Here is a 56,416-nt window from a genome sequence, read left to right as displayed (position 1 = left end):
GCGCAGGGGGCGGGTGCCCATCGCCTTGGCGGATTCCTTCACCTTCACGGGGACCGAGTCGAGGCCCTCGACGGTGTTCCGCAGCAGGACGACCAGGGTGTAGACCGTCAGGCCGATGACGGTCGTGGTGCGGGTGAGGCCGGAGACCGGGAGCAGAAGGACGAAGATCGCGATCGACGGGATCGTGAACAGGACGTTCGAGAGGCCGAGCAGGAAGCCGCGCAGGGGGCGGATCCGGTGGGCGATCACCGCGAGGGGGAGGGAGACCAGGACACCCAGGAAGACGGCGGTGAGTGCGGCCTGGAGGTGGGAGACCGTCAGGGTGGTGAGGTCGTCGGTGTGGTCGCCTATCCACGACCAGTCGATGGTCATGCGGCCACCCGCGCCTCGGTGTGGGCCTGTCCGGCGTGCTCGTGGATGTCGTCGCGGGACGAGACGCCGGTGAGGGCGCCCTCCGCGTCGACGCGGGCTATCAGGCCGGTGGGGGAGGCGATCGACTCGTTCAGGGCCGCCAGGAGCGAGTCGGTGTCCTTGAGCGGTCGTACGGGGAGTTCGGCGCCCTTCGTGTCCTTGGTGGCCTTCGCCGCCCAGTGCAGGGGCTTGTTCGCCGCGTCGAGTACGAGGCTCCAGTCGCCGCTCTCCGGCGCCGGGCCCTGCGGGACGTCCGCGAGGGTCCGCAGCGACAGCAGCTTCAGGCCGCGCTCGGCGCCGAGGAAGCCGGCCACGAAGTCGTCGGCGGGGCGGGCGAGGAGCTCGGCGGGGGAGGCGCACTGGACGAGGTGGCCGCCGGTGCGGAAGACCGCGATCTGGTCGCCGAGCCGGACGGCCTCGTCGATGTCGTGGGTGACGAAGACGATGGTCTTGCTCAACTCCTTCTGGAGTCTGAGCAGTTCGTCCTGGAGCTGGGTGCGCACGACGGGGTCGACCGCGCCGAACGGCTCGTCCATCAGCAGCACGGGCGGATCGGCGGCGAGCGCGCGGGCGACGCCGACGCGCTGCTGCTGGCCGCCGGAGAGCTGGTGCGGGTAGCGCTTGCCGGCGTCGGCCGCGAGACCGACGGTCTCCAGCAGTTCCGCCGCCCGGGCGCGGGCCTTGCGGCGGCTCCAGCCGAGCAGCAGCGGCACGGTGGCGATGTTGTCGAGCACCGTGCGGTGCGGGAACAGGCCCGCCTGCTGGATGACGTACCCGATGGAGCGGCGCAGTTCGGCGGCGTCCTGCCGGGTGACGTCCTTGCCGCCGACCCGGATGGTGCCGGAGGTCGGCTCGACCATCCGGTTGATCATCCGCAGGGTGGTCGTCTTGCCGCAACCGGAGGATCCGACCAGGACGGTCACGCCGCCCTCCGGCATCTCCAGGGAGAGGTCGTGGACTGCTGTCGTGCCGTTGGGGAAGCGCTTGTGGACCGCGTCGAACTGGATCATGAGATGTCCTCTGCCCGGCTGTATAACCTCATGCAGAGTTCTCGGTGGCTGAATAGATTGTCAATACTCTGCTGTTAATCCGCGGTAACGGATGACCGGGGAGCGGGACTGGCCGACCGGCTTGGGGGCGTTTCAGGAACTATGTCGTCTCGGATCGTGGACGTATGTCACCCGTGTTCGAGGGGCACGCGGGTCGGAACGGCCCAGTCGGCCGGCGCGCGCCAGTCACGCCACTGCTCCCACCAGCACGCCCCCCGCTCGATGAGACCCACGACGGAGGCGGCGGCCGTGCGGACGGCGGCCGCCTCCTCGGCGTCGAAGCCGCCCGTGCGCACCCGCTCCTCGAAGTGCTCGACGTCCTTCCACCGGTACGGGGAGCCGTCGCCGGGGATGATCAGGTCCAGCTCGTGGTCCAGGGTGTCGAACCCGCGCTCCGTACGGACGAGAGGCGCCTGGAAGTTGACGTACCACTCCGACAGGACGCCGTCCTCCCAGCGGCCCCACACGGAATAGCCGTCCCCGGGGCGCTGCAGCTGCAGGACCCCGCTGGACTGCCATACGTGCTCGAACTCGATCCAGGGGTGCGGGCCCCACCGGAAGTCGCCGTGCCCGAAGGTGAGCGGCGTGCCCTGGGCCAGGTATACGGCGAGCGCCCGCTCGTCGTCGCTCGCCACCCGCACCGGGTACACCAGCCATTCGCGGCCGGCCAGGATCTCCCGCCGGACGACGACCTCACCGCTGCGGAACCGTGACCTCATGGCGCCCGACCCTAGTGGATCATGAGATGTCCCTTGCCCGGCTGTATAACGTCATGCAGAGTTCTTGGTGTCTGAATACGCGGTCGAAGCTGCACGGATTGAGGGGTGTTTGAGCCTTATGTCGTCTCGGATCGTGGACGCACCCGGCGCTGTGCACAGCGGGCACACCGGCCTGGTCGTCCTCGACGGGATCGGGCTCCGCGTCGAGGACGTCGTACGCCTCGCGGGCGGCACCGCGCGCCCGGTGCCCGCGACCGACGCGATGAAGCGTGCCGAGGAGTCCTGGGACGCCGCCCGCCTCATCGCCGCGACCGGACGCGTCTACGGCCGCTCCACCGGCGTGGGCGCCAACCGGAACGAGGACGTGCCCACCGACGCCGCCGCCGAACACGGCCTGCGCCTGCTGCGCAGCCACGCCGGCGCCATCGGCGAGGAGCTGCCCGCGCGGCAGGTGCGGGCCATGCTCGCCGTCCGCGCCAATCAGCTGCTCGCCGGAGGTGCCGGCCTGCGGCCCACCGTCGTCACCGCGCTGTGCGAGGCGCTGGAGAGCGGGGCCCACCCGGTCGTGAACGAGTTCGGCTCGGTCGGCACCGGCGACCTCGCGGCGCTCGCGCAGACCGGCCTCGCGCTCGCGGGCGAGCATCCCTGGCGCGGCTCCGGCGCCCCCGAGCCGCAGCAGCTCGACAACAACGACGCGCTCGCGTTCATCAGCAGCAACGCCCTCACCCTCGGCCAGGCGGCCCTCGCCCTGCACGAACTGCGCGGGCTCATCGCCGCCACCCAGGTCGTCGCCGCCCTGTCGCTGCTCGCCGTCGACGGCTCCCACGAGGCGTACGCCGCCCCCGTGCACGCCGCCCGCCCGCACCGGGGCAGCACCGAAGTCGCCCGCCGGATGCGGGAGCTGATCGGCGCCGAGGACCGGCCCACCCCACCGCTGGGTCGGATCCAGGACCCGTACGGCTTCCGCTGCCTGCCCCAGATCCACGGCCCCGCGCACGACGCGGCCGACGCCCTGGAGGAGGTGCTCGCGGTGGAGATCAACGCGGCTGCCGAGAACCCCCTCATCTCCCCCGGGGACATGGCCGCCTACCACCACGGCGGCTTCTACCAGGCCCAACTCGCCCTCGCCCTGGACCACTTCCGGCTGGCGCTGACCCAGGTGGCGCGGCTCTCGACATCGCGCCTGTCCACCCTGAACGAGCCCGCCTACACCCGCCTGAAGCCCTTCCTCGCCGACCACGAGCCCGCCTCGTCCGGCGTGATGATCCTGGAGTACGCCGCCGCGGCCGCCCTCGGCGACCTGCGCGCCTTCTCCGCCCCCGCCTCGCTCGGCCACGCTGTACTCTCCCGGGGCGTGGAGGAGCAGGCCAGCTTCGCCTCGCTCGCCGCACGGCAGACACTGCGCGCGTGTGGCGCGTACCGTCTGGTCGTCGGCTGCGAACTCGTCGCCGCCGTACGGGCGTTGCGGCTGCGCGACCTCAGGCCCGACCCGGACCTTCCGGTGGGCCGGGCACTGGAGCTGGCCGAGTCGGTGCTCGACGACGACCTGGCCGACCGCCCGCTCACCGATGACGTGACGGCGGCGGCAGCACTGCTGGACCGGTTCACGGACATCTGGAGGGGGAGCGCCGCATGAGCGCGGACAGGAACACGAACGGGTCGGCGCACGGGACGGACAGCCCCGCCGCGCGGCTCCAGGCGCTCTTCGAGGGCCACCGGCTCACCCCGACCCAGCGGCGCATCGCGCACAGCATGGTGCGGCAGGCCGCCGACGTGCCGTTCCTGTCCAGCGTGGAACTGGCCGAACTGGCCGGGGTCAGCCAGCCCTCCGTGACCCGCTTCGCCGTCGCCCTCGGCTTCGACGGCTACCCGGCGCTGCGCAAGCACCTGCGCGAGGTCGCGCCCGTGGAGCAGGCCCCGGACGCCGGCTCGTACAACGAGTACCAGCAGGCCGTCGAGGCCGAGATCGAGAACCTCCGGCACCTGGCGGAGGTGCTGGCCGACCCGCGCCCGGTGCAGAAGGCGGGGCGGCTGCTCGCGGCCTCGCGTCCGCTACCCGTGCTCGGGCTGCGGGCCGCGGCCTCCCAGGCATACGGCTTCTCCTACTTCGCCGCCAAGGTGCACCCGGACGTACGGCTGCTGCACGAGGGCGGCACGATGATCCACGACCGTATCGACGCCGCCGTACGGGCCGGCGCGACGGCCCTGCTCTGCTTCGCGCTGCCCCGGCACCCGCGCGAGGTCGTGGACACCCTGGCGTACGCCAAGGAGGCCGGGCTGACGGTGGTGACGGTGGCGGACTCGGCCTTCGCGCCGGTCGCCAAGGTCTCCGACCTGCTGCTGCCCGCCGCCGTCGGCACGGGCCTCGCCTTCGACACGGCGTGCGCGCCGATGCTGCTGGGCCGGGTCCTGCTGGAGGCGATGTGCGACGACCTGCCGGACGCGCAGGCGCGGCTGGAGGAGTTCGACGCGCGGGCGGCCAAGCGGGGGCTGTTCGTCGATTGACTGCTCCCTCTCGCAGATGAGGGGGATTCCTGGCTCAGGCGGCCTCCTGGAGAAGCGCTCCAGGGGGTCTTACGCCCTCGACACCAGCCGGGGCCAGACCTGCCCGGACGAGCATCACACGGGCGGAGTTCTTGTCCCTAGGGGACACTAGTCCGCAGGTGGTGCAGGTGTAGGTGCGTTCCGACAGCGGCAGGGCGTGCTTGGTTCTCGCTCCGCACCGTCCGCAGTCCATTGTGGTGTGCGCGGGATGAACGAGGCGCACATCCCGCCCGTGCTTGCGCCCCATCTCGATCAGGGCCTTCTTCGTCGTGCCGATCGCGGCGTCGGCCGCCTTGCGCGCCATGCTGGTCCTGGCGAGGAACTTCGGCCGAAAGTCCTCAACCGCGATGGCGTCGTGGTCACGCACGACCTTCTTCGCCCACTTGCGGGCTGCGTCCTGCCGCTGCCGGGCGATCTTCTGGTACGTCTTCGCCCGCCACCGTTGCGCCTCGCGGTAGCCCTTGGAGGCGGCCTGTCCCTTCTTCGGTTTGCGGCGGGCCATCATCTGGTCGTACCGGGACAGCTTGGCCTTGGCCTTCCTGCCGTGTTCGGCGTGCGGCAGGTCGTGGGCGTCACTGGTGGTTGTCGCGGTTTCCACCACGCCCCAGTCCACACCGAGCGCTCTGCCCGTGGCGGGCAGCGGCTCGACTTCGGCAGGGACGACGAACGAGGCGTACCAGTGGCCGAGACTGTCCCGGTACACCCGTACCGACGAGGGCTCGGAGGGCAGATCACGCGACCACACCACGGTCAGGACGATGCCGCCCGCCAGGTGTATCTGACCGTCCTTCAGCCGGAACCCGAGCCGTGTGTAGTTCAGGCTGGGATCAGCCTCGTGCTTCTTCTTGTGACGTGGCATTCCCGCCCGTTGCCTGACCGGTAGGCGGTTCTTGATGTCCTTCAGGGCCTTGGCACGCGACTTGCCGAAGTCGCGGATCATCTGCTGCTGTGGCACGCTGGCGCCCCTGGTCAGCCAGGGCGTGATCGCGCGTGCTTCGGTCAGCATTCGATCTAGTCGGGCTGGTCCGCACTCCTCCCCGTCGGCGCGGGCCTTCTTGGATCGGGCGACGCACTCGTTCCAGACCCACCGGCACCGGCCCCACTCTGCGAGCAACCCCGCCTGGGCGGTAGACGACACCCGCAGCCGGTACGTAAACCGAGCAAGCCCAGCCACGTCCGCTTCCTTCGCCGCCTCCATGCCGTCACCTCGCCCCGCGATCGACTGTCACTCGGCCGGATCCCCCGACTTCCACTGTGAGACCGTACGTACGACACTCGAACTCCCGCACCGTGATCTCGCCCTCGCCACCCCAATCGGTGAATCAGAGAACGCGTGTTCGGCTTGCCTGTTTCCGTCAGACCTCGAAGTCTCTGTGCGTGCGGTGGCCCAGTGGTTCTTTGGCTGTCGCTCTCAGACTCGTCTCACCTTTGCTCGTTAGTGTGCGCGGCCGACAGAACTGTGCCAGGACGGCGAGGAGGCGGAACGTGGCGCGCGGAGGTCAGGGGTTGGCCCGGGTGGCCGTCGTTGTACGGGCCGGGGCGGCTCCGTTGTGGTGGCTCGGGGCGTTCGCGGCGAGCATCGGTGTGCTGGTGCCGGGACTTACCGGGCGACGGATCGGGGTGCTGGCCGGGGCCGCGCTGTTCATCATCGCGACGGCCGTGATCGCGTACGTACGCCGGAGGCGCTACATCACATTGGCCCGCGCCGGCAAGCACGACGTGCTCCAGGACCGCGCGGTGACCGTCCGCAACTGGCGCCGGGCCACCGCTGGTGGTTGCTGTTGACGTTCGTCGCTGCGCTGGGCAGTGCGTTCGCCGTGCCGACGGCGGGCGGGATGCTGCTGGCGGGGTGCGGGGCGGGGCTCAGGCTCAAGGCCGCATGGCTCGGACGGCGGGAGCGGGCCGAGAACGCGCTGCTGTGGGTGCGGGTGGACTGGCTCGACGAACGGGGTGGCCGGCCGGCGGGCAACACGGTCCGGGCGTACCGCGGTACGGGCATCGCGGCGGGCGACGCTGCCCCGGGCGGGGCCCGCCGCAGCACTGCGGCGCTGTTGTAGCCCAGACCTCGAGGTCCTTTCAGTTGATCGTGTGTGGCGCGTCGGCGTTCGTCAACGGCGCTTCCGTGCGGGCAGGGTGGTGAGCGATGCCGCGTGCGCCCCTCCGGATTCGGCCACGATCTCGTCGAGCGACTGCGGCTCGCGCACGGTCGCGAAGGCGATGCCCCCGGCCTCGTCCGGAGCGAAGCCGTAAACGCCGGGCCGGGCAAGGGAGTTGTACGCGTAGTGGTGCGCGAAGTAGTACGCCCCCGTGTCCACCGCCGCCGCGTAGTCCCCTTGCTCCAGCAACGGCAGGGCGCACCCCTCGGCCAGCAGGTCGCCCGAGAAGCAGGCCGGCCCGGCCACGTCCTGCACCACGGCCGGGCCCTCCTTCGGGCGCCCCTTGCCGTCGTACGCGGCGATCCTCAGCGGCCAGCTCCCCGGCGCGTACACCGTGCGCGTGGCGACCTGCACGCCCGCGTGCGTGACCGCCACCGGCCGGCCGCCCGCACTCTTGGCGTACTCGACCCGGGCCACGACCGTCCCGTGCTTGGCGAGGAGCGAGCGCCCGAACTCCGTGACCAGCCCGTACCGCCCGTCGAACAGCCCCGGCACCGTCTCGCGCAGCAGCCGCGCGTACTGCGCGTACGTCGGTGTCGTCGCGTCCGAGGAGAAGTTCACCGGCAGCCCGCCGCCGATGTCGAGCGTGTCGATCTGCCGCCGCCCGATCCGCCGGTTGATCTCCTCGGCGAGCGCGTACGCCTCCGCGACCCCCTGGGCCATCAGCGCCAGCGGGATGCCCTGCGAGCCGGTGTGCGCGTGCAACCGGGTCAGCCACGGGCGGTCCTGGTACGCCCGTACGACCCACTCCCGCGCCCCCTCGTCACGCAGCGCCACTCCGAACTTCGAGGTCGCCGTGGCCGTGGACGTCGCCTCGATGGAACCCCCGCCGACCTGCGGGTTCACCCGGAGTCCGAGCGGGGAGCGGCTGGCGGCGGACCGGACGAGGCCGTCGATGCGGTCCAGCTCCTGAGGGTTGTCCGCGTTGACGGCGATGCCCAGCGCCAGCGCCTCGCGCAGCTCGGCCGGCGTCTTGGCGGGCGAGTCCAGAACCGTCGCCTCCGGGCGCAGCCCCGCCGCCCGCGCCAACGCCAGCTCACCCGGGCTCGCCACCTCCGCGCCGATGCCCTCCTCGCGCAGCAGCCGCAGGACCGGCACCAGTGGGGTCGCCTTCACCGCGAAGGCGTGCAGTACGGGCGTGCCCGGCGCCACGACCGCGTCGAACGCCGCCCGCAGCGCCGCCGCCGACTCCCGGATGCCGGTGACGTCGAGCAGGCCGACGATGGGGGAGCCGGGCCCCAGCAGCCCTTGCTCCACGGCGGCCCGCACGGCCTCGTCCCGCCGGGTCACCCGGGCGGCGTCATGCGCCGGTATCTGGAATCGGTTGCCCGTACCGATGCCTGCGCCGGTGCCTGCTCCGCCATCCACTCCGCTGCCCACTGCACTGCTCACTCCGTGGTCCACAACATCCCCCGTCGTGTCGTTGTCCGAGCCCATGCATCCAGCCAAACATCCGTGACGCGCGAGCGCTGGCCCGCGAACGTATTGACTAGCTCTATTCAGGAAGTCAGGATGTGAATATCAACCTCAACAGTTCGCAGTCACAGTCCGCTGGGAGGCAGACCATGTCAGGACCCCGCCCCGTCCGAGCGCCGCGCGGTACGGAACTGAGTGCCCTGGGATGGCAGCAGGAAGCCGCCCTGCGGATGCTGCAGAACAACCTCGACCCCGAGGTCGCCGAGCACCCCGACAAGCTCGTCGTCTACGGCGGCACCGGCAAGGCGGCCCGCGACTGGCGCTCCTTCGACGCGATGGTCCGCACGCTGAGGACGCTGAAGCAGGACGAGACCATGCTGGTCCAGTCCGGTCGCCCCGTCGGCGTCATGCAGACCCACGAGTGGGCCCCGCGCGTCCTCATCGCCAACTCCAACCTCGTCGGCGACTGGGCCAACTGGGAGGAGTTCCGCCGCCTGGAGGCCCTCGGCCTCACCATGTACGGCCAGATGACGGCCGGCTCCTGGATCTACATCGGCACCCAGGGCATCCTCCAGGGCACGTACGAGACCTTCGCCGCCGTCGCCGCGAAGAAGTTCGACGGCACCCTCGCCGGGACGATCACCCTCACCGCCGGTCTCGGCGGCATGGGCGGCGCCCAGCCGCTCGCCGTGACCATGAACGACGGTGTCGCGATCTGTATCGACTGCGACCCGCGCGCCATCGAGCGGCGCATCGAGCACCGCTACCTGGACGTGAAGGCCGACTCGCTCGACCACGCGCTGCAGCTGGCCGTAGAGGCCCGTGACGCCCGCCGCCCCCTCTCCATCGGCGTCCTCGGCAACGCGGCGGAACTGCTCCCGCAGCTCCTCGCCATGGGCGCCCCCATCGACATCGTCACCGACCAGACCTCGGCGCACGACCCGCTCGCGTACCTGCCGCTGGGCGTCGACTTCGAGGACATGGCGGACGCCGCCGCCAAGGACCCGGCGGGCTTCACCACCAAGGCCCGCGAGTCGATGGCCCAGCACGTCGAGGCCATGGTCGGCTTCATGGACGCCGGTGCCGAGGTCTTCGACTACGGCAACTCGATCCGGGGTGAGGCCCAACTCGCCGGTTACGAGCGGGCGTTCGCCTTCCCGGGCTTCGTCCCCGCCTACATCCGCCCCCTCTTCTGCGAGGGCAAGGGCCCGTTCCGGTGGGCCGCCCTCTCCGGCGACCCGGCCGACATCGCCAAGACCGACAAGGCGATCCTGGAGCTGTTCCCGGAGAACGAGTCCCTGGCCCGCTGGATCAAGATGGCGGGGGAGCGGGTGCACTTCCAGGGGCTGCCCGCGCGCATCTGCTGGCTCGGCTACGGGGAGCGGGACAAGGCGGGCGAGCGGTTCAACGACATGGTGGCGAGCGGCGAGCTGGCCGCACCGCTGGCGATCGGGCGCGACCACCTGGACTGCGGTTCGGTGGCCTCTCCCTACCGCGAGACCGAGTCCATGCTCGACGGCTCCGACGCGATCGCCGACTGGCCGCTGCTGAACGCCATGGTGAACGTGGCTTCGGGTGCCTCCTGGGTCTCCCTCCACCACGGGGGTGGCGTCGGCATGGGGCGGTCGATCCACGCCGGGCAGGTGACGGTGGCCGACGGCACGAAGCTCGGCGGGGAGAAGATCCGCCGGGTGCTCACCAACGACCCCGGCATGGGCGTCATCCGGCACGTGGACGCGGGCTACGACATCGCGGAGTCGGTCGCCGACGAGCGCGGTGTCCGTGTCCCGATGCGCGAAGGTGACGACGCGTGACCTTCCACAGCATGTGGGCGGAGTTGCTGCCGATCGGCCGCAGCTCCGCCTCCGGCGGCTACCGCCGCTTCGCCTGGACCGGCGCCGACCTCGACTGCCGGGCCTGGTTCAAGGAGCAGGCCGAAGCTCGCGGGCTTGCCTACGAGGTCGACCGGAACGGGAATCAGTGGGCCTGGGCCGGGGACCCCGCTGCCGGGGACGCCGTCGTCACCGGGTCGCATCTCGACTCCGTGCCGGACGGGGGTGCCTTCGACGGGCCCCTCGGAGTGGTGTCGTCCTTCGCCGCCCTCGATGAACTGCGGGGCAGGGGTGTGGACTTCGCCAAGCCCCTCGCCATCGTCAACTTCGGTGACGAAGAAGGCGCCCGGTTCGGGCTCGCCTGTGTCGGGTCACGGCTCGCCGCCGGGCAGCTCACCGTCGAGAACGCCCACAGGCTGACCGACGGGGACGGAGTCAGCCTGCCCCGGGCCATGGAGGCCGCGGGGTACGACCCCGAGGCCATCGGCGCCGATCCGGAGCGGCTCGCCCGCATCGGTGCCTTCGTCGAGCTGCACGTCGAGCAGGGCCGTGCCCTGGACCTGTCCGGCGACCGGGTCGGCATCGCCAGCGCCATCTGGCCGCACGGCCGGTGGCGGTTCGACTTCCGGGGCGAGGCCAATCACGCGGGCACCACGCGGCTCGTGGACCGGCGCGACCCCATGCTCGCGTACGCCGAGACCGTGCTCGCCGCCCGCCGGGAGGCGCAACTCGCCGGTGCCGTCGCCACCTTCGGCAAGATCTCCGTCGAGCCGAACGGCGTCAACGCCATCCCCTCCCTGGTACGCGGCTGGCTCGACTCCCGGGCCGAAGACCAGACGAGCCTCGACACCGTCGTCGGCGGCATCGAGAAGGCGGCCCGGGAGTACGCGACGGCCCACGGCATCGACCTCGACATCGTCCGTGAGTCCTTCACGCCCGTCGTCGAGTTCGACCATGCCCTGCGCGACGAACTGGCCCGCATCCTGGGCAAGGACTCCGACATCACCGTCCCCGTCCTGGGTACCGGGGCGGGACACGACGCCGGAATCCTCTCCGGGACCATCCCGACCGCCATGCTGTTCGTACGCAACCCCACGGGCGTCTCGCACTCCCCGGCCGAGTTCGCCGCCGAGGACGACTGCGTGGCCGGAGTCATCGCCCTCGCCGACGTACTGGAAGGACTGGCCTGCACGTGACGCCCACCCAGCAGACCCGTACCTACTGGCTGGAACACGCCTGGCTCGACACCCACGTCGAGCCGGGCGTCGCCCTCGATGTCAGCGACGGCCGCATCACCGCCGTCCGGACCGACGTCCCCGCCCCGCCCCCCGGCGCCGAGATCCTCCGCGGGCTCACGCTCCCCGGGCTCGCCAACGCCCACTCGCACGCCTTCCACCGCGCCCTGCGGGGCACCGTCCAGGTCGGCTCCGGCACCTTCTGGACCTGGCGCGAGGTCATGTACTCGTTCGCCGACCGGCTGACCCCGGAGACCTACCACGCCCTCGCCCGCGCCGTGTACGCCGAGATGGCGCTGGCGGGGATCACCGCCGTCGGCGAGTTCCACTACGTCCACCACGCCCCGGGCGGCACCCCGTACGCCGACCCGAACGCGATGGGCGAGGCCCTCGTCGCGGCCGCCGCCGACGCCGGCATCCGTATCACCCTCCTCGACACCGCCTATCTCTCCTCCGGCTTCGGGCAGGCCCCCAACAGCCACCAGCTGCGCTTCTCCGACGGGAACGCCGAGTCCTGGGCCGAACGCTGTTCAGTTCTCAAGGACCGAGATCACGCACGGATCGGGGCGGCGATCCACTCCGTACGGGCCGTGCCCGCCGACCAGTTGGCGACCGTGGCGCGGTGGGCCGAGGAGCGGCGGGCTCCGCTCCATGTGCACCTGTCCGAGCAGACCGCCGAGAACGAGGCGTGCCTGGAAGTCCACGGCTGCACCCCCACCCAGCTCCTCGCCCTGCACGGCGTGCTCGGACCGCGCACCACCGGCGTCCACAACACCCACCTCACCGCCGAGGACATCTCCCTGATCGGTGGCAGCGGCACCGGCACCTGTATGTGCCCGACCACCGAACGGGACCTCGCGGACGGCATCGGGCCGGCCGTCGCCCTGCAGAACGAGGGCTCCCCGCTCTCCCTCGGCTCCGACAGCCACGCCGTCATCGACCTGCTCGAAGAGGCGCGCGCGATGGAGCTCAACGAGCGCCTGCACACCCGCACCCGAGGTCACTGGACGGCTGCGGCCCTCCTGCGGGCGGCCTCGGCCGACGGCCACGCGGCCCTCGGCTGGGACGACGTGGGCACGATCGAGCCCGGCGCACGCGCCGACCTCACGACGATCGCGCTCGACTCGGTCAGGACGGCAGGGCCGCTTCCGCGGCTCGGGGCCGAGACGGCCGTATTCGCTGCGTCGGCAGCAGACGTGTCGCATACGGTCGTGGGTGGTCGGCACGTCGTACGGGACGGGGTCCACGCACTCGTACCGGATGTGCCGAAAGCCCTCGCGGACGCCGTCGCAGCCCTGCGCGGATGACCCCCGGCCGCCCACCCGAGCGGCCCGCCTCCGCATCCGCCCCCGAACCCGACCCCACCGCCGACCAGGCCACCAAGGACGCCATGAGCAACGCGACGACCGTCAGCCCCGCCCACTCCGCGAGCACCGCAAGCACGCTCATCACCAACATCGCCGCCCTGGTCACCAACAACCCCTCCCTAGGTGACGGATCCCCCCTCGGACTGATCCAGGACGCGGCCGTCGCCATCGAAGGCGACCGCGTCGTGTGGACCGGTGATCAAAGCAAAGCACCCGCCACTGACAATCGGGTCGACGCAGGCGGCCGGGCGGTCATCCCGGGCTTCGTCGACTCCCACTCCCACCTCGTCTTCGCGGGCGACCGGACGCAGGAGTTCAACGCCCGTATGTCGGGGCGGCCGTACAGCGCGGGCGGCATCCGTACGACCGTCGCCGCCACCCGAGCCGCCAGCGACGAGGAACTCGAAGCCAACCTCACCCGTTACCTCCGCGAGGCGCTGCACCAGGGCACCACCACCTTCGAGACCAAGTCCGGCTACGGCCTGACGGTCGAGGACGAGGCCCGGGCCCTGCGCATCGCCGCCGCCCACACCGACGAGGTCACCTACCTCGGCGCCCACATCGTCTCGCCGGACTACGCAGAGGACCCGGCGTCGTACGTCGCCCTCGTCACCGGTGAGATGCTCGACGCCTGCGCCCCGTACGCCCGTTGGATCGACGTCTTCTGCGAGAAGGGCGCCTTCGACGGCGACCAGGCCCGCGCGATCCTCACGGCGGGCAAGGCCAAGGGCCTGCACCCCCGCGTCCACGCCAACCAGCTCACCTACGGCCCCGGCGTCCAACTGGCCGTCGAACTCGACGCCGCCAGCGCCGACCACTGCACCCACCTCACCGACGCGGACGTGGACGCCCTCGCGAGCGGCAACACCGTCGCCACCCTCCTCCCCGGCGCCGAGTTCTCCACCCGCGCCCAGTGGCCGAACGCCCGGCGCCTCCTCGACGCGGGCGTCACCGTCGCCCTCTCCACCGACTGCAACCCGGGATCGTCCTTCACCTCCTCCGTGCCCTTCTGCATCGCGCTCGCGGTACGGGACATGGGGATGACCCCGGACGAGGCGGTCTGGTCGGCCACGGCGGGTGGCGCGGCGGCCCTCCGCCGCGACGACATCGGCCGCCTCACCCCCGGCGCCCGCGCCGACCTGCTCCTCCTCGACGCACCGAGCCATGTGCACCTGGCCTATCGGCCGGGGGTGCCGCTGGTCAGCGAGGTGTGGCGACGGGGCGTGCGCGAGGCCTGATCAGGAGGCCCCCGCCCGCCACCGCTGGCCCGTCCCCCCGTCCAGCGGCTCCAGCGACAGCCCCTCCCCGGCGCCGCCGCCCGGCGTCACCGCCGTCTCGATGGCGATGGCCGGCCGGATCGCTCCGGCGCCGTCCACCACGAACTTCAGGTTCTGCCCGTTGCGACCGTGGACGGAGTCGCACGTCCAGATCCCGACGCCCCGGTCCGTCGCACCCCGGCTGTCCAGGCAGTAGTCGGGGTCGGCGGACGACTGGAGCACGCCGCGCGCGGAGTCGACCCGCCAGCGTTGGGTGCGGGAGCCGGTGCAGGGGGCTGTGACGACATCGGTTCCGTCGAAGAAGGCACCGGCCACGTCCAGGCACAACCCCGAGGCGAGGTTCACGACTTGGGCGTATGTGCCGTTCGGCGGGCGCGTCGGGGAGGGGCTGGGGGAGGGCGGCGGCTTCGGGCGTGCCGTTTTCGAGGGCGTCGAACTCTTCGTGGGGGACGGCGACTTGGCGGTAGGGGAGGGAGACGGGCTCGCGGAAACCGTGGCGGTGGCCGTCACCGTCACCGCCACCGGAGGCACACTCAGCGGCGTCCCGACCGAGCCCACCGGATCCTGCGCCGACGACGAACCGCCCCGCGCCACCAGGAGCGCCACCAGCGGCAGCAGGGCCACCCCGAGCGCCGCCGACACCAGCACGGACCGGCGGCGATCCCACGGCCAGGCCCCCTGCGGCCACTTCCCCTCCGCAACGAGGCCGACGGCCTCCCGCTCTCCCGCGCCACCCGCCGCATACGCCGTCCCGCCCCAGGGCAGCAGCCCCTCGGCCAGCGCCGTGCGCGGGGTGTCCCGGAGCGCCGACAGCTCCTCGTAAGCCGTCGTGCAGTGCGGGCAGTGCGCCATGTGGGCGTGCAGGTCGGCGCTGTCGCGAGGGCTGTCCGGACGGACCGACTCCTCGATGAGGCGGCCGAAGTCGGGGCAGTCGGGGGCGTCGGAGGCGGCGAGACGGGTGCGCAGGCAGGCGCGGGCCAGCTGCTGGAGCGCCGGGGCGGTGCCGTACGCGACGTCTTCGCGGGTGAGGCCGAGGAGAGCGGCCGTTCGCTCCACCGGCTCCCGCTCCACGACCCCGTACCAGATCAGGCCCTGCGTGCGGGACGGCAGGGACTGGAACGCCGTGAGCATGGGCGGGACCGGGCCTGACGGACCCGTCGTGTTCAGGACGAGGAGCAGGCCCGCGTCGAGGCCCGCGGCCCGTTCGTCCATGGCCCACGTCCCGGCCGACCGGGCGGTCAGCAGCACAAGCCGGTGCCGCCAGGGCAGGCCCGGGTCGACGCCGCGTGCCGTCTGACGGGCCGCGAGCGCGAACGCCTGGGCCGCCAACTGCCGTGCCATGGAGTGGTTCGGGGTGCACAGGCGGGCGTAGGCGAGGACGGGGGCGTGATGGCGGGCCCGGAGTTCCTGGAGCGCCTGATACGCGGTGGCGGTGTCGGCGCGCAGCAGTTCGGTGAGCCGCGCGTCGGACGCACCCGCGTGCACCCCTGGGCCAGAGTCCCTGCCGTCGTCGGCCCGAGCCATCCGCTTGCCTCCTTGCAGCCGTGCGACCCGCCCCAGCATTGACCTACCGGCGGGTATGACGGCTCATAGTGGAGGAAGGGGAGCTTTGGGGAAAGGGTTTCTGTGGGTAACCCATGAACGGCCCACGAAGGACCTGCGAAGGACCTACGAACGGACTTGAACGGGCTTGAACGGCCCACGAACAGCCCGTGGGCGCCCGAACGCGCTGTGCCCGGTATCCGGCCGACGGATTCGGCGGGGTACCGGGCACAGCGCGCGTCGGCGGGAGGGAGGCGCCCCTCAGCCGCCGGTCGTCACTCCTCGACCGTCAGCCCCTTGCGGAGCCGGATCAGTGTGCGCGACAGCAGTCGCGACACATGCATCTGTGAGATGCCGAGTTCGTCGCCGATCTCCGACTGGGTCATCCCCGCGACGAACCGCAGGGAGAGGATCTTCCGGTCTCTGGGCGGCAGTTCGGCGATGAGCGGCTTCAAGGACTCGACGTACTCGATGCCTTCGATGCCGTGGTCCTCGTAGCCGATCCGGTCGGCGAGCGCGCCCTCGGCGTCGTCCTCCTCGGGCTGGGCGTCCAGCGAGGAGGCGGTGTACGCGTTCGACGCCGCCATGCCCTCGACGACCTCGTCGTTGGTCAGGTCGAGGCGCTCCGCAAGTTCCGCCACCGTCGGGGCGCGGTCGAGCTTCTGGGCCAGCTCGTCGCCGGCCTTGGCCAGGTCGAGCCGGAGTTCCTGCAGCCGGCGCGGTACCCGCACCGACCACGAGGTGTCGCGGAAGAAGCGCTTGATCTCGCCGACGATGGTCGGCATCGCGAAGGTGGGGAACTCCACGCCGCGGCTGAGCTCGAAGCGGTCGATCGCCTTGATCAGGCCGATGGTGCCGACCTGGATGATGTCCTCCATCGGCTCACTGCGCGAGCGGAAGCGGGAGGCGGCGAACTTGACCAGGGCGAGGTTGAGTTCGACGAGCGTGTTGCGGACGTACGAGTATTCGTGGGTCCCTTCCTCCAGCGACTCCAGCCGCTCGAAGAGGGTCTTGGACAGGGCCCGCGCGTCCACCGGCCCCACCTCGTCGTAAGGGGGGATGTCCGGAAGCCCGGCGAGTACGTCGTCCTGGGTGAACTCCTGGCCGAAGTCCGGTTCGTGACGTACGGCGCTGTCGCGCTCGATGGGATCCAGATGTTCCGGTCGGGGTGCCGACGTCGCCGTCTGGGTATGCGATGCGTCGAGCCGGGGTGACATGATGTCCTCCATCGTTCTCGGCATATGGCTGCCGAAGCCTGTGCGTGCACTGCGGTGTGCGGCGCCTCCAAAGCCGGCCGAGTCGGTTACGTGTCTCTACTAGCCCTACCCGCTTTCGGGAGCCCACCGCAAGTGCGCTCTGTTCCGAAATGTCCGTTTCTGGGTGGATGTTCGGGTGTTGGAGGGCGTAGGGAAGGCGTAGTGTTCGAAAGCGTCAGTCAGCAGCCACGACGTCGGGAAGTGAGAGACGGCATGGACCGCGGGACGGTCGGCAGCGCACAGTCTGGCCGACTTCTGGTCGAGGTGCGGGAAGAGGGCTCCAGTGCCGTCGTGACCCCGGCGGGTGAGTTGGATCACCACACCGCCGATTTGTTGCGTGAGCCACTCGAGGACTGCCTCGGCAAGGGTTTCAGTCGGCTCGTCGTCGACTGCTCGCGGCTCGAGTTCTGTGACTCCACGGGGCTGAACGTGCTGCTCGGGGCGCGGCTGAAGGCGGAGGCCGCCGGTGGCGGGGTGCATCTCGCGGGCATGCTGCCCGTCGTTGCGCGCGTGTTCGAGATCACAGGGGCCGAAGCGGTCTTCACGGTCCACGACTCACTCGACGACGCCCTGGCCGACCAGTCCGACGAGTCCGACGGGTCGGGTTGACCCCTCGCGTCCGGCACCGCGTCGGACGTCACATCATTCGTGCCGAAATCCGGGGGTGTTCCCTCGGCGCGGTCGGGCAGGAGACATCCTGAACCTGTCGGCTGTGACGTCGGCCACCGGGGGTGGGGGACTGTGACCGATGTATCAGGCAAGGACGTGTCCTGGCGTACTGACTCTGCGTACAGACTTGTGAATCGTGTGAACGTTGAACTGGTGAATCGGTGAGGTGAAGCGCTGATGAGCACCACCCGGCCTTTCTCGCCGGGCGACCGCGGCCCTGAGCCCAGCGGCGCTTCCGGGGTGTCCGAGGGGGACGTGCCGGCCACGGGGGGCTCCGACGAGGGCGCTCCGGCGGCGGGAACGACCGACGGGGACGCCGTGCCGTCCTTGAGGCCCGAGGCGTCCGAGGCGTCCGCCCGGGCGGCTGCGGGGCGTCAGGTCCGTCGGCTGGACTTCGGTGACCAGAGCGGGGTCGTCCCGCTCGCCCGTGACTTCGCCCGCCAGGCGCTGTACGCGTGGGGCTGGCTGCCCGCCGCCACCGCCGACCAGCGGGCCGCCGCCGAGGACGTACTGCTCGTCGTCTCCGAGCTGGTCACCAATGCCTGTCTGCACGCCGAGGGGCCGGACCAGCTGTGGATCGCCTGCGACAACAAGGTGATCCGGATCGAGGTCTCCGACAAGGGCACGGGCCAGCCGGCCCCCCGCACCCCGCACCGAGCGGGCCGCCCCGGCGGGCACGGCATGTTCATCGTGCAGCGGCTGTGCCTGGACTGGGGAGTCGTACGGACGCCGGGGGTCGCGGGCAAGACGGTGTGGGCGGAGCTGGGAGCACCGGCGTAATTCGTTTCCGCCCGCCGCAGGCACCCTCTACGCTCATCTGCAACGCGCTGACGGAGACGAGTAGCCCGGGACCCGCGAGCCGAGAGAGCCGCCACCTGCTGTGAAGGCGGCCTCGCGCACCCGGCGTGAATCCCCTCCCGAGTGCGGGGAGGAAATGCCCCGCCGGCCGGCCCCCGTGATCGGGCCCGAACGAGTCCGTCGTACGGCCACGCAGGTGACGTACGGCGGTGAAGGCGTGGTGGCACCGCGAGCACCCTCTCGCCCACGCCCCGAGGGATCACCCCGGGGCGCCGCGCGGCGCACCGGCCGACCGGACGGAGCGCGCACCATGCTCGACGTCACCCTCATCCGAAACCACCCCGACCAGGTCCGCGACGCCCTGCGCAAGCGCGCCGTCGACCCCGACATCCCCGGCTTCCTCGCCCTGGACACCGCCTTCCGCGAGGCCCGTACGGCCGTGGAGCGGCTGCGCGGCGAGCGTCGGCGGATCTCGGCCGAGATCGCCGTACGACGCCGCACGGACGCCCCCGCGGACGAGGTCCAGGCGCAGGCCAAGACCCTGACCGACGAACTCGCCGAGGCGGAGGCCCACCTCGCCGAACTGGCCGTCAGGCACCAGGAGTTCCTCGACGCCCTGCCCAATCTCCCGGACGACGACGTGGTGGCGGGCGGCAAGGAGAACAACGAGGTCGTACGGGCCGTGGGGGAGGCGCCCGCCTTCGACTTCCCGGCCAGGGGCCACGTGGAGCTCGCCCAGGACCTCGGCCTGGTCGACTACAAGCGGGGCGCGGCCCTCGCGGGCAACGGCTACTGGATCTACCGTGGCGAGGGCGCCGCCCTGGAGTGGGCGCTGCTCAGCCACTTCCTCGACGCGCACCGGCGCGCGGGATACGAGTTCGTGCTGCCGCCGCACCTGCTGACGTACGAGGCCGGGTACACGGCCGGGCAGTTCCCCAAGTTCGCCGACGAGGTCTTCCGCGTGGACGAGCACTTCCTGCTGCCCACCGCCGAGACCGCCCTGGTCAACCTCCATCGCGGCGAGACCCTCGACGAGGGTGAACTGCCGCGCCGGTACGTCGCCTACACGCCCTGTTACCGCAGGGAGAGCGGCAGCCACCGCAGGGCGGACCGCGGGACGCTGCGGGGCCACCAGTTCAACAAGGTCGAGCTGTTCCAGTTCGCCCGGCCGCAGGACTCGGACGCCGCGCACCTCGAACTCCTGGCGCGGGCGGAGGAGTTGGTCGCGGGGCTCGGCCTGCACTACCGGGTCACCAAGCTCGCCGCCGGGGACACCAGCCCCGCGCAGGCCAAGACCTACGACGTGGAGGTCTGGCTGCCCAGCCTGGGCGCGTACGCCGAGGTCAGCTCGGTGTCGAACGCCCGCGCCTACCAGGCCCGGCGCGGCGGCATCCGGTACCGCCCGGCCGGTGGCGGCAAGGCGACGTACCTCCACACCCTCAACGCCTCGGGCCTGGCCACCAGCCGGCTGCTGCCCGCGATCCTGGAGCAGCATCAGCGGGCGGACGGGACGGTCGCCGTGCCCGAGGTGCTGCGGCGCTGGGGGCTGCCCGAAGTGCTCCGCCCGCGGGCGACGTCGGCCTGACCCCGGGTTACCGAGGGTCACCCTCTCCACCCGAACCCCACCCGAGCCCCACCCGAACCCCCTCACGCGCACGCCGGATCGCCACAACTCCGGTGTGCGCCGTGTCTTCCTTCCTCAAGGCCCCGGGCGTACCTTGACGGCCGATCTGATGTGCCGTCAGGAATGAGGGACCGTGTCGAAGCAGAAGCGAACCGCCGCGCTCGCGACGGCCGCGGCCCTGGCCGGCTCGGCGGTGTTGATGTCCGCCCCCGCGGCCCGGGCCGAAGTCGTCGACGTCAACTACGCCTGCAAGACGCCGATCGGCGACAAGAGCGCCGTGTCGCCGATCGACATCAAGGGCGTCAAGAGCGGCAGCGGCTACAAGGTCACCATGTCGTGGCAGAAGGGCGTCTCGTCCAGCCCGGTCGAGCTGGGCAAGGGCGCGATGAACCCGAGCGCCACCATCAAGCTGGGCGGCGCCGACAGCGGCACCCTGGCGGTGACCGGCCCGGCCAACCAGGAGGCGATTCCCGCCAACACCCCCATCAAGATCAATGACTTGACGGGCACGTACACCCCGAAGAAGACCGGCAAGGTCACCTTCACGGCGGGCATCCTCACCATCAAGGCGCTCGGCACGACGACCACGTGCACCCCCACCAACAACCCCGGACCGTCGCTGACCCTCGACGTGACGGCGGCGGCCGGCGCGGGCGGCAGCACCGGTCAAGGAGGCTCCGGCTCCGGCTCCGAGCTCCCGCAGACCGGCCCCGAGGACTCGGCGATCGCCCTGGGCACCCTCGGCGGCACGGTCCTGCTCGCGGGCGCGGCGGGCGCGCTGTGGCTGACGCGCAGGAGCCAGACGGCACGCCGCTGACCGTTTCGTAGGAGCACCGCTGGAGCCGCCGATGTCCTCAGCCGTCCGTGTCCTGTGCCTGTCCCTGTCCCTCCTCGTGCTGGTGGGGGCCGCCCCGGTGGCGGTCGCCGCCGAAGGGTGGGCCGTCGCGCCCTCGGGTGGCGGACGGACGTCCTTCTACGCCGAGGGCGAGCCCGGGACGGTTCTCCAGGACACGGTGTCCGTGAGCAATCGGAGCGGTCGGTCGCTCACCGTAGGGCTCCGGGGCGTCGGCGTCCCGATCACCTTCGCGGAGCGCGAGGTACGGGTCCCCGCGCGCACCCGGGCCGAGGTCCCTTTCACGATGACCGTCCCGGACGGTGACCGCACCGCCGAGATCGTGGCGCTGGGCGCGGACGGCCGTGCCCAGCGCCTCCGGCTCCACCTGCGGGCATCCGTCCCGAAGGTGTCCGCACTGACCGTCGAGCACGTGTCCGTCCGCGCCGACGGCATCACGTACGAGCTGGTCAACCGCGGTACGACGCCCCTCGTGCCGCAGCTGTCCGTCCGCGTGGACGGGGTCTTCGGACGGGTTCTCGACCGCGCCCCGCGCGCCCTCCCCGTCGATCTGCCCCCGGGCAGCCGTACGAAGCTCACCGAGCCCTGGCCCGACCGGCCCGCGCTCGACGCGGTCGACGTGCGGCTGACGGTGACGGCGACGGGCGGGGCGGCAGACACGGCGGAGGTGGCGGCGCGGTTCGTGCCGTGGGGCACGGTGGCGGGGATCGCGGGGGCGGTGGCGGCGATCGGTGCCTTGTTCGTCGTACGGCATCGCGGGCGTCGTAGGGCCACCGATGACCAGTCGGCTGAACGGCCGTACGCAGACGTTGAGTTGACGGGAGCGGTGCGGTGAACGGCAAGGTGTGCATCCCGGTGCTGACGGCGCTGGTGGCGGTGCTGGCGCTGCTGTTGCCGGGGGCGGCCGTGACCGCGTGGGCCGCGGACGGGGCGGCGCCCACCGTGAAGCTCTCCAAGTCACAGGCGGGGACGGGCGGTTCGATCACCGTCACCGGCAGCGGCTGGCGGCCGCGCGCGCTGCTGATGATCCTGGTCTGCGGCCAGTCCGTGCCGTCGACCGGCGTGAGAGGCGGCACCAACTCCTGCGCCAACGCGGATGGCAGGGCCGCGACCACGGACGCCGAGGGGCGCTTCAGCAGGAAGCTGCCGGTGGCCGAGCCGCCCGTGCCGTGTCCGTGCGTGGTGCACGTCGCGACCGTGACCGGAGCGAAGGCCGAGTCCGACGCCATCTTCCAGGTGGCCGGGCACGCGGTCGAGCCGCTGCCCGCGGAGCCGACGGGCGGGCGCCTGTCGGTCCTCACGGACACCCGGCTGGAGGGCTCCAGTGGCCTGCTGACGTGGTTCGGCGCACCGCCGGCGCGGACGCTCGTCTTCACCGTCGGCAATGTGGGCTCCTCCGCCGTGAAGAACCCGGTCTTCCAAGTCGGCACCTCCCACGGCGTGTTCGCCCCGCAGTGGGAGGAACAGCAGTGGCGCGGCACGATCGAGCCGGGCAGGAAAGCGCGGATCGAGCTGCCGGTGGAGCTCGCCGCCGGGGCGCACGGCGGCTACACCGTCTCCCTGAAGTACGGCGGCAAGGTGATGGCCGAACAGCCCTGGGGCGTGGGCCGGCCCTGGGGAGTGACGCTGTTCTGGATCCTGGTCTGTCTGGTCGTACCGGCGGCGCTGTTCCGCATCGGGATGGCGGTGGTGGACCGGGTACGGCCGCGGCAGACCACACGCCGCCGCGGTCTGCGCCTGCCCGAAGTGGCCCTGCGCATCCCGGGGCTGAAGCCCCGCGAAGAGGCGAGGCACGCCTCTTCCTCTCCCTCGACCCTGCCGTGGTTCACCCCGGACAACGACCCGGGCACGGCCGGTCGGCTCTCCGCACCGCACGACGACGACAGCCCGACGAGTCGTACGGGTCCGACGACCCCAACGAGTCCTGCGAGCCCTACGACTCCGACCAGGAAGGGACCCCCGTGAGCATGCGAAGGAGAGTCACACCGGCAAGCCCGAGAAGAGGTGGCGCGGCGGGCGTCGCCCTGATGCTCGGCGGCGCGGGCATCCTGCTCGGCGTGTCCGCCGCGCCCGCCCAGGCCGCCGAGGTGGCGTACGCGACCGAGTGCATCCCGCCCGCCATCTCCGGGCTGCCGCCGGTCCAGGGCACGACCAAGGTGGAGATCACCGCGCCCGCGCAGGCGAAGGTCGGCGACGAGGTGGAGATCGTCTGGAAGTTCGTCCAGGCGGCGTCGAAGAACCCCAACATCCTCGACCTCGGGCAGGACACGGTCCAGCCGACGGGGACGCTGAAGGCGGCCGGTGCGCAGACGGCCGCCATCGCCATGGAGGGGCCGCGGCAGAACCCGCCGATCCCCAAGAACAGCGACATGAAGCTGTCCGACATGAAGGGCAAGCTGAAGCTGACGGCGCCGGGCGAGGTGACCCTGACGCCGGACGCGTACAACATCAACGTCAACAAGCCGATCTCCACGGACACCAAGTGCACGCCGAAGGAGACGGTGAAGTCGGCGGCGACGATCAAGGTGACGGACGGGGGCGGGGGTCCGGGCGGTACGACGGGAGGGCTGCCGACGGTCGTGCCGACGCTGCCGACGAGTGTGCCGACCGACCTGCCGACAGGTCTGCCGACGGGGTCGTCGAGCCCGTCCAGCCCGTCGAGTCCGACGCCGAGTGAGAGCGAGACGGGCGGGGACGCCGGCGGTTCGAGCACCGGTGGCGGCGACGGCGGCCAGAGCGACTTCACGGGCAAGGAGGTCCAGGTCCCGTACGCGTGCAAGACGCCCATCGGCGACAAGGAGGCGACCTCGCCGGTCCAGATCAACGCCAAGAAGAGCGGTGGCAGTTTCGATCTGACGGTCCAGTTCAAGAAGTCGGTGATGGACAGCCCCGCCGACATCCCCAAGGACTCGGTCAAGCCGTCCATGGAGGTCGTCCTGGGCGGCGCGGACAAGGGCACGGTCCATGTCGAGGGCCCGACCAACTCCGAGGACATCAAGTCGGGGGACCCGATCGAGATCCCGGACCTGACGGGCACCTACAAGCCGGGCGCGAGCGGCGAGTCGACCCTGTCTCCGGGGGTCCTGACCATCGAGGCCCTCGGCACGACGACGACCTGCACGCCGGTCAAGACGGAGGTGTCCTTGACCCTGGACACGACCGAGCAGGCGAGCGGGGCGTCCGGCGGCGGCTCGGCGGGCAGCTCGACCGGCGGCTCCGCGGGCGGCTCGTCGACGGACGGCGGCCTGGCGGCGACGGGCGCGGAGGACCACGGCTCGCTGAAGGCCCTCGGGCTCGTGGCGGGGACGGCACTGCTCCTCGGGGGAGCGGTGTTCACCTTCATGCCTGGGCGCCGCCTGCGCTAGCGCCCTTCAGCGGGTGGCGCAGGGCGAAGACGCCTCGGCCGACGGGCTGTGCCTGCCGGCCGGCCAGGGTGCCGCCTCCCCCTCACATGCCGTGGTCCAGCCGTAGATGCGTCCGCATCAGCACGTTCGCGTCAGCCACCGCGCTGTGGTCGTGCGCCGTGCGTGCCGCGGTCCGTCGTGCCGCGAGTTTCCGGCAGGACTCGCAGCCGTCCACGGGGACGGGTGAGCGGCTCACGTCGAACGAGGAGTACGGCGGCGGCTCGGTCACGGCGCACACCCCCGTCCGACGCTCCAGTGCTCCCGCAACTCCCGTTCGCAGGCCCTGGCTTCGGCGGTCCGGCCCGCCTCCTTAGCGGCGTTCCGCTGAGCCAGTAACGCGCCGCACACGTCACAGGTGGGCGGAGGAGGGGGCGGCGCCGCCCATGCCGTGCGCGCGGTCACGCGGACCACCGCGCGAGCGCCGACTCGAGCGTGCGCAGCACGGCGGGCGTCGGCCGCGCCCAGCCGCCGGGCGGCGTCCAGGCGGCAGCCGAGCGGTTCGGGCGCGTGCGGCGGGGGAGGCGGGGGAGAGTCGTGGTCGACATGGCTCACTCCTTGCGGTTCGCGTTCCGGGGAACGCCTGTGCTGCACGCATTCGCTGGATTACGCTGCGTGTTCAGGTGCAGATACGAGCATGCCGTGCCCGGGACGCGAAAGGGCTGCTGAGACGCGCTAGTTCCACGCTCGGCACTCCAAATTCCACAAATTCCACATCCGGGCGGAGGGGGAAACAGGGTGCCGCAGCGACGGACAGTGACGAGCCGCAGCCATGAGCCGCGATGGAGGTACGCGGAGGAGGTACGGAGGCTACGTGAGCAGAGCGGGCTCACATTGCGGCAGCTCGCGGAGCGACTGGGCTGGGACTGGTCGACGCTGGGGAAGCTGGAGCGGGGCCAGTCGCTGGGGAGCCCCGAGATGGCGCAGGCGCTGGACGAGCACTACGGGACGCCGGGGTTGTTGCTGGCGTTGTGGGAGCTGGCGGTGGGGGACCCGACGCAGTTCAAGGAGCAGTACCGCAGGTACATGCTGCTGGAGGCCGGGGCGGTGAGCTTGTGGCACTTCGCCGTGAGCATCCTGCCGGGCCTGCTTCAGTCGGACGGGTATGCGCGGGAGGTGCTCGCGACGGGCGGCATCAAGGGCGAGGAGTTGACCCAGCAGGTGGAAGCGCGGGTCGGCCGCCGGGCGTTGCTGGTGGGTGAGGATGCGCCGACGTTCCGCACCATCCTGTCCGAGGCCGTGCTGCGCACGCCGTTGCGGGATGCCGGGGCCTGGCGGGAGCAGCTCGAACACCTGGTGGAGGTGGCCGAGCGTCCGCAAGTCACGCTTCAGGTGCTGCCTCTGGGGGCCGGCCTGCACGGCTTGGTCAGCACCGACGTGATGTTCCTACGGTTGCCCGACGGACGGACGGTGGCCTACACCGAGACCGCGTACCACGGCGAACTGATCGAGGAGAACAGGGAGGTTGAGCGGCTGCAACGTGCGTACGATTCGATGCGCGACCTGGCGCTGTCACCGGCCGAGTCGCTGAAGTTCATCGGGCAGATGCTGGAGGAAGCACCGTGCGATCCATCGACCTGACCGGCGTGACGTGGCGCAAGAGCAGCTACAGCAACCCGGACGGTGGCCAGTGCCTCGAAGTCGCCGACGTCCACGCGCCCGTCGTCCCCGTCCGTGACTCCAAGAACCCCCACGGCCCCGCCCTGATCCTCCGGGCAGCCGCCTGGGCCTCGTTCGTCACGGCCGTACGACGCAACGAGCTGCCGAACTGACCTGACCCCCAAAAAACGCCGGAGGCCGTCGCACCACCCTCGGTGCAACGGCCTCCGTCTGTTCAGCTCAGCCCAGGCGCGCAGCCCGGTCGTGGCGTCACCATGCGCTGATAGCCCTGGAGGGACGTCAGTGGACGTCGCCCATGAGCGACTTGACCTTCCGGCGGTACATGTAGACCGCGAAGCCCGCGAGGGCGGCGAGCGCCGCCTCCCCGAGGACGGCGGGCGTGCCGCCGAGGTCGACACCGGCGATGGCCGGGTTGGACAGCAGGCTGGTGATGGAGTCGCCCGCGGTGACCGCGAGGAACCACACGCCCATCATCTGGCTGGCGTACTTGGCCGGGGCCATCTTCGTCGTCACCGACAGGCCGACCGGCGACAGGCACAGCTCGCCGACGGTCTGGATGAAGTAGATACCCACCAGCCACATCGGGCTGACCGCGGTGCCGTTCGCCGCCATGCCCAGCGGGATGAGGAAGAAGAAGAACGACACGCCGATCAGGATCAGGGCCATCGCGAACTTCACGATGGTGCTCGGCTCCTTGCCCTTGCGGTTCAGCCACAGCCAGACCCAGGCGAAGACGGGGGCCAGCGCCATGATGAACAGCGGGTTCAGCGACTGGTACCAGGAGGACGGGAAGTCGAAGCCGAGCAGCGAGCCCGCGGCCTTGCCCTCGCCGAATGCCTGGACGGTGGACGCGCCCTGGTCGTAGATCATCCAGAAGACGGCGGCCGCGACGAAGAACCAGATGTAGCCGGTCATCTTCGACTGCTCGGTGGCCGAGAGCTCCTTGTCCCGCTTGATGCGCAGCAGCACACCGGCCGGGACGACCAGGCCGATGACCGTGAGTGGGATCATCGCCCAGTTCAGGGTGAAGTGGCCGGTGACGCCCACGACGCCGTAGAAGACGGTCGCCGCGATCACCCAGAGCAGGCCCTTGCGCAGCCAGACCGCGCGTTCCTCGGCCGCGAGAGGCTTGGGGACGGCGCTGCTCCGCGGGCTCAGATGGCGGGTGCCGAGCAGGAACGCCACGAGGCCGATCGCCATGCCGACCGCGGCCATGCCGAAGCCGAGGTGCCAGTTGACCTCCTGGCCGACGGTGCCGATGGCCAGCGGGGCGAAGAACGCGCCCGCGTTGATGCCCATGTAGAAGATCGTGAAGCCGCCGTCGCGGCGCGGGTCGTCCGGACCGTCGTACAGGTGGCCCACCATCGTCGAGATGTTGGCCTTGAGCAGGCCGGAACCGGCCGCGACCAGTGCCAGGCCGGCGAAGAACGGTGCCTGGCCGCCGGGCAGCGCCAGCACAAGGTGGCCGGACATGATCGTGACGCCGGCGATGGTCACCGTCTTGCGCGGGCCCCAGACGCGGTCACCGAGCCAGCCGCCGGGCATGGCGAGCAGGTACACCATCGCCGAGTAGACGGAGACGATCACGGTGGTCGTGGCCACGTCCATGGCCAGGCCGCCGCCCATGCTCCCCTTGCCGGCGTCGGGGCCGCCGGAGAGCAGGTACACGGTGAGTAGGGCCTTCATGCCGTAGTAGGAGAAACGCTCCCACATCTCGGTCATGAAGAGAGTGGCCAGGCCGCGGGGGTGGCCGAAGAAGGTCTTCTCGGAGCCGGGGGTGCCCGGGCGGGCCGAGTCCTTCGTCAGGCTGGACGCCATGGTCGATCCTTGCTGGTCGGGACGCGCACCGACGTTGACTGTCACGCGCCCGGTGGGGGGCGGCCGGCACCGGCGAGGCTCAGCCGCCCACCCCCACGCCCACGGGGAGTTCCGCTCCGGGTCACGAAGCGGCGGACGGCGGCCACCGGGATCCACGCCCCCGTCTTTGGGGGCCCGGCCACAGGTCATTCCAGGCAGACACAAAAGAGACCCTCAGCGTCAAGTGCCGCCGAAGGTCCCTGCAGTGCTACAGGCGTAGATTCACCATACGTCAGGACACTGCCGGATATGGAAGGACTTGAGACCCGTATCACAGGTGTCGAGGGAACCGTAGGCACCCTTTCCAAGGTCCTTTACAGGATCGCACCTCGCAGGTGCTGGTCTGTACCACAGCGCCCGAAGGTAAGGAACTCGCCAGATACGAGTAAGAATCAAGGCGCGCGATCACACCCCAGCTCTTGTCATGGGCGGACTACCATCAGCTCATGACCCGTGTACTGCTCGCCGAGGACGACGCGTCCATTTCGGAGCCGCTGGCCCGCGCACTGCGCCGGGAAGGGTACGAGGTCGAGGTGCGGGAGGACGGCCCCAGCGCGCTCGACGCAGGAATGCAGGGTGGAGTCGACCTGGTCGTGCTGGACCTCGGCCTGCCCGGCATGGACGGCCTGGAGGTGGCCCGCCGGCTGCGGGCCGAGGCGCACGCCGTGCCGATCCTCATCCTGACCGCACGCGCCGACGAGGTGGACACCGTCGTCGGCCTCGACGCGGGCGCCGACGACTACGTCACCAAGCCGTTCCGGCTCGCCGAACTGCTGGCCCGGGTCCGGGCCCTGCTGCGGCGCGGGGCGGCCGAGCCGCAGCAGCCGCCCGCCACGCACGGGGTGCGGATCGACGTCGAGTCGCACCGGGCGTGGATGGGCGACGAGGAACTCCAGCTCACGGCCAAGGAGTTCGACCTGCTGCGGGTCCTGGTGCGCGACGCCGGCCGGGTGGTGACCCGGGACCAGCTGATGCGTGAGGTCTGGGACACGACCTGGTGGTCGTCGACCAAGACGCTCGACATGCACATCTCGTGGCTGCGCAAGAAGCTCGGCGACGACGCGGCGAACCCTCGGTACATCGCCACCGTGCGAGGCGTGGGCTTCCGTTTCGAGAAGAGCTGACCCAGGGCCGCACAGGTAGAAGCCGTACAGGTAAGTAACAGGACACCATGCGCCGCCGACTGATTCAGTCCACCCTCGCCGTCGTTCTCGTCGTCATCGCCGTCTTCGGCGTGTCCCTCGTCATCGTCGAGACCCGGACGATCACCAACACCGCGCAGGAGCGGGTGGACACCGAGGCGGTGCGGCTGGTCAGCATCGTGGACAGCCGGCTGCTCGGTGACGAGATCGTGGACGCCTCGGTGCTGCGGGATCAGATCCAGGGGGATCGTTACGCCGAGATCCGGATCCCGGGCAAGCCGTTGATCGAGGTGGGCTCCAAGCCGACCGGTGACGTCATCAGCGCCAAGGAGACCGGCGAGGAGGGCGAGACGATCACCGTGCAGGAGCCGCGGTCGTCGGTGACGCGGGAGGTCGGCCGTACGCTGCTGATCATCGGGGCGGTGGCGCTGCTGGCGGTGATCGCGGCGGTCCTGCTGGCGGTACGCCAGGCGAACCGTCTCGCCTCCCCGCTCACCGACCTCGCGGAGACGGCGGAACGCCTCGGCTCGGGCGACCCCCGCCCCCGCCACAAGCGGTACGGCGTCCATGAGCTGGACCGCGTGGCGGACGTGCTGGACTCCTCCGCCGAGCGCATCGGGCGCATGCTGACCGCGGAACGCCGCCTGGCCGCGGACGCCTCGCACCAGCTGCGCACGCCGCTCACGGCACTCTCCATGCGCCTGGAGGAGATCACCCTCACCGACGATCTCGACACGGTGAAGGAAGAGGCGACCATCGCCCTGACCCAGGTGGAGCGCCTCACCGACGTGGTCGAGCGCCTCCTGACCAACTCCCGCGACCCGCGCAACGGCTCCGCCGTCACCTTCGACCTCGACGAGGTCATCCAGCAGCAGCTGGCCGAGTGGCGCCCGGCGTACCGCAACGTGGGCCGGGCGATCGTCAGCTCGGGCAAGCGCCACCTCCAGGCGGTCGGCACGCCGGGCGCGGTCGCTCAGGTCCTGGCGGCCCTGATCGAGAACTCCCTCATGCACGGCGGCGGCACGGTGGCGCTGCGCACCCGCGTGACGGGCAACCAGGCGGTCATCGAGGTCACGGACGAGGGCCCGGGCATCCCGGCGGACCTGGGCGCCCGCATCTTCGAGCGGGCCATCAGCGGCCGCAACTCCACAGGCATCGGCCTCGCGGTAGCCCGCGACCTGGCGGAAGCCGACGGCGGCCGCCTGGAAATGCTCCAGACCAACCCCCCGGTACTCGCCCTGTTCCTCTCCCGCACGCCGCCGCTGAAGAAGCAGCCGGAGGATTCGGGGCCGACGGTCAGGTAGGGCGTGGACGGGGGCTTCAGGATCGGGGCGAGCGTCAGCCCACCCGCTGCCGCACCCGCGGCTTCTCCGGCTCCGTTGCCTGCCGAGGCGGCTCCAGGAACGATTCCGCGCCGGTCACCGCCTCCTCCACCGGAAGCGCCCGGAACACCCACGTCCGATACGACCAGAACCGGAACAGCGTCGCGATACCGATGCCGAGGAACTTGAAGATGTTGCTCTGCAGCGGACTGTCCCAGTCGAACCCGTACGTCGCCGCGTACAGCACACCGTTCTCGATCACCAGACCGACCACGCTGAACAGCAGGAACAGACCCAGTTCCTTCGTGCGACGACTCTTGTCCCGATCCCGGTACGTGAAGTAGCGGAAGCCGACGTAGTTGAAGACGATCGCGACGACGGTGGCGATGACACTCGCCCGCACCACCTGCAGGTCGGTCACATGCCGCACCAGGTTGAACACGAGGAGGTTGACCAGCAGCCCCGCTCCACCCACCGCGCCGAACTTGGCGACCTCACGCATCAGCCGGTCAAAGCGCTGTCGCACCGCACTGCGAGGTACTGGAGGCGCCGCATGAAGCCCCGAGGAACCACGTCCCATGGTCGTGAAGGCTCCTGTCGGTCGTTTTGTCGGTCGGTTGCGTCAACCCAGCCATGCTAACCACCCCCCTCCGCGATTGCCTGTGGGCGAGCTCATAGGTCGGGACATAGCTCGGAAAGAGCCCCGGAAAAGTCCGGTAAGAGGGTCGCCCCGACGCGGCCGATACCCTAGGGGCGTGACGTTCCCGGTAGTCGGCATGGTCGGCGGGGGTCAGCTCGCTCGTATGACACACGAGGCGGGCATCCCGCTCGGCATCAGGTTCAAGCTCCTCAGTGACACCCCTCAGGATTCCGCGGCGCAGGTGGTGAGCGATGTCGTCATCGGCGACTATCGCGACCTCGACACGCTGCGCGATTTCGCCAGGGGCTGCGATGTGATCACTTTCGATCACGAACATGTACCCACCGAGCACCTCAGGGCCCTGGAGGCGGACGGCATCCCCGTCCGCCCGGGCCCCGACGCACTCGTGCACGCCCAGGACAAGGGCGTGATGCGCGCGAAGCTCGACGCGATCGGTGTGCCGTGCCCACGGCACAGGATCGTGACCGACCCAGGCGATGTCGCCGCTTTCGCGGGCGAGGGCGACGGCTTCCCCGTCGTCCTCAAGACCGTCCGCGGCGGCTACGACGGCAAGGGCGTCTGGGTCGTCGACTCCGTCGAGGAGGCCGCCGAGCCGTTCCGTGCCGGCGTCCCGGTCCTCGCCGAGGAGAAGGTCGACTTCGTACGGGAGCTCGCGGCGAACGTCGTACGTTCCCCGCACGGCCAGGCCGTCGCGTACCCGGTGGTCGAGTCCCGGCAGGTCGACGGCGTCTGCGACACCGTCATAGCCCCCGCCCCCGACCTCGACCGGACCCTCGCACTCAAGGCCGAGGAGATGGCCCTCACCATCGCCAAGGAACTCGGCGTCGTCGGCCACCTCGCCGTCGAGCTGTTCCAGACCCGCGACGGCCGGATCCTTGTCAACGAACTGGCGATGCGCCCGCACAACTCGGGCCACTGGACCCAGGACGGCGCGATCACCTCCCAGTTCGCCAACCACGTCCGCGCGGTCCTGGACCTCCCCCTCGGCGACCCGCGCCCGCGCGCCCAGTGGACCGTCATGGTCAACGTCCTCGGCGGCGACTACCCCGACATGTACTCCGCGTACCTGCACTGCATGGCCCGCGACCCCCAGCTGAAGATCCACATGTACGGCAAGGACGTGAAGCCCGGCCGCAAGGTCGGTCATGTCAACACCTACGGCGACGACCTCGACGACGTGCTGGAACGCGCCCGTCACGCAGCCGGCTACCTGAAGGGCACGATCACCGAATGAGCACCGCTGTCGGCCCCGTCGTGGGCATCGTGATGGGGTCGGACTCCGACTGGCCCGTCATGGAGGCCGCCGCCCAGGCCCTCGACGAGTTCGAGATCGACTACGAGGTCGACGTCGTCTCCGCGCACCGGATGCCGCGCGAGATGGTCACGTACGGCGAGCAGGCGGCCGAGCGCGGCCTGAAGGTGATCATCGCCGGTGCCGGTGGCGCCGCCCACCTCCCGGGCATGCTCGCCTCCGTCACGCCCCTCCCGGTCATCGGCGTGCCCGTCCCGCTGAAGTACCTCGACGGCATGGACTCCCTGCTCTCCATCGTGCAGATGCCGGCCGGCGTGCCCGTGGCCACCGTCTCGGTCGCCGGCGCGCGCAACGCCGGTCTGCTCGCCGCCCGTATCCTCGCCACCCACGACGAGGACCTGCTGCAGCGGATGCGCGAGTTCCAGCAGGAGCTGAACGACCAGGCCACCGAGAAGGGCAAGCGCCTGCGCGCCAAGGTAGAGGGCGCGAACGGCTTCGGCTTCGGCTCGGGGAAGTGACGGCGATGACCTCCCTGGAGGCAGCCCGGGAACTCCTGCGCGAGTTCCCGGTCGTCGACGGCCACAACGACCTCCCCTGGGCCCTGCGCGAACAGGTCCGCTACGACCTCGACGCCCGCGACATCGCCGCCTCCCAGGGCGCCCACCTGCACACCGACATCCCCCGCCTGCGCGAGGGCGGCGTGGGCGCGCAGTTCTGGTCGGTGTACGTCCGCTCGGACTACGCCGGTGACAAGGCGGTCAGCGCCACCCTCGAACAGATCGACTGCGTACGGCAGTTGCTGGCGCGCTACCCGGCCGACCTGCGCCCGGCGCTGACGGCGGCGGACATGGAAGCCGCCCGCGCCGAGGGCCGGATCGCCTCCCTCATGGGCGCCGAGGGCGGCCACTCCATCGCCGACTCGCTCGCCACGCTGCGGGCGCTGTACGCGCTCGGTGTCCGCTACATGACCCTCACCCACAACGACAACATCGCGTGGGCCGACTCGGCGACGGACGAGCCCGGCGTGGGCGGTCTGTCGGCCTTCGGCCGCGAGGTCGTCCGGGAGATGAACCGCGCGGGCATGCTGGTGGACCTCTCGCATGTGGCGGCTACGACGATGCGGGACGCGCTGGACGCCACGTCGGCACCGGTGATCTTCTCCCACTCCTCCGCCCGCGCGGTGTGCGACCACCCGCGCAACATCCCCGACGACGTCCTGGAACGCCTCCCCGGCAACGGCGGCGTCGCGATGGTGACGTTCGTGCCGAAGTTCGTGCTCCAGGCGGCGGTCGACTGGACGGCCGCGGCCGACGAGAACATGCGCGCCCACGGCTTCCACCACCTCGACACCACCGCCGAGGCGATGAAGGTGCACCGCGCCTTCGAGGAGAGCACCCCGCGCCCGATCGCCACCGTCTCCACGGTCGCCGACCACCTGGACCACATGCGCGAGGTCGCGGGCGTGGACCACATCGGCATCGGCGGCGACTACGACGGCACCGCCTTCACCCCGGACGGCCTGGGCGACGTGTCCGGCTACCCCAACCTGATCGCCGAACTGCTGGACCGCGGCTGGTCAAAGCCCGACCTGGCCAAGCTGACCTGGCAGAACGCGGTACGGGTACTGGGCGCGGCCGAGGACGTCGCCCGCGACCTTCAGGCGACGCGGGGCCCGTCCAACGCGACCATCGAGGCGCTGGACGGCTGATCGTCGAGGGCGGGGTAGTCGGTGTAGCCGGTCGCCCCGCCCGTGTACATCAGGTACCGGTCCCGGACCGGGGTGAGCGGTGCGCCGAGGCGCAGGCGGGTGACCAGGTCCGGGTTGGCGAGGAACGGCCTGCCGAGGGCGACCAGATCGGCCCCGGCGGCCAGCATGCCGGCCGCGGCCCGGGTGACGCCCTCGGTGGTGAGGTCGGGCAGTACCGGGTTGCCGATCAGGACGCCGGGCCAGTCCGCGCGGATGCTCCGGTACACCGCCGTGTCCGGGTCGGCGTGCACGAGGTGCAGATAGGCCAGGTCCAGAGCCCGCAGCCGGGCCACCAACGCGGGGTAGAGGACGTCGGTGTCGTCCTCCGCGATGCCGTTGACGGTGTTTCCCGGGGAGATCCGCACGCCCACCCGGTCGGCGCCGATCGCATCGGCCACCGCCTCGGTCACCTCCGCGGTGAACCGGACCCGCCGCTCCACCGGCCCGCCGTATCCGTCCGTCCTGCGGTTGGTGTTCCCGGCGAGGAACTGGTGCAGCAGATGCCCGTTGGCCGAGTGCACCTCGACTCCCTCGAAGCCCGCCTCGACGGCCCGGCGGGCGGCCGCGGCGAAGTCGGCGACGGTGGCCCGGATGTCGGCGACCGTCATCTCCCGGGGGACGACGGCCGGCCGGTGCCCGCGCGGCGTGAAGATCGTCTCCGGCAGCGGCACGGGGGAGGGCGCGACGGGCGTCAGGCCGGTGGTCTCCGGATGGCTGACCCGCCCGCCGTGCTGGAGCTGCAGGAACATCCGCCCGCCGCCCTCCCGCACGGCCTCGGTCACCCGCCGCCACCCGGCCAGGTGCCGGTCGGTGTGGATCGCGGTGATGTTCGGGTACGTCTGCCCGACCGCGTTCGGTGTCGAGGCCTCGCCGATGATCAGGCCGGCCGTGGCGCGCTGGGTGTAGTGGGTGACCATGAGGTCGGTCGGGGTGCCGTCCGCCGCCGCGCGGTTGCGGGTGAGCGGTGCCATCACCAGGTGGTGGGGAAGTGCGAGCCGGCCGAGCCGGGCCGGGGCCAGGAAGTCCGTCGTCTGCGTCATGGTCGTACGCTAAAACTTGACATCAGTGTCAGATTCAAGTCCGGGCAGTCGACGGAGGCGGAGGCGGAGATGCGGATCGGTGAACTCGCCCGGCGCACCGGCGTGAGTGAGCGGTCGCTGCGCTACTACGAGACCCAGGGCCTGCTGCGCGCCGAGCGCACCCCGGGCGGGCACCGCGACTACCCCGAGGCGGCCGTGGACCGGGTCGTCCGGATCCAGGAGCTGTTCGCCGCCGGGCTGCACAGCAGCCGGATCGTGCAGTTGCTGCCCTGCATGCGGGACACCGACGGCGGCCCCTCCGCCGTCGCAACGCCCCGGCTGGTCGAGGACCTCACCGCCGAACGCGACCGCATCGACCGCATGATCGCCGACCTCGTCCGCTCCAGGGAAACCCTGAACGAGGTGATCGAGGCGGCGCGCGAAAGCTGACCGCCCGCGCGCGTGCCCCGTACCCCCGAACGCCCCGTCCGCCAGGAAGCTGCTCGGGGTCCGTGCGACGGTGAACCGTACTGCTGATCAGGACGCCGATCACGTACGGAGACAGACCGCCATGGCAGACCTCAAGGACGAACTGGACACCAGCCCCGAGGTCGGCGAGATCGATGACCTGCCCGCCCCGCTCCCCGGGGAGCCGTACGAATCCGTCGCCGGGCCGGGCGACGACACCGACGCAGGCCTCCTCGACCGCGCCCACGCCCTGCTCACCGCCCACCCCGTCGCCGACGGCTACAGCGGACTGCCGTGGGCGCTGCGCCGGCTGCCCCGGGTCGACCTGGAGCTCGGCGAGAGCGCCGTCGACACGGACGTGCCGCGGATGCGCGAAGGCCACGTCGCCGCGCTGTTCTGGGCGCTGCACCTGCCCGAGGGACTGGCCGGGGAGCGGGCCGTCGGTGCCACGCTTGAGCAGCTGGACCTGGTGAAGACCGTCGTACGGGCCCACCCCGAGGGCCTGCGCCTCGCCGACACCCCCGGGCCGATCACCGACGTCCGCCACTTCGGTCGCGTCGCCGTCCTGCCCGGCCCCGCGGGTGCCGCGGCCCTCGGCGACTCCCTCGGCATCCTGCGTTCCCTGCACGGGCTCGGGCTGCGCGCCCTCACCCTGTCCGACACCTCCTGGGCGAGCGAGGCGGGCCTGACCAGGTTCGGCGACGAGGTGCTGCGCGAGATGAACCGCCTCGGTGTGCTGGCCGAACTCTCCGGCGCCTCCGCGAACACCCTGCGCCGCGCCTGCGCGGTCTCCAAGTCACCGGTCGTGTGCGCCCGCTCCGCCGCCCACGCCCTGCGCCCCCACCCGGCCAACCTCCCCGACGACCTGCTCGCCGAGCTGGGCGCCGTCGGAGGCCTGTGCATGGTGCCGCTCACCGCCGAGCAGACCGGCCCGTCCGTCCGGGACGTCGCCGACCATCTCGACCACGTGCGCGAGGTGGCGGGCCCGGAGTGCGTCGGCCTGTCCGGCACCTACGACGCAGGCGCCGCCCACCCCCAGGACCTCACCGACGCCTCCGGCTACCCCCGCCTGGTCGCCGAGCTGCTGCGCCGGGGCTGGCCCGAGGCTGACATCGCACTGCTGACCTGGGGCAACGTCCAGCGCGTCCTGCGCGAAGCCGACTTCACGGCCCGGGAGGCACAGCGGCGCCGGGAGCCGTCGACGGTGAAGATCGCCGACCTCGACCGCTGACCGGAGGGTTCGCTACTCGCCGTGCTCGATCCGGCAGAGGCAGAACGGGTGCCCCGCCGGGTCGGCGTACACCCGCCAGTCCTCCTTGTCCTCGGCGTGCAGCAACCGCGCACCCAGCCCCAGCACCTTCTCCTCGGCCGCGTCGACCTCCTCCCAGGTGGACCCCGCGTCGAAGTCGAGGTGGAACTGCTGCGAGTTGCGGTCGCCCCGCGGCCACTCCGGCGGCGTGTACCCGGGCGCCGCCTGGAAGGAGAGCCGTGGCCCGCCCGGGATCTGGAGTACGACCCAATCCGGGTCGTCGTCCTCGGGCGTACCGCCGCCGACGCCTGCGTAGAAGCGGGCGAGGGCGCGCGGGTCGGGGCAGTCGATGACGACGGAACGCAGGCGTGCCACGGGACTCATGGGTTCCTCCGGCGGTCGAGGCGTGATCAGCAGGCGCACAGGCAGAACGGGTGCCCGGCTGGATCCGAGTAAACCCGGAAGCTCCGCGACCGGTCCTCGGCGTCCAGCGGCTTCGCCCCCAGTGCCAGTACGCCTTCCTCGGCCGCGTCCAGGTCCGCGACGGTCAGGTCCAGATGGAACTGCTGGGAGTGATCGGGCGCCGGCCACTTCGGCGGTACGAACCCGGGGGCGGCCTGGAACGCCAGCGACTGCCCGCCGGGCACCTTCAAGTCCACCCAGTCCCCTTCGCCCTCGACGCTTCCGCCGAGCACGCGCGCGTAGAAGCCGGCGAGGGCACGGGGGTCGGGACAGTCCAGGACGACGACGCCCAGTTCGGCGATGGCCATGACTTCCTCCTCGAAGTCTTGGTGCCTTGGTTACCCCTACAGCTCTGCATGGGGTAACTCCGTTACTGCATGCTCCCTCATAGGCGGTAACGTCGCAAGGGGAATCGGGAGGTAGCGTGCAGCCATGAGTGAGAGATCGCCCGCGCCCGGGGGCCTGGAGCTGGTCGAGTCCCTGGTCAACACGCTGGACATCGAGTCGGGCGCCGACTCGCTGGACACGGCGCAGGGCCGGGCGCGCTTCGGGCTGGCCGAGGAGGACGTGCCGGGAGCGCGGGAGCTGCGGGAGTCGCTGCGGGTGGTTCTTCTCGCGCACGCGGGGCATCCGCCGCATCGTGCGGTGGCCCCGCTGGGCGAGCTGCTGGCGGCGAGCCCGCTGCTCGTCACCGTCGAGGCCGCCGACGGCTCGGCCGGCCTCGCCCCCGCCGACGAGGGCCCGCTGCTCTCCCGGGTGGCGGCGGCCATCGCCCAGGCCCTCGTCGAGGGCACGTGGAACCGGCTGAAGGCCTGCGAGGCCGTCGACTGTCACTGGGCGTACTACGACCGCAGCCCGGCGGGCCGCGGTCGTTGGTGCTCGATGCAGGTGTGTGGGGCGCGGGCGAAGATGCGGCGGTATCGGGCGAAGTGACGCCATGACGCCTAGAAGTGACGTCATGACGCCTACTGGAAGTGCCCGCGCCCTCAGGGCGTTGCCGTCAGGGTTTCTCCTCGCGGGTCCGGGAGGCCCGGGAGCCCACCAGGAGCAGGCACAGGACCGCGACGCCCGCGACTATCCCGGTCAGGATCAGGAGCGGGTCCAGTGGGCGGGTTGTCGAGGCGGTGACCTGGGTCTGCGGCACAGAGGCCGGCGTGGGTGCGGGCGTCGGTGACCCGGGTGGCGCGGACGCCGGAGCCGACGTGGACGGTGTGGACCGTACGGGCGAGGAGGCCGGTGAGCGTGTCGCCGCTGTCGGACTCGGTGCGGTCGCGTGGTGACCGGACGACTGGTGTCCCGTCGATGACCCCGTACCCGAGTGGTCGTGCGTCGGCGCGGGCGCCGAAGTCTTCGGTGCCGCCGCCTGGACCACGATCCGGGCCGTCATGTTCGGGTGGACGGTGCAGTAGTAGGCGTACGTCCCCGGGGTGTTGAAGGTGAAGCTCCAGCTTCCGCCCTTGTTCAGCATGGGGGAGTGGAAGGCGGCCGGAGCCGACGTGGTTTTCACGTCGTGCGGGGCGGTGTCCTGGTTGGTCCAGGTGACCGTGGAGCCGGCGGTGATGGTCAGGGTCGTGGGGCTGAAGGCGTAGCCGCTCATGGCGACCCGGTACGTCGCCGCCGACGCCCGGCCGACCGGCAGCACGAGCAGCATCCCGACCAGGACGACCAGGACGGCCAGGACGGCCAGGGCGAGGACGGTCCCCGGGACCGCTCGCCGTGCCGCCCTCATGCGAACTCCCCGGCGACCAGCAGCCGCAGCCGCGTAGTGGGCCGCAGCCGGTCGAACCGGCCGAACCGGAAGCCGGTGGCGCGGCGCAGCAGCCGGTACGACAGCCGGGCGGTGCCCACGAAGAGCAGCAGGTCGTCGGACCGCTCGACGACGCGCAGCCGCAGCAGCGCGGGGAAGTCGGTGCCGTCGATGCCGAGGTCGCCGGTCAGCTGGACGATGCCGGTGCCCTCGTGGGCGTGGGCGTGGGCGTGGGCGTGCGCGTGCGCGTGGTCGAGGGTGAGCACGCCCTTGAGGTGGGCGCCGTCGAGCTCGAAGCGGAAGGTGGGGTGTTCGTCGGTCTCCGGGACGGTGAGCGAGGCCGTCGCGAGGGTGAGGCGGCGACGCCGGAGCGGCAACGGGCCGCACAGAGCGGTGAGTTCGACCAGCCAGCGGCCGGGGGCCACGGCATACCGGCCGGGCCGGGGCAGCCAGGGGGGCGAGCCGGGGGCCCCGGGCGGGGTCGGGTCGACGGGCAGGGTGACGGTTGTCATCCCGGTCTCCTTGGAAAGCGGTTCCGGAAGGGCGGCGGTGACGGGGACAATGGGGGAGCGCCGGTCCGGCCGACTGAGCCTCGGCCGGACCGGCGTCCGTCTTTGCGCGCGGGTGGTGTCAGCAGCTGTTGGTGAGGAAGTCCTCGGTGGGCGTGAGCAGGTGCTCGGCCCAGACCGTGTGCATCTGCACGTAGCTGTCGGCGTTCAGCAGATCGGCGACCTGCTGCCCGGGCGACTCCTCCAGGTGCGCCTTGTTGATGTGGTTCAGCAGCACGCTGAGCGTGTCGTCGAGGATCGTGCCGCCGCCCTGGGTGGCGGGCGTCAGGATGCTCTCGATCCACACCGTGTGCGTCTTGATGTACGCGTCCAGCGCCAGCGCGTCCTGCACCTGCTGGCCCGGGGACCGCTCCAGGTGCGCCGCGTTGAGGTGCTGGAGGATCGGCAGCAGCACGTCCTGGACGCTGGCGCACTGCTCGTCGCCGCCACCGGAGCCACCGCCGGACGTACCGCCCGACGAACCGCCCGACGTGCCGCCGGAGCCACCACCGGACGTACCGCCCGTGCCGCCACCCGACGTACCGCCCGTGCCGCCACCCGACGTACCGCCCGTGCCGCCACCGGAGCCGGAGCCACCGGAGGAGCCGCCGCTCGACCCGCCCGAGGAACCACCGGACGAGCCACCGGACGAACCGCCCGACGTGCCGCCGTCGTCGGGGGCGACGACCTTCACGGACGCCACCATGTCCGGGTGCACCGCGCAGTAGTACTCGTACGTCCCGGCCGTGCTGAAGGTGTACGACCACGAGTCGCCCTGCTCCAACGTGCCCGAGTCGAACTTCTTCGGGCCCTTGGTCGTGGTGACCGTGTGCGGCACGCTGTCGTGGTTGGTCCAGCGGACCGTGTCGCCGACCTCGACGACGAGCTGTTTCCCGTCGCCGAACTTGTTGTTCATGATGTCGACCTGGTGGTCCGGCGCCGCGTCGGCCGCCGGCTGGGCCTGGGCCGCGGCGGCAGCGGGCGCCTGAGCCGCGCCCGCGTCCGCCGTGGAGGACGCCCCGGCCGCCGAGGTGCCGGCGGCGGCCTGGAGCAGCCCCAGGCTGAGCACCGCGGCCAGCGCCGCGCCGACTCCGGCGACCAGCAGTCCCCGGTTGCCCGCGGGCGGCCGGTGACGCGGTGCCGCGTCGCTGTCATTACTTCGTTTCAACGCAACTCCTTTGATTTTCCTGGGAGTTCACTGGCCAGGGTTGGTCGTGACCAGCAGACCCGTCACGGCGAGCACGACGAGGACCAGCCCCGTCTCGGCCGCGACCGAGTAACCGAAGGGCCGCACGGCGGCGGCGTCGCCGCGCAGCAGCACGGCGAGATCGAGGCGGGTACGCACCCACTGACGGCTGGCGAGGGCGACCAGCAGGACGGCCGCGAGCACGGCGGTCTTCGCCAGCAGCAGGTGCCCGTACGAGGTGTGCAGCAGGGCGTCGTACGACCCCACGACCTGCCACGCCAGTACCAGTCCGGCGGCCACAATGCCCGCCACGCTGACGGCCGCCAGCCGTGAGTAGCCCGGTACCACCGCGGCCAGCTCATCGGGCCGCCGCCGCGGCAGCACCGCCAGCGCGAGCATGACCAGCCCGCCGATCCACAGCGAGACGCCGAGCACATGCACGAGGTCGGCGATCGCGCCCCAAGTGGGCTCACTTCCCTCGGCGTTGTGGCCCGCCATGCCGGTCGCCCGCAGCAGCCCGAGGCAGACCGCGAGCGCGCCGACCCGCCAGCCGGGGGAGCGGGAGGTGCGGGGCCCGCCCTGGAGCAGCGCGCTCAGCACCACGGCCGCGAGCACCCACAGCAGGACCCGGGCGGCGAGCACGATGCCGGGCTCGGTGGTCAGGACGTCCGCGTACGTCTCGGCGCGCAGGGCCTCCCGCAGGCCGCCCAGCGTGGCGTATGCGCCCTGGAGCCCGATCGCCGCGACCGACGCCAGCAGGCCGCACGTCCAGGCCAGTCCCAGCAGCGCCCTGGCCCGCGGCTCGTGCGCGCCGCGCGGCCACAGCAACGTGACGAAGGCGAGGCCCCCGATGAACAGCGCCAGCGAGAGATAGCCGGCCCAGCGGGCGGCGACGAGGCCCTTGCGCACCAGGGGGGACGGTGCGGTCACGGCCTCGTCGCCGCGGTCCTGTGCGGCCGGTGCCGCGATGCCGAAGTCGAGCCGGCCCGAGGAGGCGTGCCCGTCCTCCTCGTCGACGACCGACCAGACGACGGCGAAGGAGCCGTCCGCCGGGTGCCCGAGGGCGGCCCGTACGACCTCGCCGTTGTGCCCCGGCACGCGGGACACCGGGAGCCGGTCGCCGTCCACGGTCATGACACGGACGTCGGCCGGCTCGACAGGCTCGTCGAAGGTGAGCGTGAGGTGGTCGGGGGCCTGCTTCAGCTCGGCGCCGTTCGCGGGGCTGGAGGTGACCAGCTCGGTGTGGGCGGAGGCCTGCGGGGAGCCGAGGAGGACGTAGAGGAGCGGGGTGAGGACGAGGAGGACGAGCGTGCGGCGGGGGGTCACGGCGTCGCCTCCGGGGAGGGGCTGACGCCGCCGAGGAGGGACGGGAGCGGGGCGAGGCCGACGCAGGGGGAGGGCTGCGGGGCCGGGGACGCCTCGGCGGTGGGGTTGAGGAGACCGAAGACGGGCTCGGTGAGGCCGGTCAGGAGCGGCCCGGCGAGCCGGACCTCGCCGTCCTCGCAGGTGGCGTCGTCGTCGCCGGGCGGGGTGGTGCCCGGCGCGGACGGGTCGGAGGAGGGCGGGGACGTGGGGGCGGAGGGCGTGGGGGAGCCGCCGTGGCCTGTGTGGCCCGTCCCGCCGGAGGTGCCTGTGTGGCCGGTGTGATCCGTGCCGCCGGGGTAGTAGACGCCGGTGACCGGCAGTACCCCGGCCCCCGGCGCGCCCCCCGCGGCTCCGCCCGAGATGTCGCCCGGGGTCTCCGGCGGGGCGGCGGCCCCGCCCGGGGGCGACGGTGAGGTGACCGCGGGCGGGGCCGCGGTCGCGTCGGAGGAGGCGGCGGGGGCGCCGATGCCCGACGCGTATCCGAGTACGACCACCACGGCGCCGACGAGCGCTCCCGCGACCAGTTCGTCGCGGTGGTCGTGCGGCCACAGGGCCCGGCGGAACAGGGGCATGGTCACTCCTGGCATGGTCTGTTCAAAACCAGCGAACGCCGACCAGTGGAGTGGCACGCGAATTCCGCGCGGCTACGCGTCAGTTAAACAGCTGTTGCGGCGCCTCTCTTTCGAGGGGACCCCCGCTGTGAGACCGGGTGAGACCATCGCTATTCCGCGCATTGCGGCCGTGAAGAATTCGCGTGCGAGTATTTCTTTTCCCTCACGCTACTCGAATAGAATGCGAAGCCGCGTGGGGATTTCAAGGAGAACGGCATATGCGTTGTGCGGGCTCGCCATGGGCCGCCCGCGGGCGCCCGCGGGCCTGTCCCCCCCGTGAGGAGAGCCGGGCGAGCACGATTCCTCTGCCTGAACGGCCCGCCTTAACAGCCCGCCTGAACGGCCCGTCTTTTCTCAGGCCGTCGGCCGCCCCATCGCCCGATAAGTCCAGCCGGCCTTCCGCCACAACTCCGGGTCCAGGGCATTACGCCCGTCCAGAATGACCCGAGCCGTCGCGGCCTCGCCGAGTGCCGCCGGATCCAGCTCGCGGAATTCCCGCCATTCCGTCAGATGCAGTACGACGTCGGCGCCCCGTACGGCATCGATCGCGCTGTCGGCGTAGCCGAGGGTCGGGAAGAGGCGGCGGGCGTTGTCCATGCCCTTGGGGTCGTACACCGTGACCTGGCCGCCCTGGAGGTGGATCTGCCCGGCGACGTTCAGCGCGGGCGAGTCCCGGACGTCGTCCGAGTCGGGCTTGAAGGTGGCGCCGAGCACGGCGACCCGCTTGCCTAGGAAGGGCCCGCCGCCCAGCGCCTGCCGGGCGAGCTCCACCATCTGGCCGCGCTGGCGCATGTTGATCGAGTCGATCTCGCGCAGGAAGGTCAGCGCCTGGTCGGCGCCCAGCTCGCCGGCCCGGGCCATGAAGGCGCGGATGTCCTTGGGCAGGCAGCCGCCGCCGAAGCCGATCCCGGCCCGCAGGAACTTCTTCCCGATCCGGTCGTCGTACCCGATGGCCTCCGCGAGCTTGGCGACATCGCCGCCGGCGGCCTCGCACACCTCCGCCATCGCGTTGATGAAGGAGATCTTGGTGGCGAGGAAGGAGTTGGCGGAGGTCTTCACCAGCTCGGCGGTGGGGAAGTCGGTGACGACGAAGGGGGAGCCGGCGGCCATCGGGGTGGCGTACACCTCGCGCAGCAGCTTCTCGGCCCGCTCGCTGCGCACGCCGACCACGATCCGGTCCGGGTGCAGGGTGTCGTCGACGGCGAAGCCCTCGCGCAGGAACTCAGGGTTCCAGGCGAGCTCGGCGTCCTCGCCGGCCGGTGCGTGCGCGGCGAGGTAGGCGGCGAGGCGGTCGGCGGAGCCGACGGGGACGGTGGACTTGCCGACGACGAGGGCGGGGCCGGTGAGGTGCGGGGCGAGCAACTCGAAGGCGCGGTCGACGTACGACATGTCACAGGCGTACTCGCCGTGCCGCTGAGGCGTGTTCACGCACACGAAGTGCACATCGCCGAACGCCCCGACCTCGGTCCAGTCCATGGTGAACCGCAGCCGCCCGGTGGACCCCTCGATCCCGGCCACGTGCTTGCGCAGCAGCTCCTCCAGTCCCGGCTCGTACATCGGGACCTCACCGCGCCGCAGCATCTCGATCTTCTCGGGCACGACATCGAGCCCCAGCACCTCGAAGCCGAGCTCGGCCATGGCTGCGGCGTGCGTAGCGCCGAGATAACCGGTGCCGATCACGGTGATCTTGAGGGCCATGGGGTACTCCAGAGGTCTGCGGGGTCCGGCGGTGATGCGGGCCCGAGCATAGTCGGGCCGTTCGACGGGCAACTTTCCAGCTGTCGCCAAGCTCACGTATCACTCCCGTGAGCCGCCCCCTAAAATTTGAGTTACTTAACGGTAATTAGCGTCAGCATCGCACTTAGACCACACAGCGTCCGCTAGACCACACAGCGTCCTTGGAGCGTGAGAGACCTTGGCCGGATCGGCTGACTTCGACCTGTACCGCCCGTCCGAGGAGCACGACATGCTCCGCGACGCGATCCGCTCGCTGGCCGAGGCGAAGATCGCGCCGCACGCTGCCGCGGTGGACGAGGAGGCCCGCTTCCCGCAGGAGGCGCTGGACGCGCTGGTCGCGGCCGACCTGCACGCGGTGCACGTACCCGAGGAGTACGGCGGCGCGGGCGCGGACGCCCTCGCCACGGTGATCGTGATCGAGGAGGTGGCCCGCGTGTGCGCGTCCTCCTCCCTCATCCCCGCGGTGAACAAGCTGGGCTCGCTCCCGGTGATCCTCTCCGGCTCCGAGGACCTCAAGAAGCGGTACATGACCCCGCTCGCCAAGGGCGACGGCATGTTCTCGTACTGCCTCTCCGAGCCGGACGCGGGTTCCGACGCCGCCGGCATGAAGACGAAGGCGGTCCGCGACGGCGACCACTACGTCCTGAACGGCGTGAAGCGCTGGATCACCAACGCCGGCGTCTCCGACTACTACACGGTGATGGCGGTCACCGACCCCGCCAAGCGCTCGAAGGGCATATCGGCCTTCGTCGTGGAGAAGTCGGACGAGGGCGTCTCCTTCGGCGCCCCCGAGAAGAAGCTCGGCATCAAGGGCTCCCCGACCCGCGAGGTCTACCTGGACAACGTTCGCATCCCGGCGGACCGCATGATCGGCGAGGAGGGCACCGGCTTCGCCACGGCGATGAAGACGCTGGACCACACCCGCATCACGATCGCCGCGCAGGCGCTGGGCATCGCGCAGGGTGCGCTGGACTACGCCAAGGGCTACGTCCAGGAGCGCAAGCAGTTCGGCAAGCCGATCGCCGACTTCCAGGGCATCCAGTTCATGCTCGCCGACATGGCCATGAAGATCTCGGCCGCCCGCGCCCTGACCTACCAGGCCGCCGCCGCCTCCGAGCGCGGCGACGCCGACCTCACCTACCTGGGCGCCGCCGCCAAGTGCTTCGCGTCCGACGTGGCGATGGAGGTCACCACCGACGCCGTCCAGCTCCTCGGCGGCTACGGCTACACCCGTGACTACCCGGTGGAGCGCATGATGCGCGACGCCAAGATCACGCAGATCTACGAGGGCACGAACCAGGTCCAGCGCATCGTGATGGCGCGCAACCTGCCGTAGGACCGCCGTAGCACTGCCGCGGTCTGTCGTAGCTCTTCTCCGATCGCCCTTCGCCCTCCCCCGGGCGGAGGGCGATCCGCGTTCGGTGCCCAAGTGCCGTACGTCCACGCCGAGTCGGGCCTGCCTCGGTGCGTCTTCGCCTACGTAGCGGCGGACGCGCGACCCGGAGGCGCTCCCGGTCGTCCGCCGCCTGTTGAACCGGCGTCGTTTCCTGCCCGCCCCGGCCCCGGACGCCGCCGACGGGGAGCCGTAACCCCAATGGGGGCGGATCGGGCGCGTCCGTCCGATGGCGCGGTGCGGCGGGCGGGCGTAGGACGGAAGGGCACGGGGCCCGCCCCGGGCTTCCGCACCCCAGGAGGAGCCATGACCCAGCAAGGCACCATGACCGCCATGAGCAAGGAGATGCAGGCCTGCGTCGACGCGTGCATGTCCTGCCACGTGGTCTGCGAGGAGACGATGAGCTCCTGCATGCAGATGGGCGGCCAGCCGCAGATGCAGATCATGCGGGCGCTCATGGACTGCGCCGAGACGACCCGCATGTGCGCGGACATGATGATGCGCCGCTCGCCCATGACGGCCGAGATGTGCGCGATGTGCGCCAAGGCCTGTGCCATGTGTGCCGAGGCGTGTATGTCCATGCCGGACGACCCGCAGATGATGCGCTGCGCCGAGGCGTGTCGCCGCTGCGCCGAGGCCTGCCGCGCGATGTCGGGCGCCACCATGTGACGACCGTCCGGCACCACTCCCCGGAAACACTCGAGGGCACCCGCAGGGGTGCCCTCGACTGCTGTGCGCTGCCCGGCTGTGCGCTGCTCAGTTGCCGGAGACGGTCACCGTCTCGTCGTTCTTCAGCTGCTCCACCAGCGTCTTCACCTTCGCCTTGTCCCAGACGAGGTTGCCGCCCGTGGAGCCGGAGATCGGCATGTTCATCGACTTGCCGTCGCCGCCGGTGACGCCCTTCATGGACCAGAACATGTCCGCCAGGTCGAACAGGCTCATGTCCTTGTCGACGATCAGGGTGTCCAGCCCCGCACCCATGGTCGGGTACAGCTTGAACGGGTTGAGGATCGTGCCCGGCGTCGCCACCTGGTTGGCCAGGGCCGAGAGGAACTTCTGCTGGTTCTTCGTACGGTCCAGGTCGGAGCCGGGCAGCGCGTACCGGGTGCGGACGAAGGCGAGCGCCTCCTCGCCGTTCAGGGTCTGCTTGCCCTTCTTGAAGTCCGCGCCGGACTTGGAGTCCTTGATGTCCTGCGGGATGTCGATCTCGACACCGCCGACCGAGTCCACGATGTTCGCGAAGCCCGCGAAGCCGATCTCGACGTAGTGGTCGATGTGCAGACCGGTGTTGTACTCCACGGTGCGAACCAGCAGCTCCGGGCCGTCCTCGGCGTACGCGGCGTTCAGCTTCACGTGCCGGCCCGTGCCCTGGTACGTCTTGCCGGACTCGGAGCCCACGAAGGTCGGTATCTCGACGTCCGAGTCACGCGGCAGCGAGATCAGCGTCGGACCGTTGCCGCCGGTGTGCAGGATCATCATCGAGTCCGTGCGCTTGCCCTCGGCGGACCCGGTGTGCAGTGCCTTCTTCTCCTCGGCCGACATGCCCTCACGGCTGTCGGAGCCGACGATCAGGTAGTTGGTGCCCTCGCCCGCCTCCGGCCGGTCGATGACCTTGGACAGGTCGACCTCGCGGTTGAGCTTGGAGTCGGCCCAGAAGTAGGTGGCGACGGACGTCACGACCACAAGGGTCACGACGGTTATCGCGGTCACCTTGATACGGCGCCGCCAGTTCGGCGCGGGCCGCGGCTCGCGCGTCCCGCGGCCTCCGGGACCCCCGGGACCCCCGGGGCCGCCCGTGCCGCCGGACCCGCCGTAGACCTGGCCGGTGTTGTAGCCGCTGTCGTACCCGTCGTCATGGACGGGGTCGTCGCCGTAGCCGCCGTGGCCCTGGCCGTTCACGTACGACGGCTGCTGCGGCACCCCGCCGTACCCCTGGCCGGGCGGTGCCGCCGGACCACGGCGGACCTGCCGCATCACGCGCGCGCCCTCGGGCTGTGCCCTCGAGCTGCCGCGTCCGTAGCGGTCACCGCGATTGTCGTCGGACCATCCACCGGGCCAGTCATTCATGCGCCCCAGTGTGCAGGGCACGGCCAGGTGTCTTACAAGGGCCGGGGGAAAATAGAGGCACGGCTGTTGCGAACCCAACACAAAGTCCGCGAATGTCGGGTCGGCATAAGGTGGAGGTCATGACAGACCAGGTCACCGCCGCGCAGTCGGACACTCCGGAGATCCCGGGCAAGCCGACCGCCGCATCCCGCACCACCCTCAGCCACATCATGACCCACAACGACACCAACCTTCTGGGCACGGTGCACGGCGGCGTGATCATGAAACTCGTCGACGACGCGGCGGGCGCCGTGGCCGGCCGGCACAGCGGCGGCCCCGCCGTCACCGCGTCCATGGACGAGATGGTCTTCCTCGAACCGGTCCGCGTCGGCGACCTCGTCCATGTGAAGGCCCAGGTCAACTGGACCGGCCGGACCTCGATGGAGGTCGGGGTACGGGTCCTGGCCGAGCGCTGGAACGAGTCCGACCCGGCCACCCAGGTCGGCTCGGCCTACCTCGTCTTCGCGGCCGTCGACGCCGACGGCAAGCCGCGCCGCGTCCCACCGGTCATACCGGAGACCGAGCGCGACAAGCGCCGCAACCAGGAGGCCCAGATCCGCCGCACCCACCGTCTGTCCCGCCGCCGCGCGATCAAGGAACTGCGCGAGAAGCGGGCGGCGGAGGGGTACGAGGACTGAGGGGCCCGGGACCAAGGGGTACCGGGGGCGCCGGGAGCCCGGTCACCCGGAGCCCGGGTCACCCGGAGCCCGGGTCACCCGGAGCTACCCGCACCCCGCCTCGTCGCCCCGCACGACCATGGACTCGCCCTGGGTCGGGTCCTCGGCGCGTACCTTGCGGACCTGCCTGAAGTCGGTGCCGACGATCACCTTCAGCGTCGGGCCCAGCCCCTTGACCGCGCGCAGCTCGCTCCCCGGCAGCGCGGCCGCCAGGGACTTCGCCGAGCGGTCCCAACGTGGGTCGTGGGCGACGACCGTCCGCTTCACCGGGCGGTCCGCCGCGCTCACCGGCCGCCCCGTCGTCTGGAACCCGGTCGCCGCCAGCGCCGTATCGACGCGCTTGCCGAGGTCGGAGGCCTCAGTGCCGTTCTCCACCTGGACGTGGATCTCCTGCGGGGCGACCTCCACCCGTACCGGCCTGCGCCTCGGGCGGTGCGCAGCCAGGGGCTCGTCCTCGCGCAGGGCCCTGAACAGGCGCTCGGACTTCGCGGCGTCCCACTTCACCGTGGAGCCGACGTCCTTCACGGTGTACTCCAGCTGCCGGATGGGCACGGTCGTGAACTCCGACGACGACGGCGAGAAGTTCCGCATCGCCCGCCCGAGGTCGAGCAACTCGCCCGTCCCGAAGCCCTTGTCGGCCCGCACCGAACCCAGCACCGCCCGCGTCACATCCCGGAACCGCATCGGGTTCAGCAGGATCCCGGACGACGTGGCCCGCTCGATCAGCGCCGCCATGAAGCGCTGCTGGCGCTGCACCCGGCCCAGGTCGGAGTCGCTGTCGACATGCCGCGAGCGCACGTACTGCAACGCCTCCCCGCCCATCAGCCGGTGCGTACCGGCCGGCAGGTCGAGTCCGGTGTACGCGTCCTTCATCGGCTCGGCGGTGCAGATCTGCACCCCGCCGACCACGTCCACCGTCCTCATGAAGCTGGTGAAGTCGACCTCCAGATAGTGGTCGATCTTGACGTGGGTCATGTGCTCGACCGTGGCGACGGTGAGGTTCGGGCCGCCCTCCGCGTACGCCGCGTTGATCTTGATGGGGTGCGCCTTGCGCCCCTCACCGGCGGGCACTTCGGCGTACGAGTCCCGCGGCAGGCTCACCACGCTCGCCCGCTCCCGGTCCTCCGAGATGTGCACGATCATGATCGTGTCGGTGCAGTGGCAGGGGGCCCCGCCGAGCCGGTACTTGCGCCGCTCCTCCTCGCTGATGCGGTCGCGGCCGTCCGTGCCGACCAGGAGGACGTTCATGCCGTGCCCGGCCCGCGGCCGGTTCTTCATGTCCTTGAAGGGGTCCACGCGCGCGATCTTGGCGTCCAGGCTGGTCACCACCGCGTGCCCGATCCCGGCGGAGGCGAGGACCACCACGGACAGCGTGGTCACCGCCCGCATGGCCCAGCGCGGCCTTCTCCGCCGCACGGGCGCGACCGGCCGCGCCCCGCCGCGGGACGGCTGCGGGCGACGCTGCGGAGGGGCGGGGGAGCGGCGGGGCGGCGTGGGCATGGGGGGCTACCTTCCGCTGGGGCTTGCCCTGGGGGCCGTACGTGGGATCCGTGAGCACCGTAGGCCCATACGATCTCCTGCCCGGTGCAGCGACCCCGGCGGGGCGCACCGGTGTCCCCCGTTCGCGGTAACGTGAGCCCCCTATGAACGCCAATCCCGACGTGCAGCTCCCCGCCGTGTCCGTCATCATGCCCGTGCTGAACGAGGAGCGGCATCTGCGCGGAGCAGTCCAAGCGATCCTCGCGCAGGAGTACGCCGGCGAGATGGAGGTCGTGATCGCCCTCGGTCCGTCCACGGACCGCACGGACGAGATCGCCGCCGAGCTCGTGGCCGAAACCGCGTCTTTCAACAGCAAGCGCGTGCACACCGTCCCGAATCCGACCGGGCGTACGCCCGCCGCGCTCAATGCCGCGATCAAGGCCTCGCGCCACCCGATCGTCGTGCGCGTCGACGGGCACGGGATCCTCTCGCCGAACTACATCGCCACCGCCGTACGGCTCCTGGAGGAGACCGGCGCGCAGAACGTCGGCGGCATCATGCACGCCGAGGGCGAGAACGACTGGGAGCACGCCGTCGCCGCCGCGATGACGTCGAAGATCGGGGTCGGCAACGCCGCGTTCCACACCGGTGGCCAGGCGCAGGCGGCCGAGACCGTCTACCTAGGCGTCTTCCGGCGCGAGGCGCTGGAGCAACAGGGCGGCTACAACGAGGAGTTCATCCGCGCCCAGGACTGGGAGCTCAACTTCCGGATCCGGGAAGCGGGCGGGCTCATCTGGTTCTCGCCCGAGCTGAAGGTGTCCTACCGGCCGCGTCCTTCGGTGCGCGCCCTCGCCAAGCAGTACAAGGACTACGGCCGCTGGCGCCACGTCGTCGCCCGCTACCACTCCGGCTCCATCAACCTGCGCTACCTCGCCCCGCCGACGGCGGTGTGCGCGATCGCCGCGGGCCTCGTGCTGGGCGCCCTGGTCACCCCGTGGGCCCTGGTGGTCCCCGGCGGCTACCTCGCGGCCATCACCGCCGGCTCGGTCCCGGCCGGCAAGGGCCTGCCCCTGAAGGCACGCCTCCAGATCCCGGTCGCCCTCGCCACCATGCACATGTCCTGGGGCTACGGCTTCCTGACCAGCCCGCGGTCCCTGGCGCGGAAGGTCATCGCCTCCCGCCGCCCGGCGGTGCTCAGCGCCAACTGAGCCCGCCGGCGGCGGGTGCCGTCACCAGGTGAAACCCGGGTTCACCTTCATGCAGGCCTTGGTGTCGGAGGCGTTCAGCGCCTCCGCTGTGTCCGGCGTCCTGTCGTCCTGCTTCGGGGCCTTGTACGCCGTCCCCTCCCGCCAGTCAGCGCCGACGACGAGGGTGACGCCGGAGACGTCCGTGGACTTCTCCACGGCGCTGGTCGGGATGCCGAGGGCCTTGGCGACCCGCTGGGCGTCGCCCTCCAGGTCGGCGCTCGGGTAGCGGATGAGCGTCGTGTCCTCGACCGGCGTGGCCGAGGCGTCCGCCACGGCCTGCGTGAATCCCTTGTCGGCGAGCAGCCCGGCGACGGTGGTCGCACGGCCGCGGACCGGGGCGAGGGTGTCGGTGCGGGTGCCGTTGCGCACCTGGACGGCGATCTCGCCGTCCGCCGCGGCCGGGTCGGTGGAGGTCTTCTCCTTGGCGGGCTTCTTCTTGTCCTTGCCGTCGAGCGCGACGTCCTCGCGCACCAGCCGGAACAGCTTGGTCGCGTCCTCGGTGGGCACCACCCGGCCGGTCTGGACCGTGTCGTACGTGTTCGGCATCGTCGTCATGGTGATGCGCGAGGTCGGCACCTTCTTGAGCTGGCCCGCCAGGTCGTACAGCTTCGCCACCGTGCCGAGGCCCGGGTCGACGGTGAGCGCCTTGGTGGCCGCCTCGGCGAGGGCGCGCAGCTTGCCCGGGTTGCTCAGCTTCGCGTTCTTGCGCAGCTCACGGACCATCGAGTTCATGTACATGTGCTGTGCCTTGGCGCGGGCCAGGTCGCTGCCGTCCTCGAAGCCGTACCGGGTGCGCAGCCACTGCAGGGCCTGTTCGCCCTGGACGTACGTCGTGCCCTTCTCCAGCTTCAGCCCGGAGCCGTGGCCCTCGCTGTCCTTGGAGCGGATGTTGGCGTCGACGCAGACCGGGACGCCGCCGATCGCGTCCGCCATCGACACCACGCCCGAGAAGTCGATCATCATGAAATGGTCGATGTGGATGTCGGTCAGCTTCTCCCACGTCGCCACCGAGCACCCCGGCCCGCCGCGGCCGAGCGACCGGTTCGTCATCGTGCGGCCGAGGGCCTCGTGGACCTCCCCGCTGTCCGGGTCCGTGCACTTGGGGATGTCCACCAGCGTGTCGCGCGGCATGCTCACGACCGACATGTTGGTGCGGTCGGCGGAGACGTGCAGCAGCATCTGGACGTCGGCGAGCGGAGTGCCGCCGAACGTCTCCTTGGCGCCGCCGAGTTTCTGGTTCTCCTTGCTGTCCCGCGCGTCCGAGCCGATCAGCAGGATGTTCAGCGGCGTCTGACCGGCCGCGTTCGCCTCGGTCTCGGCGGCGCGGTCCTTCGCGTCGCCGATGTTGAGGTCGTCCTTCTTCAGGTTGTCGTTGAGGTGCTGGTAGTAGAGATACCCGGCACCCGCGGTGCCCAGTATCACCACCGCCAGAACCGTCGCCGACCAGCGCAGCACCCGCCGTCTGGGGCGCCTGCCGTCGGTTCCGCGGCCGCGCCTGCGACCCCCGCCACCGTGCCGGCCGCCCTGGTCGGCCGGCGTGTCCTGGTCGGCCCGCGGTGTGAGGGACATGGTGTCCTCCACCGCGGGGACCTCCCCCCGCACACTGCTCTGCGCCAACTGTTCGCCCTTCCCCACCCTTGGCCCGGCACGGCTTCGCTCCGCGGCGGACCTCCCTGTCCGGTGCGGAGCGAACCATGTCAGGCCACCCTGTCCGACTCCGGTTCGCAACCTGTCAGACCTCTGTGGGTCCGAACCGGGTTGGCCACGTGTCGGCAAAATCCACGCCCGGCACGTCCACGCGGTGTGTCAGGCCAACGCCGCCTGACACAACCGTGTCCTGTGTCAGACCAACGAGGGTCCGGCACAGTTGCGTTCCCCGCGGCAGATTCCGTACCGGAGCCGGCGTACCGCAGCCGCCGTACCGGAACGGGCGGCCTGCCTCACCTCAAGTCGCCGGTGAGACGGGCCCGTTGGGTCGCCGCCGGGCGCTACTTCGCGCACTCGACCTTGTCCGCCGTGGACTTCTCCACGTCGGGCGCCTTGGTCGGAGCCGTGAGGGACACGCCCGCACCCTTGAAGTCCTTGCCCAGCGTCAGTGTCATCGTGGGCAGGCCCTGGGCGTTGGTCACGCTCTTGCCGGGCTTCATCGCGGAGCCGGAGAGCCCCATGATGGCGGCGAGCCGACGTGCCTGGTCCGCCTGGTCCGGTGCGTACTCGAGCGTCGTCTTCGACAGCGTCGTCGAGGCGTTGCCCGCGTTCTCGGACTTGCTCACGCCCTCCTCGGTCTGCAGCCAGGTGAGGGTCTCCTGGGCGCTGCCCGCGGGCGCCCCGCCGTTGTAGACCTGCACCCGCACCTCGGAGGGGTCGGCCTTGGTGCCCTTCAGCCGGGCGGCCACGGCGGCGGCCTCCTTCTTCTTCTGCTGCTTGACCGCGGTGAAGGAGACGTCGTTCTGGATCGCCTGGAAGACCTGGGGAGCCGTCGTCTCGTTGAGTACGACGGTCGTCTTCACCTTCTCGGCCGGGTTGTCGATCACCGGAACCGTCGTGAAGGTCAGGTTCTTGGTGTTGAGCTTGCCCAGCTCCAGGCCGAGGTCCTTCAGCTTGTCGATGGTGTCGAGCTGGGAGTCGACGGTCAGCGCCTTGGTGCCCGCCTCGGCCAGCTTGATCATCTTGGTCGGGCTGGTGAGCGTGTCGTTCGACTTGAGCTTGCGCATCAGCGCGCTGAGGAACTGCTGCTGGAGCCCGATCCGGCTCAGGTCACCGCCGAAGCCGACGGAGTGCCGCGTGCGGACGAAGGCCAGCGCCTGCTCGCCCGCGATGACGTGCTTGCCCTCGCTGAGGTTGAGGTGGGAGTCGGGGTCGTTGATGTCCTTGGCCAGGCACACCTCGACGCCGCCGACCGCCGTCGTCAGGGTCTTCACCGCGTTGAAGTCGGCCACCATGAAGTTGTCCGGCTTGATGCCGGTCAGTTCGGTGACCGTGCGCGCGGTGCAGCTGGGCGTACGGCCTTCCTGGCCGAGGCTCGTGTTGAAGCGTTCGCCGGTCTCGCCCGGGATGACCTTCTGGGAGCCGTCTTCCTGCGTCGTCGGGCAGTCCGGGATGTCGACGATCAGGTCGCGCGGGATGCTGAGCGCGGTCGCGTTCGAGCGGTCCTTGGAGAGGTGCAGCAGGATCGTGGTGTCGGCGTGTCCGGCGCTGCCCGAGTCGCCGTACTTGTCGTTGCCCGCGCCGGTGCGCTTGTCGGTGCCGATGAGCAGGATGTTGATGGCCTTGTCCTTGCTGAAGCCACCGGTGCTCGCGCCGTCGTCGGAGACGGACTGGATGTTGTCGTTGAGGTGCTCGATGTAGAGGTACGCGCCGACCCCGGCGGCGACCAGCACGAACGCCATCACACCGCCGGTCCAGAGCAGGGCCTTCTTCGCCTTGCTCTTCTTCACCGGCCGGCGACCGCGCCGCCCCGGCGGCGGCTCCTCGGGCGCGCCCCGACGCCTGCGCTGCGGCGGGACCTCACGGCCCGGCGACGCCGGCCGCGTCTCGCGCCCCGGGGCCGCGGTCCGGCTGCGCACGGCGCCACCGGCGCCCGCCGCACCCCCAGGACCTCCGGCGCCCCCGGCCGCGGTCGCACCGGCGGCACGCGCAGCGGCGCCGGCTCGCGAAGCGGATCTACGGGGTCCCGGGACCGGCGACTGCGCTGCGGAAGGAGTCAGTCGCAGTTCGTATTCACCGGTGTTCGGATTGAGTACCCACTGGTCTGCGGGGTCGATGTCGTCCGCCCGCCCACGGCCTTGCGCGTCCACGGTTGTCTGATTCCTCCGTCGGGGCCACGCGGCGCCTTCCCCCTTCAAGGCGCTCGGGTCTCTCGGTCAAACAGTGCGCAAGCCTAACTACGGCCGGGTGCACCGGATCGCTCACACTATCCGCCCAGTTCAGCGTCAAGCGACGACGGTGACAAATTCCACTTCCCTACAACTGGGCAATCCATCCCATTTCTTTGAACTGGGGTTCGCCGACTTGGTGAGCGCTTTACTCGCAGGGGTTCTCGGCGGCGGTGTTGCCGCGGAAAGTGGGTGCCGGGGGAGTGGGCCCTGTGCGCTCGTCGGGGCGCTGCGCGCCTGCCTTCCCCTCGCCGTAATGGGAACTCCTGTGCGGAGATGTGTGCCGAGCCCCATGGGACGTTTCGGGCGAATCAGCGACTTCCACCGGGGCGTCGACACGCAGTCGCTCGAAGAGTCGCTCGGCCTCGGGCTCCACGAGTTGGTCGCGATTGGAGTTGTAGATGTACGACTCCCGAGGAACGGTGAGGAATTGCACGCGTTCGGTGGGGATGTCGCGCACGCCGCGGACGAGTTCGTACAAACCGCGCAAGCTGGCCAGGGCCGGGTCGGTGGTGAGCGAGGACGTGGCGGCATCCAGGACGGGGTAGAGCCTGACCGGATTCAGCAGTACGTCGTTGCTCTGCACCTTCTGGACGAGCGCGGCGAGGAATCGTTGCTGGCGCTCCATACGGTCGGTGTCGCTGCCGTCGCCGAGCGACTTGCGGGCACGGACGTAGCCGAGGGCCTGCTCGCCGTCGAGGGTCACCTTTCCGGCGGGGAGCCTGAGCTTGGCGGCCTTGTCGTTGATGGGCTCGGTGAGGCAGATCTCCACGCCGTCGAGGGCGTCGACCATCTCCTCGAAGCCGTGGAAGTCGACCACCACGTGGTGGTCGACGCGGATGTTCGTGAGCCGCTCCACGGTGCGGACGGTGCAGGCCGAGCCGCCGACCTGGAAGGCGTAGTTGAACATCGCGAACATGGGCGCGCTGCGGCGGCCGTCGGGGCGCCGGCAGCCGGGGACGTCCACCATCAGATCGCGGGGTATCGAGACGGCGGTGGCGCTGCGGCGCCCGGCGGAGAGGTGCAGCAGGATCGTGGTGTCGGACCGCTCGGTCCCGGAGTCGCGGCCGTAGCGCCGGTTTCCCTTGCCCGCCCTCGAGTCCGACCCGATGAGCAGGATGTTCCGGGCGTCGCGTACGAGGGAGGTGGGGCGCTCCTTCTCATACCGGGCGAGTTCGGCGGCGGCGGCCTTGTCGGGCGTGATGTTCGCGTCCAGCTTGGCGTAGACGGCCCACCCGGCCCCGCCTGCGGCGACGAGCACGAGCCCCAACCCCAGGGCCCCTCGCCGCACCCACCGCCGTACCAGCCCCCTCCTACTGGCCGACGCCCCCCGGCGCGCACGTGCGGTGTCGGTCACGGCTGGGTCCACCCCTCATGGCGTAGTGCGTGTGGTGTGGGCTGCTGTTACGACCATGGCTTGGATGGGGGGTGGGGGGTGGGTGGTGGGGGGCTGAATGGGTGACGGGGCCTCCGGCGGTTGGGCGGGGGTGCCTGCGG

General features: G+C 71.1%; 52 protein-coding genes and 1 pseudogene (1 of these 53 cut by a window edge). 28 read left to right on the top strand and 25 right to left on the bottom strand.

Annotated elements, in window-relative coordinates:
• From PBV52_RS18530 to PBV52_RS18520, 3 genes are all read right to left on the bottom strand, one after another.
• Positions 1-372, bottom strand: the 5' portion of a protein-coding gene (locus tag PBV52_RS18530) for an ABC transporter permease (RefSeq protein ID WP_274239538.1). 270 nt of this gene lie to the left of the window's left edge; the window shows 372 of its 642 coding nt (coding positions 1-372); its start codon is at positions 370-372; its stop codon lies off the left edge, out of view.
• Positions 369-1,421, bottom strand: coding sequence for an ABC transporter ATP-binding protein (locus PBV52_RS18525; RefSeq protein ID WP_274239537.1), 1,053 nt, complete (start codon positions 1,419-1,421; stop codon positions 369-371). The genes PBV52_RS18530 and PBV52_RS18525 overlap by 4 nt, the downstream gene beginning before the upstream one ends.
• 167 nt (positions 1,422-1,588) lie before the next feature.
• Entirely contained in the window at positions 1,589-2,179 is a 591-nt protein-coding gene (locus tag PBV52_RS18520; RefSeq protein WP_274239536.1) for a DUF402 domain-containing protein, read from the bottom strand.
• Between the two features lie 118 nt (positions 2,180-2,297).
• On the opposite strand from PBV52_RS18520, the gene PBV52_RS18515 reads away from it, so the two are divergent.
• Complete coding sequence (locus tag PBV52_RS18515; RefSeq protein WP_274239535.1) at positions 2,298-3,815, top strand: aromatic amino acid ammonia-lyase; 1,518 nt, start codon at positions 2,298-2,300, stop codon at positions 3,813-3,815.
• A complete protein-coding gene (locus tag PBV52_RS18510; protein WP_274239534.1) occupies positions 3,812-4,684 on the top strand; it encodes a MurR/RpiR family transcriptional regulator in 873 nt (290 codons plus the stop codon). Before PBV52_RS18515 ends, PBV52_RS18510 begins: the two co-directional genes overlap by 4 nt.
• A 34-nt stretch (positions 4,685-4,718) precedes the next feature.
• Here PBV52_RS18510 and PBV52_RS18505 read toward each other — a convergent pair whose 3' ends face one another.
• Entirely contained in the window at positions 4,719-5,921 is a 1,203-nt protein-coding gene (locus tag PBV52_RS18505; protein WP_274239533.1) for a transposase, read from the bottom strand.
• A gap of 317 nt (positions 5,922-6,238) precedes the next feature.
• Here PBV52_RS18505 and PBV52_RS18500 point away from each other — a divergent pair.
• Positions 6,239-6,780 (top strand): annotated as a pseudogene (locus PBV52_RS18500) (hypothetical protein).
• 51 nt (positions 6,781-6,831) lie between these two features.
• Here the strand turns inward: PBV52_RS18500 and PBV52_RS18495 are convergent.
• Complete coding sequence (locus PBV52_RS18495) at positions 6,832-8,316, bottom strand: diaminopimelate decarboxylase (protein ID WP_274239532.1); 1,485 nt, start codon at positions 8,314-8,316, stop codon at positions 6,832-6,834.
• A 128-nt stretch (positions 8,317-8,444) separates the two neighbouring features.
• Between PBV52_RS18495 and hutU the strand changes: the two genes are divergently transcribed.
• The 4 genes from hutU to hutI are packed head-to-tail and all read left to right on the top strand — an operon-like array spanning position 8,445 to position 13,967.
• Positions 8,445-10,109 (top strand): urocanate hydratase, encoded by a 1,665-nt coding sequence (gene hutU / locus PBV52_RS18490; RefSeq protein ID WP_128431358.1) that lies wholly within the window; start codon positions 8,445-8,447, stop codon positions 10,107-10,109.
• Positions 10,106-11,323 carry an allantoate amidohydrolase gene (locus PBV52_RS18485; protein WP_274239528.1) on the top strand — a complete coding sequence of 406 codons (1,218 nt, stop codon included), beginning with the start codon at positions 10,106-10,108 and terminating at the stop codon, positions 11,321-11,323. The genes hutU and PBV52_RS18485 overlap by 4 nt, the downstream gene beginning before the upstream one ends.
• The gene (locus tag PBV52_RS18480) at positions 11,320-12,669 is read left to right on the top strand and encodes a formimidoylglutamate deiminase (protein WP_274239527.1); all 1,350 of its coding nucleotides are present in this window, start codon (positions 11,320-11,322) and stop codon (positions 12,667-12,669) included. Before PBV52_RS18485 ends, PBV52_RS18480 begins: the two co-directional genes overlap by 4 nt.
• Positions 12,666-13,967 carry an imidazolonepropionase gene (gene hutI / locus PBV52_RS18475; RefSeq protein WP_274239526.1) on the top strand — a complete coding sequence of 434 codons (1,302 nt, stop codon included), beginning with the start codon at positions 12,666-12,668 and terminating at the stop codon, positions 13,965-13,967. Before PBV52_RS18480 ends, hutI begins: the two co-directional genes overlap by 4 nt.
• On the opposite strand, the gene PBV52_RS18470 is transcribed toward hutI, so the two are convergent.
• Both PBV52_RS18470 and PBV52_RS18465 read right to left on the bottom strand, forming a co-directional pair.
• Positions 13,968-15,530: an RICIN domain-containing protein gene (locus PBV52_RS18470; RefSeq protein WP_274239525.1), complete on the bottom strand. Its 1,563-nt coding sequence runs from the start codon at positions 15,528-15,530 to the stop codon at positions 13,968-13,970. It lies immediately after the preceding gene.
• Between the two features lie 293 nt (positions 15,531-15,823).
• Positions 15,824-16,777, bottom strand: a complete 954-nt coding sequence (locus tag PBV52_RS18465) for an RNA polymerase sigma factor SigF (RefSeq protein WP_274239524.1) — start codon at positions 16,775-16,777, stop codon at positions 15,824-15,826.
• 240 nt (positions 16,778-17,017) lie between these two features.
• Here PBV52_RS18465 and PBV52_RS18460 point away from each other — a divergent pair, with 240 nt between their 5' ends.
• The 7 genes from PBV52_RS18460 (at position 17,018) to PBV52_RS18430 (ending at position 24,113) form a co-directional block, all read left to right on the top strand.
• A complete protein-coding gene (locus PBV52_RS18460) occupies positions 17,018-17,413 on the top strand; it encodes an STAS domain-containing protein (protein WP_274239522.1) in 396 nt (131 codons plus the stop codon).
• 237 nt (positions 17,414-17,650) lie between these two features.
• Positions 17,651-18,253, top strand: a complete 603-nt coding sequence (locus tag PBV52_RS18455; protein WP_274239521.1) for an ATP-binding protein — start codon at positions 17,651-17,653, stop codon at positions 18,251-18,253.
• A 328-nt stretch (positions 18,254-18,581) separates the two neighbouring features.
• Positions 18,582-19,856 (top strand): serine--tRNA ligase, encoded by a 1,275-nt coding sequence (gene serS / locus PBV52_RS18450; protein WP_274239520.1) that lies wholly within the window; start codon positions 18,582-18,584, stop codon positions 19,854-19,856.
• Between the two features lie 172 nt (positions 19,857-20,028).
• Positions 20,029-20,712: an LPXTG cell wall anchor domain-containing protein gene (locus PBV52_RS18445; RefSeq protein WP_274239519.1), complete on the top strand. Its 684-nt coding sequence runs from the start codon at positions 20,029-20,031 to the stop codon at positions 20,710-20,712.
• A 31-nt stretch (positions 20,713-20,743) separates the two neighbouring features.
• Positions 20,744-21,583: a hypothetical protein gene (locus tag PBV52_RS18440; RefSeq protein WP_274239518.1), complete on the top strand. Its 840-nt coding sequence runs from the start codon at positions 20,744-20,746 to the stop codon at positions 21,581-21,583.
• Positions 21,580-22,713: a hypothetical protein gene (locus PBV52_RS18435; protein ID WP_274239515.1), complete on the top strand. Its 1,134-nt coding sequence runs from the start codon at positions 21,580-21,582 to the stop codon at positions 22,711-22,713. Before PBV52_RS18440 ends, PBV52_RS18435 begins: the two co-directional genes overlap by 4 nt.
• A gap of 2 nt (positions 22,714-22,715) precedes the next feature.
• Positions 22,716-24,113, top strand: coding sequence for a hypothetical protein (locus PBV52_RS18430; protein WP_274239514.1), 1,398 nt, complete (start codon positions 22,716-22,718; stop codon positions 24,111-24,113).
• Between the two features lie 82 nt (positions 24,114-24,195).
• On the opposite strand, the gene PBV52_RS18425 is transcribed toward PBV52_RS18430, so the two are convergent.
• Both PBV52_RS18425 and PBV52_RS18420 read right to left on the bottom strand, forming a co-directional pair.
• Positions 24,196-24,381, bottom strand: coding sequence for a hypothetical protein (locus PBV52_RS18425; RefSeq protein ID WP_274239513.1), 186 nt, complete (start codon positions 24,379-24,381; stop codon positions 24,196-24,198).
• 169 nt (positions 24,382-24,550) lie between these two features.
• A complete protein-coding gene (locus PBV52_RS18420; RefSeq protein WP_274239512.1) occupies positions 24,551-24,697 on the bottom strand; it encodes a hypothetical protein in 147 nt (48 codons plus the stop codon).
• Positions 24,698-24,887: 190 nt separating this feature from the next.
• Between PBV52_RS18420 and PBV52_RS18415 the strand changes: the two genes are divergently transcribed.
• Positions 24,888-25,730: a helix-turn-helix transcriptional regulator gene (locus tag PBV52_RS18415; protein ID WP_274239511.1), complete on the top strand. Its 843-nt coding sequence runs from the start codon at positions 24,888-24,890 to the stop codon at positions 25,728-25,730.
• A complete protein-coding gene (locus tag PBV52_RS18410) occupies positions 25,712-25,921 on the top strand; it encodes a DUF397 domain-containing protein (protein WP_274239510.1) in 210 nt (69 codons plus the stop codon). Before PBV52_RS18415 ends, PBV52_RS18410 begins: the two co-directional genes overlap by 19 nt.
• A gap of 127 nt (positions 25,922-26,048) precedes the next feature.
• On the opposite strand, the gene PBV52_RS18405 is transcribed toward PBV52_RS18410, so the two are convergent.
• Positions 26,049-27,587 carry a peptide MFS transporter gene (locus PBV52_RS18405; protein WP_274239509.1) on the bottom strand — a complete coding sequence of 513 codons (1,539 nt, stop codon included), beginning with the start codon at positions 27,585-27,587 and terminating at the stop codon, positions 26,049-26,051.
• Positions 27,588-28,072: 485 nt separating this feature from the next.
• Between PBV52_RS18405 and PBV52_RS18400 the strand changes: the two genes are divergently transcribed.
• Together PBV52_RS18400 and PBV52_RS18395 are read left to right on the top strand one after the other, a co-directional pair.
• The gene (locus tag PBV52_RS18400) at positions 28,073-28,750 is read left to right on the top strand and encodes a response regulator transcription factor (protein ID WP_274239508.1); all 678 of its coding nucleotides are present in this window, start codon (positions 28,073-28,075) and stop codon (positions 28,748-28,750) included.
• A gap of 47 nt (positions 28,751-28,797) precedes the next feature.
• The gene (locus PBV52_RS18395) at positions 28,798-30,072 is read left to right on the top strand and encodes an ATP-binding protein (protein ID WP_274239507.1); all 1,275 of its coding nucleotides are present in this window, start codon (positions 28,798-28,800) and stop codon (positions 30,070-30,072) included.
• Positions 30,073-30,106: 34 nt separating this feature from the next.
• Here the strand turns inward: PBV52_RS18395 and PBV52_RS18390 are convergent, their stop codons facing one another.
• Positions 30,107-30,670, bottom strand: a complete 564-nt coding sequence (locus PBV52_RS18390; RefSeq protein ID WP_274239506.1) for a GtrA family protein — start codon at positions 30,668-30,670, stop codon at positions 30,107-30,109.
• A 175-nt stretch (positions 30,671-30,845) separates the two neighbouring features.
• On the opposite strand from PBV52_RS18390, the gene PBV52_RS18385 reads away from it, so the two are divergent.
• From PBV52_RS18385 to PBV52_RS18375, 3 genes are read left to right on the top strand one after another with little or no spacing between them, the layout of a single operon-like run.
• Positions 30,846-31,985 carry a 5-(carboxyamino)imidazole ribonucleotide synthase gene (locus tag PBV52_RS18385; RefSeq protein ID WP_274239505.1) on the top strand — a complete coding sequence of 380 codons (1,140 nt, stop codon included), beginning with the start codon at positions 30,846-30,848 and terminating at the stop codon, positions 31,983-31,985.
• Positions 31,982-32,521 (top strand): 5-(carboxyamino)imidazole ribonucleotide mutase, encoded by a 540-nt coding sequence (gene purE, locus PBV52_RS18380; RefSeq protein WP_181449655.1) that lies wholly within the window; start codon positions 31,982-31,984, stop codon positions 32,519-32,521. The genes PBV52_RS18385 and purE overlap by 4 nt, the downstream gene beginning before the upstream one ends.
• Before the next feature lie 5 nt (positions 32,522-32,526).
• Positions 32,527-33,711, top strand: a complete 1,185-nt coding sequence (locus tag PBV52_RS18375; protein WP_274239504.1) for a dipeptidase — start codon at positions 32,527-32,529, stop codon at positions 33,709-33,711.
• Here PBV52_RS18375 and PBV52_RS18370 read toward each other — a convergent pair.
• Positions 33,660-34,790 carry an alkene reductase gene (locus tag PBV52_RS18370; protein ID WP_274239503.1) on the bottom strand — a complete coding sequence of 377 codons (1,131 nt, stop codon included), beginning with the start codon at positions 34,788-34,790 and terminating at the stop codon, positions 33,660-33,662. The genes PBV52_RS18375 and PBV52_RS18370 overlap by 52 nt on opposite strands.
• 69 nt (positions 34,791-34,859) lie before the next feature.
• Here PBV52_RS18370 and PBV52_RS18365 point away from each other — a divergent pair, with 69 nt between their 5' ends.
• Positions 34,860-35,219: a MerR family transcriptional regulator gene (locus PBV52_RS18365; RefSeq protein ID WP_274239502.1), complete on the top strand. Its 360-nt coding sequence runs from the start codon at positions 34,860-34,862 to the stop codon at positions 35,217-35,219.
• 121 nt (positions 35,220-35,340) lie between these two features.
• Complete coding sequence (locus tag PBV52_RS18360; protein ID WP_274239501.1) at positions 35,341-36,468, top strand: dipeptidase; 1,128 nt, start codon at positions 35,341-35,343, stop codon at positions 36,466-36,468.
• Positions 36,469-36,480: 12 nt separating this feature from the next.
• Here the strand turns inward: PBV52_RS18360 and PBV52_RS18355 are convergent, their stop codons facing one another.
• Complete coding sequence (locus PBV52_RS18355; protein ID WP_274239500.1) at positions 36,481-36,870, bottom strand: VOC family protein; 390 nt, start codon at positions 36,868-36,870, stop codon at positions 36,481-36,483.
• Between the two features lie 26 nt (positions 36,871-36,896).
• On the bottom strand, positions 36,897-37,256 hold the full coding sequence (locus PBV52_RS18350; protein WP_274239499.1) for a VOC family protein: 360 nt from the start codon (positions 37,254-37,256) through the stop codon (positions 36,897-36,899).
• A 124-nt stretch (positions 37,257-37,380) separates the two neighbouring features.
• Here PBV52_RS18350 and PBV52_RS18345 point away from each other — a divergent pair, with 124 nt between their 5' ends.
• Complete coding sequence (locus PBV52_RS18345) at positions 37,381-37,881, top strand: CGNR zinc finger domain-containing protein (protein WP_274239498.1); 501 nt, start codon at positions 37,381-37,383, stop codon at positions 37,879-37,881.
• A 67-nt stretch (positions 37,882-37,948) separates the two neighbouring features.
• On the opposite strand, the gene PBV52_RS18340 is transcribed toward PBV52_RS18345, so the two are convergent.
• The 6 genes from PBV52_RS18340 to PBV52_RS18315 form a co-directional block, all read right to left on the bottom strand.
• Entirely contained in the window at positions 37,949-38,677 is a 729-nt protein-coding gene (locus PBV52_RS18340; protein ID WP_274239495.1) for a plastocyanin/azurin family copper-binding protein, read from the bottom strand.
• Positions 38,674-39,207, bottom strand: coding sequence for a hypothetical protein (locus PBV52_RS18335; RefSeq protein WP_274239493.1), 534 nt, complete (start codon positions 39,205-39,207; stop codon positions 38,674-38,676). Before PBV52_RS18335 ends, PBV52_RS18340 begins: the two co-directional genes overlap by 4 nt.
• Before the next feature lie 118 nt (positions 39,208-39,325).
• Positions 39,326-40,411 carry a cupredoxin family copper-binding protein gene (locus tag PBV52_RS18330; RefSeq protein ID WP_274239491.1) on the bottom strand — a complete coding sequence of 362 codons (1,086 nt, stop codon included), beginning with the start codon at positions 40,409-40,411 and terminating at the stop codon, positions 39,326-39,328.
• A 27-nt stretch (positions 40,412-40,438) separates the two neighbouring features.
• A complete protein-coding gene (locus PBV52_RS18325) occupies positions 40,439-41,755 on the bottom strand; it encodes a copper resistance protein CopC (protein ID WP_274239489.1) in 1,317 nt (438 codons plus the stop codon).
• A complete protein-coding gene (locus tag PBV52_RS18320; protein ID WP_274239488.1) occupies positions 41,752-42,366 on the bottom strand; it encodes a hypothetical protein in 615 nt (204 codons plus the stop codon). Before PBV52_RS18320 ends, PBV52_RS18325 begins: the two co-directional genes overlap by 4 nt.
• Positions 42,367-42,759: 393 nt before the next feature.
• The gene (locus tag PBV52_RS18315) at positions 42,760-44,103 is read right to left on the bottom strand and encodes a UDP-glucose/GDP-mannose dehydrogenase family protein (RefSeq protein ID WP_274239487.1); all 1,344 of its coding nucleotides are present in this window, start codon (positions 44,101-44,103) and stop codon (positions 42,760-42,762) included.
• Between the two features lie 217 nt (positions 44,104-44,320).
• Between PBV52_RS18315 and PBV52_RS18310 the strand changes: the two genes are divergently transcribed.
• Both PBV52_RS18310 and PBV52_RS18305 read left to right on the top strand, forming a co-directional pair.
• Entirely contained in the window at positions 44,321-45,478 is a 1,158-nt protein-coding gene (locus PBV52_RS18310; protein ID WP_274239486.1) for an acyl-CoA dehydrogenase, read from the top strand.
• A 363-nt stretch (positions 45,479-45,841) separates the two neighbouring features.
• Positions 45,842-46,204, top strand: a complete 363-nt coding sequence (locus PBV52_RS18305; RefSeq protein ID WP_274239485.1) for a four-helix bundle copper-binding protein — start codon at positions 45,842-45,844, stop codon at positions 46,202-46,204.
• Positions 46,205-46,291: 87 nt separating this feature from the next.
• Here PBV52_RS18305 and PBV52_RS18300 read toward each other — a convergent pair whose 3' ends face one another.
• Complete coding sequence (locus tag PBV52_RS18300; protein ID WP_274239484.1) at positions 46,292-47,602, bottom strand: LCP family protein; 1,311 nt, start codon at positions 47,600-47,602, stop codon at positions 46,292-46,294.
• A 119-nt stretch (positions 47,603-47,721) separates the two neighbouring features.
• Between PBV52_RS18300 and PBV52_RS18295 the strand changes: the two genes are divergently transcribed.
• Positions 47,722-48,279, top strand: a complete 558-nt coding sequence (locus tag PBV52_RS18295) for an acyl-CoA thioesterase (protein ID WP_274239483.1) — start codon at positions 47,722-47,724, stop codon at positions 48,277-48,279.
• Between the two features lie 84 nt (positions 48,280-48,363).
• Here the strand turns inward: PBV52_RS18295 and PBV52_RS18290 are convergent, their stop codons facing one another.
• Positions 48,364-49,818: an LCP family protein gene (locus PBV52_RS18290; protein ID WP_274239482.1), complete on the bottom strand. Its 1,455-nt coding sequence runs from the start codon at positions 49,816-49,818 to the stop codon at positions 48,364-48,366.
• Positions 49,819-49,961: 143 nt separating this feature from the next.
• On the opposite strand from PBV52_RS18290, the gene PBV52_RS18285 reads away from it, so the two are divergent.
• Positions 49,962-51,005: a glycosyltransferase family 2 protein gene (locus PBV52_RS18285; protein ID WP_274239481.1), complete on the top strand. Its 1,044-nt coding sequence runs from the start codon at positions 49,962-49,964 to the stop codon at positions 51,003-51,005.
• Positions 51,006-51,026: 21 nt separating this feature from the next.
• Here the strand turns inward: PBV52_RS18285 and PBV52_RS18280 are convergent, their stop codons facing one another.
• From PBV52_RS18280 to PBV52_RS18270, 3 genes are all read right to left on the bottom strand, one after another.
• Positions 51,027-52,613: an LCP family protein gene (locus PBV52_RS18280; protein WP_274239480.1), complete on the bottom strand. Its 1,587-nt coding sequence runs from the start codon at positions 52,611-52,613 to the stop codon at positions 51,027-51,029.
• A gap of 419 nt (positions 52,614-53,032) precedes the next feature.
• A complete protein-coding gene (locus PBV52_RS18275; RefSeq protein WP_274239478.1) occupies positions 53,033-54,841 on the bottom strand; it encodes an LCP family protein in 1,809 nt (602 codons plus the stop codon).
• Between the two features lie 226 nt (positions 54,842-55,067).
• Positions 55,068-56,225: an LCP family protein gene (locus PBV52_RS18270; RefSeq protein WP_373922015.1), complete on the bottom strand. Its 1,158-nt coding sequence runs from the start codon at positions 56,223-56,225 to the stop codon at positions 55,068-55,070.
• Between the last annotated feature and the right edge of the window lie 191 nt (positions 56,226-56,416).

It is taken from the genome of Streptomyces sp. T12 (genome assembly GCF_028736035.1).
Lineage (GTDB): Bacteria > Actinomycetota > Actinomycetes > Streptomycetales > Streptomycetaceae > Streptomyces.
The sequence above is the reverse complement of the archived record's forward strand: the minus strand, read 5'-3'. Positions and strand labels throughout refer to the sequence as shown.

Bases quoted from the DNA above. Each gene is read 5' to 3' on its own strand.
- serS (WP_274239520.1), top strand. From the start codon at position 18,582: ATGCTCGACGTCACCCTCATCCGAAACCACCCCGACCAGGTCCGCGAC.
- PBV52_RS18300 (WP_274239484.1), bottom strand. From the start codon at position 47,602: ATGAATGACTGGCCCGGTGGATGGTCCGACGACAATCGCGGTGACCGC.
- PBV52_RS18455 (WP_274239521.1), top strand. From the start codon at position 17,651: ATGAGCACCACCCGGCCTTTCTCGCCGGGCGACCGCGGCCCTGAGCCC.
- PBV52_RS18335 (WP_274239493.1), bottom strand. From the start codon at position 39,207: ATGACAACCGTCACCCTGCCCGTCGACCCGACCCCGCCCGGGGCCCCC.
- PBV52_RS18305 (WP_274239485.1), top strand. From the start codon at position 45,842: ATGACCCAGCAAGGCACCATGACCGCCATGAGCAAGGAGATGCAGGCC.
- PBV52_RS18430 (WP_274239514.1), top strand. From the start codon at position 22,716: ATGCGAAGGAGAGTCACACCGGCAAGCCCGAGAAGAGGTGGCGCGGCG.
- PBV52_RS18350 (WP_274239499.1), bottom strand. From the start codon at position 37,256: ATGGCCATCGCCGAACTGGGCGTCGTCGTCCTGGACTGTCCCGACCCC.
- PBV52_RS18505 (WP_274239533.1), bottom strand. From the start codon at position 5,921: ATGGAGGCGGCGAAGGAAGCGGACGTGGCTGGGCTTGCTCGGTTTACG.
- PBV52_RS18510 (WP_274239534.1), top strand. From the start codon at position 3,812: ATGAGCGCGGACAGGAACACGAACGGGTCGGCGCACGGGACGGACAGC.
- PBV52_RS18520 (WP_274239536.1), bottom strand. From the start codon at position 2,179: ATGAGGTCACGGTTCCGCAGCGGTGAGGTCGTCGTCCGGCGGGAGATC.
- PBV52_RS18515 (WP_274239535.1), top strand. From the start codon at position 2,298: ATGTCGTCTCGGATCGTGGACGCACCCGGCGCTGTGCACAGCGGGCAC.
- PBV52_RS18405 (WP_274239509.1), bottom strand. From the start codon at position 27,587: ATGGCGTCCAGCCTGACGAAGGACTCGGCCCGCCCGGGCACCCCCGGC.
- PBV52_RS18370 (WP_274239503.1), bottom strand. From the start codon at position 34,790: ATGACGCAGACGACGGACTTCCTGGCCCCGGCCCGGCTCGGCCGGCTC.
- PBV52_RS18470 (WP_274239525.1), bottom strand. From the start codon at position 15,530: ATGGCTCGGGCCGACGACGGCAGGGACTCTGGCCCAGGGGTGCACGCG.
- PBV52_RS18390 (WP_274239506.1), bottom strand. From the start codon at position 30,670: ATGGGACGTGGTTCCTCGGGGCTTCATGCGGCGCCTCCAGTACCTCGC.
- PBV52_RS18345 (WP_274239498.1), top strand. From the start codon at position 37,381: ATGAGTGAGAGATCGCCCGCGCCCGGGGGCCTGGAGCTGGTCGAGTCC.
- PBV52_RS18420 (WP_274239512.1), bottom strand. From the start codon at position 24,697: ATGTCGACCACGACTCTCCCCCGCCTCCCCCGCCGCACGCGCCCGAAC.
- PBV52_RS18400 (WP_274239508.1), top strand. From the start codon at position 28,073: ATGACCCGTGTACTGCTCGCCGAGGACGACGCGTCCATTTCGGAGCCG.
- PBV52_RS18525 (WP_274239537.1), bottom strand. From the start codon at position 1,421: ATGATCCAGTTCGACGCGGTCCACAAGCGCTTCCCCAACGGCACGACA.
- PBV52_RS18460 (WP_274239522.1), top strand. From the start codon at position 17,018: ATGGACCGCGGGACGGTCGGCAGCGCACAGTCTGGCCGACTTCTGGTC.
- PBV52_RS18340 (WP_274239495.1), bottom strand. From the start codon at position 38,677: ATGAGGGCGGCACGGCGAGCGGTCCCGGGGACCGTCCTCGCCCTGGCC.
- PBV52_RS18365 (WP_274239502.1), top strand. From the start codon at position 34,860: ATGCGGATCGGTGAACTCGCCCGGCGCACCGGCGTGAGTGAGCGGTCG.
- purE (WP_181449655.1), top strand. From the start codon at position 31,982: ATGAGCACCGCTGTCGGCCCCGTCGTGGGCATCGTGATGGGGTCGGAC.
- PBV52_RS18395 (WP_274239507.1), top strand. From the start codon at position 28,798: ATGCGCCGCCGACTGATTCAGTCCACCCTCGCCGTCGTTCTCGTCGTC.
- PBV52_RS18280 (WP_274239480.1), bottom strand. From the start codon at position 52,613: ATGTCCCTCACACCGCGGGCCGACCAGGACACGCCGGCCGACCAGGGC.
- PBV52_RS18285 (WP_274239481.1), top strand. From the start codon at position 49,962: ATGAACGCCAATCCCGACGTGCAGCTCCCCGCCGTGTCCGTCATCATG.
- hutU (WP_128431358.1), top strand. From the start codon at position 8,445: ATGTCAGGACCCCGCCCCGTCCGAGCGCCGCGCGGTACGGAACTGAGT.
- hutI (WP_274239526.1), top strand. From the start codon at position 12,666: ATGACCCCCGGCCGCCCACCCGAGCGGCCCGCCTCCGCATCCGCCCCC.
- PBV52_RS18320 (WP_274239488.1), bottom strand. From the start codon at position 42,366: ATGCCCCTGTTCCGCCGGGCCCTGTGGCCGCACGACCACCGCGACGAA.
- PBV52_RS18375 (WP_274239504.1), top strand. From the start codon at position 32,527: ATGACCTCCCTGGAGGCAGCCCGGGAACTCCTGCGCGAGTTCCCGGTC.
- PBV52_RS18360 (WP_274239501.1), top strand. From the start codon at position 35,341: ATGGCAGACCTCAAGGACGAACTGGACACCAGCCCCGAGGTCGGCGAG.
- PBV52_RS18440 (WP_274239518.1), top strand. From the start codon at position 20,744: ATGTCCTCAGCCGTCCGTGTCCTGTGCCTGTCCCTGTCCCTCCTCGTG.
- PBV52_RS18495 (WP_274239532.1), bottom strand. From the start codon at position 8,316: ATGGGCTCGGACAACGACACGACGGGGGATGTTGTGGACCACGGAGTG.
- PBV52_RS18465 (WP_274239524.1), bottom strand. From the start codon at position 16,777: ATGGAGGACATCATGTCACCCCGGCTCGACGCATCGCATACCCAGACG.
- PBV52_RS18355 (WP_274239500.1), bottom strand. From the start codon at position 36,870: ATGAGTCCCGTGGCACGCCTGCGTTCCGTCGTCATCGACTGCCCCGAC.
- PBV52_RS18315 (WP_274239487.1), bottom strand. From the start codon at position 44,103: ATGGCCCTCAAGATCACCGTGATCGGCACCGGTTATCTCGGCGCTACG.
- PBV52_RS18290 (WP_274239482.1), bottom strand. From the start codon at position 49,818: ATGCCCACGCCGCCCCGCCGCTCCCCCGCCCCTCCGCAGCGTCGCCCG.
- PBV52_RS18295 (WP_274239483.1), top strand. From the start codon at position 47,722: ATGACAGACCAGGTCACCGCCGCGCAGTCGGACACTCCGGAGATCCCG.